This window comes from Paenibacillus sp. JJ-223, assembly GCF_927798175.1.
Taxonomy (GTDB): Bacteria; Bacillota; Bacilli; order Paenibacillales; family Paenibacillaceae; genus Paenibacillus; species Paenibacillus hubeiensis.
In genome coordinates this window covers 114122-171792 of record NZ_CAKMMP010000013.1, presented here as the reverse complement: position 1 = coordinate 171792, position 57671 = coordinate 114122, and the positions used below count along the sequence as shown (strand labels likewise).

Below are 57671 nucleotides of genomic sequence, written 5' to 3'. Positions count from 1 at the left end.
CTGGGTAGATCTCCCCCGTAATCACAAAGTCCGCGTCGTTGCTGATGCAATACCCGTCCTTGTAACTGTAGCGGAAACGGCGGCCGGCAAGCAGGCCGGCAAAGGTCATTTCGCTGAGCCCTTCCGGAAGCGGCATCACGGCCGACAGCGTATGCGCAGGCGGACCGCCGATAAAAATGCTGACCTTCAGCGGCTCTCCCTTTTTCACAGCCTTCGCCTGATGAATGCCGATGCCGCGATGGATCTGGTAATGCAGTCCGATTTCCTTGTTCATCTCATACTCGTTCCCGCTCAGCTGCACCCGGTACATGCCAAGATTCGAGTTCATGATGCCCGGCTTGTCCGGATCCTCCGAATACACCTGAGGGAGCGTGACAAACGCCCCGCCGTCCATGGGCCAGTGTTTGATCAGCGGAAGATCGGAAATCTGGATCTCTTGTGCGGCCACCGGCAAACTGATCGACTTCTCTTTGGGCAGCGCCTGCCAAGCTGCGAGGGCTGTGCGAACGTGTTGAAACGGCGACTTGAGCGCCTTCATCGGATCGTTCCTTACGCCAATCACACGCTGTACGTCGTCCAGCGTGCTGCGGAACATGAATTTGCTGCGTTCGATCGTGCCGAACAAATTCGATACGGCCGGGAACTTGGAGCCTTTCACATTTTCGAACAGCAGCGCCGGCCCTTTCGCCTCGTAAACCTTCAGGTGGATGGCAGCCATCTCCAGATGGGGATCAACCTCTTCCTTGACCCGGACAAGATGCCCGTGCCGTTCCAAATCGATAATGCAATCTTCCATGCTGCGATATTTCATCGGATAACTCCATTCTTGATAAAATAGTGTTCATTGGTTGCCTTGAAAAACATGTTCAACGATTCACATAGGGGTGCATCACTTGCGTTATCGATGCGGTCATTCGCCAGACGAACCTTGTCCTGCGAAATTGAATATTTTATCAATATAAACCGCAATAATCAATCACACCAGGCCACTGCGAGTACAGTACCATCTTCCGATCGCTATTACCCCCAGATTTTTTTGAATCCCTTTTTCAAAGGGGAAAATCCGGTGATAAATGCGAACGCTTCGCTTCTCCAGATTGGTTCTGTCTCTCCGTTAACGTGTGGATGTTTTTGCGGTTTATATATCATTGCATTCTGACGATTCTTTCAACATCACATCACATCTATATTATCAGATGATCCTCTGCTTCGACAAACGGGATATATCCTGCATAAAAAATCATGATGTGGCGCATTCAAACCTCGCGCTGAAACGCTTATGACTTGAAACACCAAAAAACTCCGAGCCTTTAAGGCCCGGAGCATACTCTGCGAAAATAGGAAATTGCACCATAACGATGATTCTATCATATTCCTTCGACGATCCGCGCTGCCCGTTTTCTCGCTTCACGCAGCACGATCTCTTCGTCCAACGTCAGCAGTTCGCGGTGTCTCATCAACACGCGTCCGTTCACGATCGTTGTGTCCACGTCGGCTCCATTCACGCTGTAAGCGAGCAGCGATTCGACGTTGTGCATCGGCTGCAGGTGCGGCTTTCGCAGGTCGATCAGGATCAGGTCCGCTTTGCGGCCAACGTCCAGCACGCCGACGTCTTCATGCAGGTTGAGCAGATAGGCGCTGCCGCTCGTCGCCATCCGCAGCACCTCCCGTGCCGGCAGCTTCGTAGGGTCGCCATGGTCCAGCTTTTGCAGCCACGTCGCAGCCTTGATCCCTTCGAACATGTCCACCGTCGTTGCGCTTCCGGCACCGTCCGTGCCCAGCCCCACGGCAACGCCTTGGGCCACCATGTCCGTGATCGGAGCGATGCCGCATCCGAGTTTCAAATTGCTGACCGGGTTATGGGCGACGCCGCCGCGCATGCCCTTGAACCTGGCGATGTCGCGGCGGTTCAAGTGCACCCCGTGGGCGAGCAGCACATGCGTTTTTTCAAACAAACCTGTGTTCTCCAGATACTCGGCAGGCGTCATGCCATACTTTTCGCGAATCTTGACCGTTTCTTCCCGGGTTTCGGCCAAATGGATATGGATCGGCACCTGTTCGCTCTCCGCCATTTCAATCACTTCGCGCAGCGGCCCGGGCGGGCAAGTGTACGGGGAATGCGGGCCATACATTGTCGTAATGCGGCCTTCTGCCTGGCCGGACCAGCGCTGTACGAGGTCCACCGCCTCCCGCAGCCGGGCTCCCCCATCGTCTTCCATAAATACCATGCCCCGCGTAAGGGAAGCACGCATGCCTGTCTCGGCAACCGCCTCCGCAATTTCGTCCATATGAATGTACATGTCTGCAAAAGCCGTCGTCCCCGACCGGATCATCTCGGCCAAGGACAGCTTGGCGCCCCAGTAAATGTCTTCCGGCGTCATCCGGGCTTCCGCGGGCAGCATCTTGCGATCCAGCCAGTCCATCAGCTTCAAATCGTCGCAGAACGCCCGCAGCAGACTCATCGGCGTATGCTGATGCGCGTTGATCAATCCCGGCATGGCGAGCATTCCGTTCCCTTCCAGGATGTCGTCTCCCGGCTCGGCGGAGACTTGTGAACCCATCGCGACAATCCGGTCTCCCTCCATCCGGATATCTCCCAAATAGGCACTTTCCTCATCCTTCATGCTCAGAATGTTGACCTGCCTGATCAATATCCCCATCGTTTCACGGCTCCTTTAGTTTAGAATGTCGATGCTCTAAACCGAGGATAAACCTTGACGCAGCGGAAAGGTCAAGGGCGCTTTTTCATTTTGATTAAATGAAACCGTTGAATGAAGGGTCTGGGGTCTACATGCACCATGTAGGGATACACTCCCGTGCTTGTGTGCAAATAAAAGAAACCGCCTTCCTTTCCCATTCGCCGGAAAGACATATCGAACACGTTGACGAGGTCGAATTCCCGGTATTTCGTCACGATTCGATCAGCATATAACACCATGGAACGATGGCTCAGGAGCACCTCCTGCGAGATGCCCGTCACCTCGCGCTGCACTTTGTAATACGGCAATACCGCAATGGGTTCCACGTTCTCCCCCCGTCCCCTGTCTTCTTTGTCCCATCATAACAGATCGGGAACGGCGGCAAAAACATGTTTGCGCTTAAATTACCTTAGTCGTGACTTCTAGAGGTTCGGCAAGCTCCTTCTGAATGTCATCCAGCGTAAAACATTGCTCCAGATGATAGACGCCATGCGGCGCTCTCTCCCTGTACATGCGTTCGGCCACGGCCGCTGCCACGGCTGCGGTCGCATCCGCTTCCCGGCGTCCGACCAGAAGCTGCTCCACCTGAACGTCTTTCCCGTGCAGCTTGCCTTTGGCATCGACTTTGACGGCGTACATCTCTTCACCGCCGGGCAGCAGGTCAAACGCTTTGACCGTGCCGTTACGGATCGACGGTACGCTTAGCAAACGGAACATGCCAATATTGCGCGCCAAAGACATCAATCCGGTCATGAAGCGGGAATCCAGGCACAGCCGGGTAGATACCGTCGGAATTCCGAGCGTGCGGGCAACCGTGTGCTGGTCGGAAAAATTAAAGCGATAGGCTTTGCGCTTCCCGAGCTTTGGCCCGAAATCAATGGATTTGCCGTCCATAAAACTGCGAACAAGCACGAGTTTGTCGTTCTCCATAACCTGGTACGAGGCATTCAACTGATCTACGGTCCATTCCACGGCTGCTTTGCCGTGTTTCTCCCCCAGACCAAGCATGACCGTGATATCCACCTCAAGCACTTCGTCGATATGGGCTCCGGCTGCGCGCACCAGCAAATTGGTCACCCCCGGCGACAACCCGACGCTGAGCATCGCGGTCGCTTTGCCTTTCTGCAATCTTTGGTGCAAAGGCTCCACCAAAGCCAGAAAATCTCCTTTTGCCGATATGTCCATATAATCCGTCCCGGCCTGCGCGCAGGCTTCCACGAATCGTGTATCCATCTGGTCGACGCACATGACCACCAGCTTGACGTTTTTTAATTTGGCGGGATCGACTCCCTTTCTTACGTCCAACAGCAAAGGCTGAACTGCTCCGCCCGTGGAGCGGCTGAATTCTATGGCTTTTTCCAGCCGCGTGCCTGCCGCCCATACTTTGCCTGGAAACGAACGGGCGAGCACAGTGCAAACCATGCTGCCGACTTGGCCATAACCGCCGATGACCCAAATTTGATCTTTTTCGGCCTGATAATCATGCACGGATGGCATAGTACCCCTCCACCCAGAACGCTCCAAAATAGCGTGTACTATTTTTGTATCCGCAGTCCCTAAGCAAGCGAACCAGCTCTTCGCCCGAGACGGGATCGGATTCATGACCTAATGAAGCAGCAAAACGCTCCCAATCCGAGGCGGGAACACCTGCTTCAAGCATGTGCCTTTTCCAGGCATTCATGACGGCCGGGTAGGCTGGCGAGGCCAGATCTGCATTCACGGAGGAAACGATCAAGGGTGCACCTGGCTTAAGCCGATTCGCCACCTCGTTCAAAAATCGTCGCTTCGCTTCCAGGCCCTGGATGAAATGCAGCATCAACATGCTTGTTGCCCCATCATACCGATCGCCCGCTTGCAGTTCCTCCAGCGTCACATCGTGCAATTGAACCCGGGATTCCAAGCCTGCTTCGTGAACCCGCTGCTGCGCAAGGCGAATCATCGGAGCCGAGGGATCCACGCCGACAAACGTCCAGCCTGGATGCCGTTTCCCGAGCAGCGTGATTTCTTTCCCTCCTCCCGCTCCGGTTACCAGCAGTCTGGCAGCGGTTTGGTTTTCCAGCGTTGCGGCAAGCAGCCGCTCCATCAGCTGATGCATCCGGTCGTACCCCGGTATTTTATGCGCGATCGATTGCTCGTAGCGACGTCCGTCAACGGTATCCCAACTCATCGGGGCAGATTGTTCTTTCATGGGTGTCACCCTCCTTCGGTTGTAAGTTCGGCTTGACGGCTATATGCCCTAAATTCATTATAGAAGGATGCATATGAACAACCATCCCAGAAGGCTGGGATATTTCCGATAAAGGAGGTCTTCGTTTGATCGCATACCCGGACCGCAGTTTAAATCGCATCACCTCTCTCGAAAAAGAAACCTGGACATCGCGCACCTATCGGGAAACCGTATTGCATCGAATTCAAAACATCGTTCCCTATGATGCCTACTGTTTTACGACCGTAGATCCCCAGACGCTTTTGTCCACAGGGGCGGTGACGGAAGCCGGCATCGAATCGATCCATAACCAACTGTTTCTGAACGAATATGCCGAAGAGGACCACCATAAATACGCGGATATGATCCGTACGGGGAAACACGCGGCCCGCTTGAGCGAAGCGGTTCACGAACGATCGCAATACAGTCCCCGCTATGACCGCATTCTGCTGCCTGCCGGATTCGGAGACGAGCTGCGCACCGTACTGGTCAGCGAAGGCGCATGCTGGGGATATCTGACCCTTTATCGCAGAGCGGGTCAACCATGGTTTACCGAAGAAGAACAACAGTTCATCGCGGCAGCGGCAGAATCGATGGCGCGCATGCTGCGCTTGACCAGCCTGACCCTGTTGGACGAAATCCGTAGTGAAAGCCCCGTCGAGCCGGGTTTGATGATCGTATCGCATAAACTCGACCTGCTGTCTATTAACATGGCCGCCCGATACTGGTTAACCCAGATGCGGCTGCTTGAGCAGATTGGCCCCGACGTCCTGCCTCGCCCGGTTCGGGCCGTCAGCTCCCACGTCATTTTCCGTGAGGCCGCTGCCTCCCCTTCCAAAACCTGTTTTCAGCTTCCGGACGGACGTTATTTGGTGCTGCAAGCAAGCCGTATGCAAACGTCGTCCGGTCCTGACCAGGTTGCCATTAGGCTGGAGCAGGCGATGCCGCAGGAACTGCTGCCTTTGCTGGCGGAGCGTCATGGGCTCACAACCCGCGAACGGGAGCTGCTCGGATTTGTCCTGCGCAGCTATTCGTCCAAAGACATTGCCGCAGCCATGCACATATCGGCATACACGGTGCAGGATCATCTGAAATCGATTTTTTCCAAAACGGGCGTCTCCTCGCGGCGGGAGCTGATTTGGCATTTTGTCTCCCGCTTCCAGTTATCCGACGGGTCTGCATGATGGTCAATTGCCAGAAACATATGTTATCCCGAAACCATCGATCCTGATTCTTCAGTCAAACCAGGTGGCAATGAGGGGATACAAAAAAAACCTGATCCATCGCGGACCAGGCTTTTTTGCTATAGCCATTGGATTACTTGTTCTTCATATTGTACTGCGCCTATGCCAAACAACTTAGGATTTCGCCGGTTTCGCTTTTCCCGATTTGACCTTTTTCGTTGGCACCTCTGCCGGCTCTTCCGGAACGTCCACCGGATACAGCTTGCGGAACAGGAGTGTCTGCAGCAGCAGGAATGATCCGCCGACTGTCCAATATAGCGGCATTGCGGCAGGAGCAGAGAACGAAAAGAAGGCCATCATCAGCGGAGAAATGTATCCCATGATCGCAAACTGTTTTCGCTGCTCAGGCGGCATGTTGGCTTGCGATACTTTGGACTGGATCAAATAAATGACCGCTACCACGATGGCGAGCGCAATGTCCGGCGACCCCAGCTTGAACCAGAGAAACGAATGCGACGACAGCTCCGGCGTCAACCGGATGGCTGTATAGATTCCTGACAAGATCGGAAGCTGGATCAAGAGCGGCAAGCAGCCGATATTCAGCGGATTGAAATTGTGCTTTTTGTACAAGGCCATCGTTTCTTCCGAGAGCTTCTGGCGGCTGGCCGCATCGGACTTGCCTTCGTATTTCTGCTTGAGGGCGTCCAGCTCCGGCTTCATTTTGTTCATGATCGCCCGTGTCCCCTGCTGGGACTTGGCCTGTCTCATCATAAGCGGAAGCAGGGCAAGACGAATGACCAGCGTAAGCAGAATGATCGCTACCCCATAGCTTCCGTCAAAAAAAGTGGCGATATGCTGAATGAGATAGGACAGCGGGAAGACCACGTAGTGATTGAAAAAGCCAGGCGTCGATGAGTTGATTTCCGTCACGTTGCCGCTGCAGCCGGATAATACCAATACCGCCAGCAGCGCCGCCATTAAACCAAGTATACGTAACCGTCCCGTATTAAGCGTGAATCTCTTGTTCGATTGATGCTCCATTTAAATCCTCCTCGTTGTGTGTTGTCCATCCGTCCATTCAACGAGGAGTGACAATCGGGTTCATCGTCATCCGGGGCCTGTCTGCGTCTGACCTTGCGACAAAAACTTTCGGGCTTATGCTGCGTTTCGATCGGCATCGCCGGCGGGCCGGAGCCCCAATAATCACCGGCTCCGCCCTTCACCCAGAACTCGGCCAGTCCGCAGTGCAAATGCGCAATATATGCGTAACTCACCGTGACGATCAGGCCGATGGAGAAAATATACGGCAACCATTCGTGAAGCTCAAACAAGAGATTCACCCCCTTCATATATTCGTTTTTACATTATAACACTTACATATCGATTTTGCATAAAATCACGACAACATTTGTGTTACTCTTCTGCTGCCAATGTTTGCAATTCATGCAGGGCCCGATATTTGGCAATGTTGAACGAAGGCCATGAATGAACCGAGCCATCCGCCTCCAGCTGCTGCCGCCGCTCCAGCAGCAATGCTTTCAATTCTTCGTTTTCTTTCCTTGCAAAGTCACTCAGCAGCGGAACGGCATCGGCAGACAATCCTGCCAGATAAGATGCATCCACGTCCCCGGACTGATGGTAACGCTCGATATTCCGCTCGGCAATGATTCGATCCATGCCAACATAGTTGACTGCGACATAGGCCGTCAAGGAGAGCGCCAGAACCCAGCGCCACATCGGAAACGTTGTGCGTACAATACGCAAACTGGCAATCAGCAATAGAAACGCAAGAAAGATCATAAACGCATGTACCAGAAAACGGATGTAGGTGTAGCCGTAAGCCTGCTCATAAAGCAGCAGACGCGCAAATGCCGAGTAGAGCATGATGGCTGAACATCCAACCGTAATAAACAACAGCACTTGATGGACACGCGTGCCCACGCTTCCAACCGTGTTGGTGAACTGCAAAGCGATCGTCAAAATGACAAAATTGATGCCCGTGACCAATACCAGCTCCGCAAAGCCGCTGCGAGCATATTCCGCGTACGTCATTCCCGATGGCAGGTTCCCTTCCCCCGCCCCGAACAGGTACGCAAACTGCACGAACACAAACAGTACATACACGCTGTTAATAACCACAAGGATTGTCCCCATGATCAGCGGATCCAGCTTCACGGGCTGCGGATTGGTTGACTGAGCTCCATAAAACTGGCCTGCCACTGCCTTTTTAGTAGCTGCGTCTCCCGCTGGATCCGTTTCCGTTCCCGTTTCAAGCGGCATTGGTCCGTAAACCTTCATTCCGTTTTTCCAATAAGCATTCTCTCTTTTCTCGGCCTCATACGTCATGGGCTGCACAAATCCCCATACGTATCCGAAAAACAACAAGCTTGCAACGACCACCCATACGATTCGCGGGAAACCTTCCCCAAACGATAATTGATCCAGCCATTGCGGAATGCCGGAAACAAGTTGGCTGAAAATGCCGTCCGCCGAGCTGAGCAATGACAAAACGATGATCAGGATCGGAAAAGATATCGCAAGCCCTGCCAATATTTTCAGCACAATCGCTTTTTGCGTCCGGTTTATGCCTTTACCTTTACCGCCCGTTTTGGATGCCATCAGGACGAGCGTTTTCCAGTGCCGGATGAATTGCGGCAGCAAATGGTCCAAAGCCGTTCCGATCAAGCCGGGCTCCCACCAATTCCGCTTTTTTCGTCCAAGCAAATATGCCATATGTAAAGAAACAAGCCCAGGTACGGCCATAACATTAAGAATGCGGAACAGCGGGTTATCAAATAACACAAGCGTTAGCGATAAAAGTAGAATACTCCCGGCGAAAAATAAGTCCATATACGTCTTCGCCCGCAACCGGTCTTTGGCAAAGGACAACATAAAGCCGTAAAACAGGATGACAAAGAGCGGATAGGATATCCCCGGCGTTTTCTCAAAAAACAAATACTGGTGTAGTATAGCCAGCACGATCGCTGCCAATAGCGTAATCGGCGCCCTTTTGGGAGACGACAACATGTTCTCAATCATGGAAATGCCCTCCATTTAGATGTTCTTCTCTCCATTCTAGATGGTAAAATAAGAAGATAAATAGAAAATTCGATTCGGAAAACTTCTTATTTTACAAACTACTATTTCTCGGACTGGAGGCATTCCATCATGAAACTCGAGCAACAGTATTTGCAGCTGCATCATCGATATGGTCACGCGGCAAGAAATGAAGTGACGCTCGCCGAGCTGGCCGAGCTGCTGGACTGTACGCATCGGAGCACCCTGACGATCGTCAAGAAAATGGCAGCCGCCGGCTGGATCGACTGGGCCTCCCGCCGTGGCCGTGGACAACGATCGACGCTCACCCTTCTTGCACCTGCGGAACAAATCGCTTCCCAGTACATGCTGCAAGCGATGAACCGCCGCGATGTAAAACAGGCTGCCGAGCAGATTGGCACGTTTGTCGATTCTGGCCTGCTGCAGGAACAGCTGAACCAGTGGCTGCTCGGTTATTTGGGCCACCACACCGAGGCGGGCAGCAACAACCAACCGATTGATACGCTGAGACTGCCGCTCAGGCAGCAATTGCACGCACTCGATCCGCTCTATATCAATTTGCTGGCCGAATCGTTTGTGACGAGCCATATTTTTGATGGCCTCGTGCAACGTGGGGAACAGGGGGAAATCTCTCCTAGCCTTGCCCATACTTGGGATGTGAGCGCGGATCGGACAACCTGGACGTTTTATTTGCGCAAAGGCATTACGTTCCACCACGGCCGGACATTTGGCGCAAGCGACGTGGTGTTTACCTTCGAACGGCTAAAGCGTACCGAACGCCGCACTCTTTACCGGGATGTGAGCAGGCAGATTCAGACGATCGATGCGCTTGATCCCTTAACCGTGCGCTTCAAGTTACATACGGCTCATGAACTGTTCCTGCCCTTTCTATCGACGAGTCGGGCTGCCATCGTGCCTTCCGGGCAGTTTCCATTGGATGCGGAGACTGCGGCGGATGATCCGACCGCCATGTCTATCCCCATCGGAACCGGGCCATTCAAAGTCACCCGCTGGGACCGGCATGTTTGCATGCTGGAAGCATTCCCGTCTTATTTTCAAGGCAGGGCGCATCTGGACCGGGTTGAAATCTTGCAAATTCCTTGGAGTTCGCGCCATGAACTGGCAGAGCATCATAACGAAGAAACCCCATTTTTCCATCTGGTGCATAATCCGTCCAACCCTTCCGGGAACGAATGGAGTCAAGTTGGAGCAGGCGTAACCGTGCGCAAATTGATGACCTGCAATACGCAAAAAACCGGACCGCTTCGCGATCCGGCCGTACGGGCACGCGTATACGCTTGCCTTACAGGCGTTCTATCCGAGAGAAATGACATTCAGACAGCATCGTCTTCCGCTTCGCACAAGTTCATGGATGAGCTCCCTTCAGCGAAAGATGCTGCCGATGGCTCTGCGCCCCTACTCGTCATTGCAACCATTCCGCAGTACAGGCAAAACGCTGCGATCATTGCGGAGAAGCTGCAGCAGCATGGTTTCAACTGTACCGTTCGTTCCGCGCCCATGGAACAATTCAAAGGAGAACTGCGGCTGGAATCGGATCTGATCCTCTTTTCGCTGATCCGCGACCGGGACGAAGAGCTGCGCAGGTATGACCTGTACCTCACTTTGTCGGAGCATTTGCACGATACGGCCAAACACGTTATCCAGAACATGCTGCGATTCGTCATGACCTCACCGGAAGGAGATGAACGCATGTCCGTTCTGGATAAGATCGAGGAAGAACTCGCTAAAGAACATTTACTCATCACCCTTTCCGAAAAACCAATGGAAACGGCCTATTTGCCTTCCGTTCGGGGATTGTCCTTTAACAGTCAAGGATGGGTGAATTTAAGGCACATTTGGTTCCCGTCTACATCGACGCAAGGGTGAAGCCGCTGCTGCAGCAGCTGGCATCGCCCGCATGTTCTTATGTAACGCCAAATATTAACATCAATGTTACTTGCTTTCGGTTAACCCTCTCGTATCGCTTTGAACCAGAGGAATTGTGTCTTTGCGACGATATACGCCGAGCAGCAAGCCAATCATGGCATATTCAAGAGTTAATAGAAACCCACCATAACCAATAATTGGGAACTTAATACTCAGAATAGGAACCCTTCCCGTAGTCATAGCTAGCGAATAGAGCAGTTGAAAAGCAAATACAGACGTAATCACCAAGATAATCATTTGACCAAACTCATCCTTAACGCGCAGGCTTGCCTTTAACATCGTAACCACAAACCAGATCATACCGATAAACATCGCAATCCCTGCCGTCCAACCAAACACGTCAATGAGCACAACGCCGGGATAGTCGGTGTGCCATATATCAAATTTGTCAAAAGTGATTCCATTCAAACCATGACCCCACCAACCAGCAGACTGAGTAGTATCTATGATGGAACGATTATAACAACCAGTATTTAAAGGATCATTTTGCAAATCCAACACTACCGCAAAACGTTCCAAGTGCTTGTGGGCTTCGGATTGAAACAAATACACAGTTGCTCCAGAAACAACAAACATGCCTGCAAGCAAAGTTAATTTCCATCTTCGTGAAATCCATCCAAACAGCACAATAGAAACGGCAACAAATAACGTTAGGCGTACCCAATCATCCATATAGACAAACAGAGTCATGGGTATTGCGGCAAGCACCCAATACTGCAGAGCACTTTTCATCCCCCATTTAGTCCGCAATTTACGCAGCATGATCGCTCCAATAGCGAGTGGTAACACCCATACTGCGAATCCAGAAAGATGTAAGCTAATGCCGTAGAGGGAAAGCCATCGCGAACTATTTATGACTGGAGTTGTAAATGGATTTATCCATAACAGCAGATTGAACAGAATGTAAATGCCCCAAGCTGCATTTCTCCATTTTCTGTAGTCGTAATACATGCAGAATATCAAAGCAAAAATACCTAACACACTATAAAATATGTAGTTAATGAATGATTGTCCATAAATAACAGAAAAATCCTCAACTTTTGAAACCGAAAAACGTGTTGCATAAATCCACATTAACAGCAATCCCACCGAAAACAAGGCAAGCACCCCCAACACCACGCCCCAATGGATGCGATGCCGATGAAGCCGGTGCATGCTTTTGCCGATGGTCAACGGGTCTCCCATCTGTGCAATCGCATAAGATGCTGCCTGCTCCGGCGTGTCCCCCTCTTGCTGCCGCTCGTAAAAAATCTCGTCAAGGTGGCTGCCGATCTCATCCCTTAGATCAGGATGAACCTCACGAGCCTTGACTTGCTGGCAGACTTGATCCAAATAATGCTCGATTCTCGCATCTCTATGGCTCATGTCAGCCCTCCTTCTCCAAGCACCCGATCGACCGCACGCCGGAACAGGCGCCACTCTGCTTTTTTATGATCCAACGCCTGCATTCCCTCTTTGCGGATCGAGTAGTATTTGCGCTTGCGGCCCTCGACCTCTTGCCAATAGGACTCCACCCAACCTTCGATTTCCATTGCGTGCAAAATCGGATATAACGTGCCTTCCTTTAAATTAAATACGCCATCGGATTGGCGATGCAGCTCTTTGATCAACTCGTAACCGTACAGGGGCTTATCCTGCAGCAATGTCAGAATCAGCGTTTCCGTACTGCCTTTGATCATCTGTTTGTTTACGTTCAACGTATGCTCACGCCCCTTTCTCCATCATTCTGCTCCTTCTGCATCAGAATGAGTTCCAAAATATATACCTCGGAAAACTATGCATAGATATTCTAGGTATGATATTACCTGATTCTCCCTTTTCTGTCTAGCTCGCACACCATGAAAACTATCCTATCCCCTTTTTGTCCTGATATAATAAACAAAATAGAAAGAATCATTGTGGAATAGACCACGTATCCACACTCGCACATCAACGATAATCGGCCGATCATCAGCAAATATTGTCGTTTATGCTGACACAACGGTCGTTTAGATTCATAAGGGAGGCCTATGCCCATGAGCAAACTGATCTTTTTCCTTGGCGGTGCCGGAAGCGGCAAAACAACGCTCGCCAAAGCGTTGTCCCGCCAGCGCAAAGCTGCATTTTTCGATATGGACATCCTGCTGCGCCCAGCAGCCGAAGCGATCATGACATTACAGGGACTGGACCCGACAGACCGCGATTCGCCTGAATACAAACGGCTTTGCCGGGATCTCGGCTATCGCATCACGATGGATGCCGCTCTAGACAACGTAGCGCTTGGCATCGACACCATCGTTGTCGGACCATTTACCAAAGAAACACAGACTCCGGACTGGATCGAACAGGAATTGGCTCGCATCGGGCGTTCGCTGCAAGATACCGACGTGCGCGTAGCATATATTTATTTGAACAGCGAAGCATTATACAAAGAACGGATTACGGCCAGGCAATCTCCTCTAGATGAATGGAAACTCGCCAACTGGGACAAGTTTGCAGCCTCGCTGGCACGCAAGCAGGTTGCATGGCCGCTTCCCTCCTCTTCCGTAGCCTACATCGATAACTCAAACGAGGATATCTCCATCGCGTTGAACGAGGTTGAACGCAGCATGTATGCGTAAACGCCAAAAAGGGGATGTGCTGAACATATCAAGACAGCAGCATCCCCTTTTGGCATACTTGTTTCTCACATCATTCCATTCGCTCAACAAAACTTCAATGCAAAGCTCATCCGATTCGCTGTCTTTCCAGGCACATACCTGTAAACCATTTCGGCATGCTCCGTAAAAAACAACATTTCCGGTTCCGGTGCGGCCGCCTGCACCTCACAGCTCAAGCCAGGCATATTCCACCGTGCCGGCGTAAAGTCCTCAGGACGAAGATTGGGACCTCGGATCTCGAAGTACACCTCGATCTCCTCCGTCGTGTCCAGCGCGACCTCGACCGTCAGCGCACTATCGCTGACATCGGCATCAAAGGTAATGCCTCGAAGATGGGTGTTCCATCCTTCGCCGACCTCGCGCCGGATCAGTCGCAAATAATATTTCTCGCCCTGATCCGTCCGCCAATGGACGGTGGCCGGATGCATCTGGCCATTCGTATTGCGGCTCCCGGACATCGCTCCGACCATGCGGTTTGCGCCGATCCAGGCCTTGGCCGTGCAAAGCGTGCGATTGTCTGTTGGATCGTTGCGCTCGCATAACTCCAAAAACTGCTTGACCACCAAGCGGTCTCCCGGATGGGACCGAAGAAATGGAAGCGCTTCATCCGGGACGTTCACCCCAACCAGCGCAATTAACGGATCATGCCCTGATTCGCAATTCATGCCTGCGAGATATTCGTAGCCTTCGCCAAGCACCATATATAAAAATACGCCGATGGAGCTATGTTCCCTCATCTCCATATCATACGCCCGGGCAAAAGGACCGGACAAATTTTCAAGGTTGGCATTATAATAAAGCGCGATATTGTTCCAGAGTCCTGCCTCCATCTTGGCGCCAATCCCTCTGAAACGTTCGGTGATCCCGTATCTTCTCCACATGCCCAGCACGGTCAGATCCACCCCGTAATACGTCGTTGTATTAAACTCGGCAAACGATCCGTATTGATCAAATTCCCGCAGCAGCGCCTCTGCTTGCCTGTCTGCGTGTTCCATCCAATCTTCCCGCTGGAAGCGATGTCCGTAATAATGGGTGATGAACATATGCATAAGTTCGATGTTGGTGTTCATGGGGATCGCATCGGACAATCTGCGATCGATGGAACCCTGCACAGCCAGTTCCATCGCATGGTCCATGCGCTGCAAAAGCGATTCAGGCAGCACATCGGCAAATTCCCCCGTCGCGACCGCGCAGACGCAGGCAATGAACTCTCTCCAGTTCGGGTCATAGCTGATCCAAACCGGCGGCAGTACTTGATTCACGGCCTTCCTGAACAGCTGTTTCAGGCGTTTGGCATCAGCCGCGTCAGCGTGGATGACTCCCTCTGCCTGCAAGTCATGAGTCAGCTTCGCCGATATTCGATCGAACGTTTGCTCCAGAAAATGTGCTGTTCCCGGCGCAAAGGATTTCCATTGATAATTGCCCTTTGGCGGGTCTGCCGCATCCGGCCTCGTCCGAAAGGTTCCGTGATAAATTTCTTCGGGAGCATCGAATTGCATATCGAGTACGTTATGCAGCAGACGAATCGCACGGTCCAAGTCGGCTGTTTCATTACGAATCAGCAAACCCAGCGCATAATGCGCGCTGGCACGCGTGCTGTACTGCGCGGAATTCTCTTCAAAACTGCGCAGCAGCCCTGCCTGTTCGTCATAAAAGCGGTCCATCATCGCCATGGACTGTTTCACCAAATACTGCTGTTCCTTGGACATCCGTTCTATCGTTCGCTCGGCCATGATTGTCATTCCCCTCTACGGTTAAAATCCGGGCTTCGTATCCAGACCCTTCGTATAAACCGCACTAGTCATTCACACAAGAGCACTGCGAGGGCAGTACCATCTTTCGATCGCTGTTATCCCCGGATATTTTTGATCCCCCTTTTCTAAGGGGAAAATCCGGGGATAAAGGCGAACACCTCGCTTCTCCATATTGGTTCTGCCTCTCCGCTAACATGTGTATGTCCTTTGCGGTTTTTAGCCTATGAATCCGGTACAGCTACAATTGTAACGAATAACGGCGAAATTGATAATACAAATGGACGCCATCATGCGAAAAAACATCCCCAAAACGCCGCAAGCAGCTATTATCGTATCCATCTATCCCTTAAGCAAAAAAGCCGTGGCGTTATTGCGCCAGGGCTTCCTTAAAATCCACTTATTTTTCGTTCCACTTACGTTTTCGACAACTCAATGAAGCCTTCCCCGAATACGTCGCGCACGTCATGGATCGTAATGAAGGCATCCGTATCCTCTGCCCGCACGATCTTTTTCAACATAGGCACTTCCTGTTTGCTGATGACGATATACAAAATTTCCTTTGGATTTTTCGTGTAATACCCATGCCCGGAAAGCACCGTAACCCCGCGGTCCATTTTCTCGATGACCTGACGGGCGATATTGTCCTGTTTGGTCGAAATGATCGTTACCGCCTTTTTCGGATTGAGTCCTTCAATGATGAATTCCATCATTTTTGTCCCGACAAACAGCAGCACGATCGTACACATCAAACCTTTGGCCCCAATAATAAAGAACGACGAAAACGCCACGATCAGGTCAAAAAACAACAATGCGTAACTGATGCTCCAGTCCAAATATTTGTTGGCGATTCGCGCCAGAATGACCGTTCCCGCCGTCGTGCCGCCCACGCGTACGATCAACCCGATGCCGAGACCGGCAAATACCCCTGCAAAAATCGTGTTAATCCACAGCTCGTTGGAATCGATCGTCCAGCTCTCCGTGAGATGCAAAAACAACGAGTTGAACAGCACGGTAATAATCGTATACACCGTCGTCGTTTTGTCCAGAAACTTATAACCCACGACGAGCAAAATGCCGTTCAGAATCAGGTTCATCAACCCCGGCGACCATTCGAACAAGTAATATAAAATGATGGTAATTCCGGTTACGCCGCCTTCGCCCAAATCATTCGGGATAATGAACAGGTTTACGGCCAGCGCAAACAAGAAAGCACCGACCATCAGATAAGCGATGTCCGTTATTCGTTTTTTCATCCAACATTCCTTCCAATCATCAGAAAATCAGCTCTCGCTGTCATGTTATTTTTAATCCATTGTCATATTACCACGTATACCCAAGCATTGATTCTATCATGTCCCGCGCAAAATTTGTATACAAAATACAAAATGTTGCGCGATTTGTGCAAAGGATTTCTCTTATTAGCCCTACACCCATGACAAATGTCATGCTCCGTCCTTGATGTTTATCATGATCAGGCGCTGACGTTTATGACTTACCCATGATACGCCTTTCCCTTTACAATGAAAGCGATTCGATTCAAGGAGGGCATTCATCATGAACAGAACCAAAGAACTTGCATTGAAAAAAGAAGTCATTCCGTTTGAAAAGCATGATATGCATCTAAGCATTCGCCAATTGTTCAATACATTGCTTCCACTCTTTCTATTATGGGCGGCGGCCTACTTCAGCCTGTCCGTGTCCTATTGGCTGACGCTGCCGATCGCGATCGTCGCTTCCGGTTTCGTGCTGCGGACATTCATCATTTTCCATGATTGCTGCCACGGCTCCTTTTTCAAAAACAAACGCGCCAACGATTGGCTCGGAACGATCACCGGCGTATTAACCCATGTCCCTTACCAGCAGTGGAAAGCAACGCACGCCATCCATCATGCGACCAGCAGCAATCTGGACAAACGCGGCATCGGCGACATCTGGGTCATGACCACGCAGGAATATCGGGAGGCCTCCCCGTGGCTGCGGCTGCGTTACCGCCTTTATCGTAACCCGCTCATCATGTTTGGACTTGGTCCGTTCTATGTATTTCTGCTGTCCTACCGGTTCAATCGCAAGGGAGCCCGCCGCAAAGAGCGGATGAACACGTATTTGACCAATGTGTTGATTGTGGCCTTGTACGCGCTGATGTGCTGGGCCGTCGGCTGGCAGGCTTTTGTGCTTGTCCAAGCTCCGATCTTTTTCTTTTCCGGTTTCTTCGGCATCTGGCTGTTTTACGTTCAGCATCAATTCGAAGATACGTACTTCGAGCATGAGGACGAATGGAGCTACGTGAAGGCCGCTGTTGAAGGAAGCTCATACTACAAGCTGCCGCGGTTGCTGCAGTGGATCAGCGGAAACATCGGATTCCACCACGTCCATCACCTGAGTCCGCGCGTCCCCAATTATTACCTGGAAGACGCGCATAATGCCACGCCGCCGCTGCAGCAAGCGACAACGATCACCCTGCGCACCAGCCTGGCCGCATTGCGCTTTCGTCTATGGGACGAGGACAGCAAACGTTTCATGACCTTTGCCGAACTAAAGCGAAACAACCGAGCTCTCCCGGCACGTTCCACTTCCACCATACGCGTAACCACGCAAGCGAGTCTGACAGAGAAATCCTAATCTCTGTCCGTTTCGTTTGCTTGTATTCGAGGCCGAGTCATGCTACAGTCAGGCTAAGTTCGGTTGCGTTTGATGCAGTTTAACGTTTCAAGGAGGAGAGTTTCATTCAGAAGTGGACGCAGCTTTTTTATAAAAACACCGGCTTGAACCCGTACGTCTGGCTTGTCTTTTTTATCCTACCCTTCTATTATATATCGCAATATTCCGAGCTATGGACGATGATTACGGGCATTGTGATGATTCTGGTTTTCTTTGCCTGTTATCTGCTGGCCTCCATCACTCGGGGATGGCAGGTTTACATGTGGATCGGACTGCTGATTGCCATCTCCATCACGATGACCATTGTTTACGATTATGCGTATTTCTCGCTGTTTCTGGCCTTTTTTATCGGATCGATCAAAAACAGGGCCGGCTTCATTTCCCTCTATTTGATTCATCTCGTGACCATGTTCATGACGGTGAACTATGCGGTTATCAACCGCAGCACCCTGCTGCTCAGCCAGCTGCCGTTCGTCTTTATCAGTCTCGTGGCCTCCATCCTGCTGCCCATCAACATGTATAACAAAAACAAGCGCGAACAGCTCGAAGATCAACTGGAGAGCGCCAATAAACGGCTGGATGAGCTGGTGAAAATGGAAGAGCGGCAGCGCATCGCGAGGGATCTGCACGACACGCTGGGTCAAAAGCTGTCCCTGATCGGCCTGAAAACCGATCTGGCCAAACGACTGCTGCGCATCAATCCCGATCAGGCCGAATCGGAGCTGAACGACCTGAGGCAAACCGCGACGACCGCACTCAAGGAAGTGCGCGAGATGGTTACCACGATGCGGGGCACACAGCTGGTCGATGAGCTGCATCGTGCCGAGCAAATATTGAGAGCCGCTTCGATCACGTATGTGTTTGAAGGGAATCCCAAATTGCAGGATACGTCTCAACTCAACGAAAACGTCATGGGCATGTGCCTCAAAGAGGCCGTAACCAATGTCGTCAAACATAGCCAGGCCACCGTTTGCCGCATCCGGCTTGACGAAACGCCGTCGGATAACCTGCTCAGCGTGCAGGACAATGGTGTCGGCATCGAACGCACCATGAGCAAGGACCGCAGAGGCACGGGCATTCTCGGCATGAAGGAACGGCTTGAATTCGTCAACGGCTGCCTGGATATTCAATCCGGTGCGGATCAGGACGGGACCACACTCGTGATCCGCGTCCCGAAACTGACGCGCAAACCGATGAAGGAGGAAGAAACATGATACGAATCGTCGTCGCCGAGGACCAACGCATGATGCTTGGCGCCCTGTCCTCCCTGCTCAATCTGGAACATGACATGCAGGTCGTCGGACAAGCAAGCAATGGACAAGAAGCGCTCGAGCTTGTTCGCGAGCATGCTCCCGACATTTGCCTGATGGACATCGAAATGCCCGTGAAAAGCGGCCTTGAAGCTGCGGAGGAACTGAAAGGCATGAGCTGCAAGGTGATCATTCTGACCACGTTTGCCCGAACCGGTTATTTCGAACGCGCCCTGAAGGGCGGCGTGCGCGGATACCTGCTGAAGGACAGTCCGATCGAAGAACTTGCCGAATCGATCCGCCAGGTCATGAACGGCAGGCGCATTTTTGCCCCGGATCTGGTAGACGAAGCCTATGTTGAGGAAAACCCTTTAACCGAACGCGAGCATGCCGTACTCGGTTTGATGGCCGACGGCAAAAACACCAAGGAAATTGCGGGCCACTTGTTCATTACGACAGGCACGGTTCGCAACTATATCTCCATCATTCTGGGTAAGCTTGGTGCAAGCAACCGCATCGAAGCCATCACGCGCTCGAAGGAAAAAGGCTGGTTCAAATAATGCAATTCCAAAAAAAAGCTTGGCCGGGGTTTATGTTCCGGCCAAGCTTTTTCGTTGCGACCCGACTGTCATAGAAACTCGACTCAAGTCTATTTAACGGAGGCTACCATGCCAAGCGCTTCGTTCGGCACCTGACTGGTTTTGAGCTGATAGATCTGTTTGCCCGCTTGCCAGGAGATGGCGACATTCACGGACTTGCCTCCGCTTGGATAGTGTACGTCTACAAAACCTTTGTCTTTGGGAGCAGGCAGCTTGTGCGTTTCCAAAAATTCCACCATTTTTTTCGCAATGCCCGGGTTATTCATTTGATCCTCGGAGATCGACTGGATGCGCAGCGTCCATCTGCCCTCATTCCAGGTCAAATATTGGGAACCGGCCGCGCCTTCGGCAACGCCTTGAATGCTGTGCCCCAAATCCACTTTCATGTCGTCCGGCACATTACCCGTTTCCTCATCCGGGAAGATATCCGTGCTATTCGGATCTTTGTATGTGTTTACCTCAAACGCTGCGATGACAGCCGCCTTGCTGCCCGATTTTGTCAGGGACGAATCGTTCAGGGCCACCGGCTGATCCACGGCATAGAACGTGACTTGGAAGGCATTTGACGTATTGGAATCGATCGAAGCCGCCAAGGTTTTTCCTTTGTCGAGTGGGAAAGAAGTCGGCAGCAGCGCACCGTTCAGCTTCAACTGGCTGCGCACTTCCTTGATCACCTTCGATTGGCTTGACTCGGAGGAAGACGATGCATTCCCGCCGGATTGTCCCGCGCTGGCGCTCTCTCCTTTTCCGGTATTGGCACTGCCTGACGAAACCACTGTTCCCGCAGTGTCTGTTGTGTTTGTCGACGCGGCATCCTTCGCACCGGAATCCGAGCTGCCGGATGGATTGGCTGACGATTCGGATGTTTGTTGTCCTGCCGCAGCAGATGAGGACGAGTTGGCTTCGGCGGGCTTCGTATCCTGTCCGCCGCAACCGGCGAGAGCGAGAAGAACCGCCGTTGTGACCGGGATGGTTACCCATACCTTTTGTTTTTTCATGTTGTCGTCCTCCTTGATGTTGGTCGTTTAACGTTTGTCATTCCAGAAATTGACCGGCTCTACCTGTTTGGTTAAAATTTCGAACTTGTATCCTTCCGCCTTGAGCGATTTCAATACCATCGGCAGCACTTTCAACGTGGCTTCCTGATCATGCATCAGGACAACCGGCGTTCTGCCGCTTTTTTGCACGGTATGAATTTGCTTCATGACGCTGTTATACACTTTTTGGTGATCTTTTTTGTATTTCCAGTCTTCGGAGTCCACATTCCAGTCCCACAAATGGAACCCGCCCTGACCCAGCAATACATCCCGATAAGTCGATTTCAAATAAGGTTTGCTGCCATAAGGCGTTCGAATCAGAGTTGTTTTGACGCCAGCCACTTTATTCAGGCTGTTGTTCGCCTGCTGCATTTCTTTCAGACCGCTGTAGGCGGAAAGGTAGAACTTGCCAGGAACATGCGTCACGCCGTGAAGTCCCAATCCGTGTCCGTCCGCAACGATGCGTTTGGTTGCTTTAGGGAATTTCTCCATCTCAGGTCCAAGCATGAAAAAGGTTGCTTTTGCCTTGTATTTGTCCAGAATGTCCAGCAATTGGCCTGTATGAGCCGTCGGTCCATCATCGAAGGTCAGATAGATGACTTTGGCACCGGTCTTTGCTTGCTTGGTGCTGGATGCGGCTTTGGCCGAAACCGACTGCGGCAGAAGCAATGGAATCATCAGTATAATAGCGAGTGTGATCATCAAAGATTTGCGGATTTGTTGCATAGAATAAAGCTCCCTTGTTGGTGTATTTCCCCAGCTGTCTGCAATTCACGTCATGCATCCTTCGGCGATAATCCTAATTCTAGCAAATCGAATTTTCCACATTCTAGCTTCAAAGGCTACGTTCGAGTTACACTTTTGTCAGAATAGCACTGAAAATAAAACGATTTTGATAGATTTTGTCCGAAAGTACATTCACTGAGGATAAATCAATTTTGACATAATCCTTATTAACCCGTTCGACGTCCTTTGATAGATTCACGGGTGAGATTTATGGCAGGCAACGAAAAAAGCCTGCGCGAGGCAGGCTTCCTGTTCATTGAAATGAAAGGTTCGAATCACTGCTTACATATGTATCTATATAAACCGCACTAAACAATCACACAAGGCACTGCGAGTGGAGTACAATCTTCCAATCGCTGTTATCCCCAGATTTTTTCAAATTCCCTTTTTCAAAGGGAAAGTCCGGTGATAAATGCGAACGCTTCGCTTCTCCAGATTGGTTCTGCCTCTCCGTTAACGTGTGTATCTTTTTGCGGTTTATCTATCATGCGACCCGATCCCCTATCAAAGGAAAAGATCGCTGCGCCCTTCCGTCTGCAGGCGCGAAATTACTCCGCAGGCGCAGTGAACGAACGCTGCGCAAACTCCGCGTCGAGCATGTAAAATGCGTTGCTGTCTTTTTCGATGCGGCGCAGCTTTTGAATGATGTTGTCGAACAATGCCTCTTCCTCCACCTGCTCATCGATGAACCATTTCAGGAAATACATCGTGGCATGCTCGCGCTCGTTCAGCGCCAGATCGGCAAGGTGGTAAAATCTTTTCGTATTTTGCTGCTCATGCGCATAACCGTGTTCGAACACGTCGAGCATGGAAGCATACTCGTTTTTCGGTTCGGGCAGTGCGGCAAACGTGGCACGATGCCCGCGATCGTTCAGGAATTTATAGATTTTCATGCCATGGAAACGTTCTTCCTCTGCTTGCACGAGGAAAAAGTTAGCAAACCCGTCCAGGCTTTCGCCGGAACAATAAGCCGCCATCGCCATGTACACATGGGCCGAATAAAACTCAAAGTTCATCTGCTCAATCAAAGTATCCGTCAACTCTTTGCTCATTTTGTAGATACACCTCATGCTTTCTGTAATAATAGCTACATCATATCATATCGGCTGTCATGCGGACATGGATTATATATGGATTTCGCCAATGGAGAATGACCGTGGATTCATATATTGGGCAATTGGGACCGCATAAATAATCATGCCCTTCAAAAGCAAAAGAAACGGTTTCCTTGCGGCATGAAAGACAAGTCTTCCATATTCGCGGGAACCGTTTCTCTGGTTATCTGTAGAAACCGCATTAATCAATCACACAAGGCCACTACGTGTGCAGTACCATCTTCCGATCGATGTTAGGCTGAAGAAATCGTTATGCAATGCTTCATGCATGCTTATTTCGCCATTTTTTCCTTGTAGGCATCCAGTTGTTTTTGCAGCTCGGCTTTGACCTTGTCATACCCCGCCAGCTTCAGCTTTTCGCGGAATTCGTTCACGGCCTGCTCGGGGTCGGTGACTTTACCGAAGTTGATCGCCGGTCCAAGCTCGCCTGCAACCTGTGAAATCGCCGTCAATTCGCTTTCCACCGGCGTTTTGTCAAATACGAATTGTCCATACGGATACGCAATTTTGATTTTGTCGTATTCGTCGTATAATGTATCGATTTGATCCCAAGTCGTATCGCTTGGAATCTCGAATTTGTCGACCCGTCCTCCCCAGAAGTCGGAGTAGAAATTGTCGCGGGTCTCGTCATAGCCTTCCGGCCGAGTGCGTTTTCCGTCCTTGATTTCATATTGCACGCCTTCGATGCCGTAGTTGATCAGGTGATAGATTTGCTCATCGTTGCGAATAAGGTCATACGCCATCAGCGCCCGTTCCGGATTTTTGCTGTGGGAACCGACCGACGTACCGCCATGGGTGATCGACAGCTCCATCAGGTTGGTGCCGCGCGTACGGTTGAAGGGGAACATTTGCAGCTCGGAACCCGGTTGTGCTTTATCCATGTCTACGCGCAGGCCGGAGAAGGTTTGGGTATGATGCTGGTCCAGTCCGGACAGCCCTGCTTTGAGCGCATCGCGGTTGTTGTTTTTGTTGTTGAGCGCGTCTTCGCGCCAGAAGCCGCGATCTGCCCAATCTTTCATCAGTTTGGCATAATTCAGGAACGTATCGTCGAATACCGGCTCGGCTACCGTGTATTTCTCGGCATCCGATTTGGCCGTAAATACCGGCATGTAACCCGTCGAGATCGGAAGCTCCAGATTATCCGTGTAGGATTGGACATAACCGCCCCATGTCATTGCGCCGGAAGCCATATCCCAAGGGATGACATCAGGTTTGTTGTCTTTGATGTATTGCAAATACTGGCCGATTTCTTCCCAGTTTTTGATCGGTTCCGTCAACCCTGCTTCCTTCGCCCAGTCTCCGCGATAGAAAAAGCCATGGTTAACCCATTGCGTGTACTGGTCTTCCGGAATCAGCACGATATTGCCGTTATATTTGCTTTCGTTCCAATGGTCTTCAGTTACTTCTTTCCATGTGATCGGCGCATAGGTCGGCAGCAGTTCGTCCAGGTTCATGAAGGCTCCGCGCTGCGCGTTGGCCCATGTATCCAGCCAGTCTGTGCCGATCGTAATCAGGTCAACCGGTTCGCCGGATGCGAGCAGCAGATTGTATTTGGTTTGCCAGTCTGCCCACTCCACCCATTTCCACTCCAGCTCGGCGTTGATCTTCTCTTTCATGAGTTTGTTGACTTCGGCGAGCACCTTGTCGAACTGATCGTTCTTCGGCTTATCGCCCAAAACGACATAACTGATCTTCACAAATTTGGAGACATCGATCCCGTTGTACGTTTTGGCTCCACCTGAAGCCCCCTCGCCCCCGCCGTCGCTTGTTCCGCTGCTTCCGCACGCGGCCAGAAGGCAAAGCACCGCAACCATGAGGATGGATAACAACGTTTTGGATTTACCCATTTGAACTCCCCCTTTATTATGGATGACCTGAAAATCCTATGCATAAGCAAGGCGACTGCCGGCTGCGATGCATCAGCCTTTCACCGCTCCCACTGTAATGCCTTTAATAAAGTAGCGTTGAACGAAAGGATAAAACAGGATGACCGGTCCCGTCGCCACGACGGCTACGGCCATTTTCATCGATTCGAGCGGAACGTCGCGAAGCTGCACGTTGGAGGCCGCTGCGGAGTTGCGTACAAAATCGGCGCTTGTGACCACGTTGTACAGGAAAAGCTGCAATGGGCGGTATTTCATGTCCGCCGACAGGAACAGCATCGAATTGTACCATTCGTTCCAGTAGCCGAGCGCAATGAACAATCCGATGGTGGCAAGCGCAGGCGTTGCCATGGGCAGGATCAATTTGACGAAAATGGTGAAATCGCCTGCCCCGTCGATTTTCGCGGATTCCGTGATGGCATGGGGAATGGAACGCACGAAACTTTTCATCATAATGATCAGGAACGGGCTGAGCAAGCCGGGAAGAAGCACGGCAAGATAGTTATCCTTTAGATGCAGGTATTGAGTGATAAGCAGGTAGAACGGAACCAATCCGCCGGAGAACAGGGTCGTGAAGTAAATAAAAAACGAAATTTTGTTGCGGTATTGAAAATCCGGACGCTGAAGCGCGTATCCCGTCATGGATACAATCAGCAGACCGATCACCGTACCGACCACCGTAATTCCGATCGTGACCAGATAAGAGCCGATAATCAAATTAGGGTTCTCGAAAATGATTTTGTAGGCAAACAGGCTGAATTCTTTCGGCCAGATGTTAAACCCGAATTGTTTGATCGCATTCTCGGAAGTGAAGGACGTCCCTATGACCAGCAAAAACGGGAACAGACATAACAGGGCAAACGCTCCGATGAAAATATAGCTGAACCAACGAAGGAAGATACTGCTGCGATCCGACCGCAGGCGATCATGCTCGAACTGTTCATCCATGAAACAACGCTCCTCTCTCCCATCGATTTAAAACAAGGAATTTTCCGGGGACAGCTTCTTGACCAGCCAATTGGCGCCCAGGACGATGAAGAATCCAAACAACGACTGGTACAGGCTGACCGCGCTGCCCATCGAGAAGTTAAAGTTGGTCATGAGTGAACGGAATACGTAGGTTTCGATGATGTCCGTCGTTGCGTACAGCGCGGTGTTGTTCGCGCCGACCAAGTTATAGATCAGGCCGAAGTTGCCTTTCAGGATACCTCCAAGCGAGAACAGCAGCAGAATGATGAATGTTGGTTTTAACCAAGGAAGGATGATGTATCGAATGCGTTGGAAAGCGTTGGCGCCATCGATTTCGGCAGCCTCCACAATTTCGTTGTCAAGTCCCATGATCGCCGCGAAGTATACGATGGAACCATAACCCGTCGATTGCCAGAGATACGTCAGTACGATGATGAACGGCCAGGCTTCAGGGCTTGAATATGCTTTGAACGGTTCGAAACCAAGCGTGCGAAGCAAGGAGTTCAGCAGACCATAGTCATAACTCAGAATGTTGTACGCGATGAGGCCGATCAATACGGCAGACACGAAATGGGGCAGAAACATGATCGTTTGGGAAACTTTTTTGAACCACTTTGAACGGAGTTCATTGAGCAAGACCGCCAAAAAAATTTGAAGCACGTTTCCGAGCAGGATAAATGCCAGATTGTACGCGATCGTGTTGAACGTTAATCGCCAGAGGTCTCCGGTCATCACCAGGAAGCGAAAGTTTTCCAAGCCGACAAACGGGCTCTTGAAGATGCCGTCGGTGTAGTTGTACTTGACGAATGCCAAGTAAATGCCCGGCATGGGGAGGTAAGCAAAAATGATAAAAAAGACAATCGCCGGCAAACACATGATCAGCAGCGTCCGGTTGTTTCTCCATTTTTTCCAACGTCGCTGCATTACGCTTTCCCGGCTAACCCCTATTTCCCTTTCCGATACTGTGGACAATCGCATTCCCCTCCTTCTGTAATTGCACGGCAACCACAAATGAAACCGATTTCATGAATGGGCGGATCAACAATGCCAACAGGAAGATCATTCGGTCTGCGCAGCGTTGGAAATGAATGAGTGAATGAGGTAACCTCTGCCGGATTTCGTCCAAAAACCACACCCATTTATGAAACGGGTTTCACTCGAGGTCAAAAATGTAAGGGCTTTCTTGAAATGAGAATAAGCCCTCACGCGTCCGTTGTCAATCACTTTTATTCAAGTTTTATTTCCCGCTCCTGTAAATGGTGCGGTCGATTGCCTGACTATAAGCTCTGGCAGGATCGTCTGCAGCTGCGGCACCTTTTTGCCGGAAATCAGGCGGTCAAGCGTATGCGCAGCTTGGCGCCCCAGCTCTTGGGAACGCAATGAAACCGACGTCAATTCGGGGATACTGTACGAAGCAAGCGGAATGTCGTCATACCCCACGATCGACAGCTCGTGAGGAACGGCGATTCCTTGCTGGTGGGCGGCTTTGAGCGCCCCGATGGCGATCAGGTCGTTCAAGCAGACAATGGCCGTGGGACGCTCGGCCCTCTGCAGCAGCCTTTGGGTTAATTCCAGACCGCGTTCGACCGAAAATCCGCCGACCAGAATCCACTCCTTCCGGATGTGAAGATTGGCCTGCTTCATCGCTGAACGAAATCCTTGCAGCCGCTGCTGGGTATTGCTCATCTGTTCAAAACCGCCGATCAAGGCAATATCCTTGTGCCCCAGGTCGATCAAATGCTGAACGGCCAGCTCCATGCCCCGTTTCTGGTCTACGGCCACCCGTGGAAGTTTGGTTTTGGGAAGCGAGCCGTTCAACAGCAATACCGGAACCCGCTTGGCCGCCTCCTGGATTTCGTCGACGAGGGTCTGGCCCGGCTTCGCCAGGTCCACCCGTCCTCCAATGATGACAATGCCGTCGACCTGTTTTTCCATCAGCAGATTAAGGTATCGTGACTCGCGTTCGTATTGCAAATGACTTTCCCGATCCGAGGACATCGTATCGCACAAAAAGAACGTGTACCCCATCTTGCCTGCTTCCCGATCAAATCCCGCCAGGACTTCCGGAAAAAAAGGGTTCGTAATGTCCGGCAGGATAAACCCGATCGTTCCCGTTTCCTTTCGGAGCAGGCTGCGTGCCAGCGCATTGGGCTGAAACTGGTGTTTTCGGATCAACGCGTCGATTTTTTCGCGCGTCTCCTTCTTGACGGGAGCGGTATTGTTCAGCACCCGGGACACCGTGGCAACAGAAACGTTGGCTTCTCTTGCAATATCGTATACAGTAACCGGCCGCATTCGTACTCCTCATTCCTTCATGGATTCCCTGCATGACGACGTCTTCAACAGGGTTATGTAACGGCTTTCAATGCTGAGATTGTGAGTTATTATACGCTTTCATTTTGCGGGGCGCAATGTGCATTTTCAATGAATCGTCCATCTGCGGTGATATCTCCTTTCTCGCGCTCCCATACCATATTATAACAAAAAAAGACTATTCGTTCGTAAATTCTACCCTATTCTGCTTATTGTGAACGAGAAAAAGCGATGCCGGGACATTTCTCCCGAACACCGCTTTCCTTAATGCTTTATTCGACAAATTCGGCAAGGCGTAACAGCTTCCTCATCTACGTTTACAGGCCGTTATACCAAGAACGCTTTGGTGATGATGACCAGCAGGATGAAAAGAACCAGAATCGCTCCGACGGAAGTGAAACCACCATAGCCGTAGCCTCTTGTGTCTCCGCTCAATACTTCGCTCATTCAACGTACCTCCTCTGCAACAGGTATGGGTTATCATATGCAGGAGAGATACCGTTGACAGGGCGGATGCCCTATTTGTTCAAAAGATGTTTGGAATTCGTTCAAATAAATGTCGTTTCAATACCGTGGATAGTCCACACGCATGATGTCAAGGAAAGGGACTTTGGCCACCTTCGGCATGAACTCTTCTTCCAAGTCTTCCACATGCACGAGCCTTGTGCGCGAGTCCAGTTTAACGATGACGCCCTGCAGCTGTTCTTCCTTTCCCCACACCGTTAACACCACGACCGACCGTTCACGAAAGGCTTCCACCAGTTGATTGCCCAGTTCCTCAAGTTCGAATTCATCGCGGGTAGGTCTTTTTGCCACTTTTGCTTTTGCCAATATGCAGCCTCCTCTAGAGCTATTCAGACGTCCCGATCTGCAATGACATGCCGAGGACATATGGTACAAGTATACCATTCATTCCCGATTCTTGTAATGCTGAGATGAACTTTTTCCCAAATTTCCCATGCAAACCTACCGATTACTCATCCATGTCTTCGATCTGTATGGAATACGCATTGGACGTTTCCTCTCCTGCATGCCGCTCCCCGTTCCATTCGTAGGTGTAGGCTCCGAGCAGCACGCCCTGCACCAAGCCCGGCTGCGTACGGGCAGACATCTGGACTTTGTAGCTGATGCGTCGTTCGGAACCCGGCTGCACTTCGCCCACATGCAGAAATTTGGGCGCAACATGTTTGGGTGGACTGCCTCCTTCGTTAGGACCAAGTTCAAGGCGCCAGGTCGATTCCGGCGGAAGAAAGTCGAACAATTGCACGCGGGCAGCCACATTGCCTCGGTTAGCCACACCTACATGGAAGGTTACGATTCCTCCCAGTTCAACCAAATCAGGCACTACGTCCACATGAACGCCAATGATCGGTCCCTTCAGCTCAACCACGGCTTCGTTGGAGGTTAGCAGCCGGCGAACGGAACGGGAATCGGGCAAACGAAACGTATAATTCAATCGAGCCTGATTGCTCAGCTCGAACGGAATCGGATTTTGACGCTCAGCCGCAATCCGTGCCTCGAATTCCACATGCACGTTGGAACGGGCGGTGAGCGTGCCCAGATGTATGCCTCTTCCCGGGTCGAGCCCTGGACGTCTCACGCCATTTAAGCGAGTGCTTCCCTCCGCATAAATCATGCCGGGCGGAAGCGCGTCGGTGATAAAGGCATCTACGGCGAGCGAAGCTTCATTGGATACAATCAACTCATATTGGACTTTGCTCCCGAAGGTGGCAATTGCCGGCGTTGCCTTTTTGCTGAACGAAATGTGAGGGTTCACGACCTGCAGCACTGCCACATTGGAATCCGAAGCTTCCGCTTCCCCACCCGATGCATAGTGAAGGATGGCTTGCGCACTAAGTTTCCCATCCGTTCCGGCCCCGGTAACCTGCACGCGGAATTGAATGATGACGGCGGCCTCAGGCAGCACTTCCCCGAGATCGATCCCGCCATCAGGTGTCACCTCGGGCGCGAACATGTCATCGATCACGACACTCCCCGGAATGAAAGACAATCCTTGCGCCAACGAAACGATTGCCTTTGCCTGCTGTGCGGCTACAAATCCGGGATTTCGCACCGAAACACTGTACTTCACGATATCGCCGACAAATGTTTGGGCGCGGTCCACCTGCAGCGCAATCAGCAATTTTGCCGAAACCAACATGACCTCGACGGTGTTGGAGTATTCCTCCCCCGTGCCTTCCCTGCCCTCCGGCGTCAAAAAGACATACTGCACCTGTGCCTGGTTAACCAGCTTCAAGTCGGGGGGAACAGCCACAATGATCGCCTGGAAATGGAGCCGCAGCAGCGCCCCTGCAGCGATCTCCACCCATGGGAGTCCTTCCGCCGGCGACGCGCCGGGAAGCGGCACCCCGTCCCGCAATACCGAATTGGGAAGGAACGCGATACTCGGGGCCAGCGGGTCAATGACCCGCACCCTCGCATCAAGATTGCCTTCGTTCTCGATCTCGATGTCATAGATCAACGTTTGACCTAGAGCAGCCTTGAACAAGTTGCACCGTTTGCGGATCATCAATTTGGGACCGATCCAAGGCGTAACCACGGTATTGGAATACGAAATTTGCTCCGGATCGTCCACATCCGTGTTGAAACGAACGAGCGAGCGGTTCTGCAGATTAAAGGACAACGATCTGGATTCCGGACTCATATGACAACAACCCGGACCTGGAAGGTAACCGTTACGGATGCGCCTGGCTGAATCGTGCCGAGCGTGATGCCGGTGTCCGGATTGCCTGTCGGACGAGGCGTACCGTCAACCGTTACGCTGCCTGCCACGAACACCGCTCCCGCAGGTATCGGATCGACCATGACCACATTGTTGACGGCTTCGATTCCGCTGTTCGTTACGGTTATCGTATACGTAATGACATCCCCCACGACGGCGTCTACGGCGCTTGTGCTTTTGCTGACAACCACGTTCGGAGCGGATACCGGAATGACAAGCACGTTGGAAGATACCGTACCCGTGAGTTGACGGCCATCCGGCGGACTATACGTGTAGCTGGCTACCGCCTGATTGGTCAGCTGCTGGTTCTGAGGCAGCGTATCCACCGTAACCTGAAGCGTGACGGTGACGTTGACTGTACCTCCTGCCGGAATGGTACCCACGACGATGCCCGTATTCGGATCTGCTCCCGGCTGCGGAACGCCGTCGACCAGAACGCTGTTCGGCACCAGCACGGCCCCGTCCGGAATGGAGTCGGTTAACGTGAGCTGAACAGGCAAATTGCCCGTGTTCGTGATGGTGAACGAGTATACGATGGTATCGCCGATGGTGGCGTTCGAGGTGTTGGCTGTTTTGGTTACTGCAACGATGGGCTGGTAAATCGGCGTGATCACCGTATTGGAATACGCCGTTCCCGAAAACGCGCCGGAAGTAAAGCTGACTGCCGACTGGCTGCTGACTTGCGGCGGGGTCGGAAGCGCATTAACTCTGACCGCATAAGATACGGTAACCGAAGCGCCGGGAGCAATCGTGCCAAGCGCGATACCCAGGGCCGGATTGGCCTCAGGCCGCAGGACTCCGTCCACCTGCACGCTTCCGGCGACAAAGCTGGTGGACGGATCGATCGGATCCGTCAGCACCACATTATCCACATTCTCGATGCCGTTGTTCGTGACCACCGTTTGATACACAATCGTGTCCCCGACCACCGCATCCGTAGAAGCCGTCGTTTTGACAATCTCGACATCCGGTGCAGACACCGGGATGAGCAGTGTATTGGACGAGATCGTGCCGCCCAATGTCCGTCCATCCGGCAGCGTATACGTAAACGTCGCCGTCGCCTGGTTTGCCAGCTGCTGGTCTAACGGCAAAGAGACGATGACCACCGAGAACGTCACGGTAGCGGAGGTGGTTACCGTGCCAAGCGGTATACCCGATGCCGGATCGGCCCCGGGAACGGGAGCCCCGTTCACGATGACGCTGTTCGGGACCAGTTCCGTGCCCGCCGGAATGGTATCGGTCAACGTAACGGAAGCACCATAATTCCCGGCATTGGAGATCAGGATCGTATAAACGATCGTGTCTCCCACCGTGGCGAGCGTTTGATTCGCGCTTTTGGCTGCCGATAAGATAGGCTGGTATACCGGCGTGGTGACCGTATTGGAAAACGCGGTAGCGGAGAATGAACCCGATGTAAAGCTGACCGACGACTGATTGCTGATGGTTGCCGTAGGCGGAAGCGCATTGACGTTAACACTAAAGGCAACGGTGACGGTGGCTCCAGCTGCAATGGAATTCAGGATAATTCCCGTCGAAGGATTCGCGCCTGGACGCTGAACGCCATCGACGAATACACTGCCGGGCACGAGGGATGTGCCTTGCGGAAGCGCATCAGTAAAAACCACGTTGTTGACGGCGGCGATCCCGTTATTCGTGACAGTGACGGTGTAGGCGACCGTATCGCCGATAGATGCGGCCGTGGAGGACGTCGATTTGACGACGTCGACGTCAGGGGCCGATACGGGAATGGTTAACGTATTGGACTGCACGCTTCCCGTCAACGTTCTTCCGTCCGGCAGCGTGAACGAATAGGCTACGTTTGCTTGGTTGACCAGCTGCTGCGGCGTTGGCAATGAAACAATGACGACGGAAAACGTCACGGTCGTCGCGGCTCCGGCGGCAACGCTTCCTGCCGGAATGCCTGTACTTGGATCGGCTGCCGGCTGCGGTTGGCCGTTCACGATGACGCTGTTGGGTACAAGCGTTGTGCCGGCCGGCAAATTATCCGTTACCGTAATCGTGCCTGGAAAGTTCCCCTGATTGTTTACGGTAATGGTATAGCTGACGGTATCACCTACCGTTGCATGGTTTGTGCTGGCACGTTTCTGCGCCGTAAGAATCGGCTGGAAAACTGGCGTAATGAGCGTATTCGAGAAGGCAGATCCCGAGAAGGCTCCTGACGTAAACGTCACGGAAGAACGGTTGCTCAGCTGGCCGTTCGGCGGAATGGCATCGACCGTGATGCTGAAGGTAACCGTCGTTGAAGCTCCCGGAGCCAGCGATCCAAGTGCGATGCCGCCGATCGGATTCGCCGAAGGCTGAGGCGTTCCGTTGACCGTCACGGACCCTGCGACAAAAGACGAGCCTGCAGGGGCGGGGTCGGAAAGTTGAATGTTGTTGATCGGCGCGATGCCGCTGTTCGTCACAACGATGGAATACGTGACCGTGTCGCCGATCGCGGCAGCCGTCGAGGCCGTACTCTTCACCACGGCAACGTTCGGGGACGATACCGGGAACGTCACCGTGTTGGACGTAGCCGTACCCGTCAGCGTCCGCCCGTCCGGCGGGGTGAATGTATACGTGGACGTGGCCTGATTGCTGATCTGCTGCGGAGAAGGCAGCGAATCCACCACGACAGCGAAGGTCACCACCACCGTGGCGCCGGCCGCCACCGTTCCAACAGGAATGCCGGTTACCGGCGATACCCCTGGCAATGGCGTCCCTGCCACAACGACGCTGTTGGGCACAAACGTGGTTACGGAAGGAATAGCATCCGTCAATGTAAGATTGGCCGCCAAATTTCCGCTGTTGCTGACGTTTACCGTGAAGACAACCGTATCTCCAACAGTAGCGTTGTTCGTGTTTGCCGTCTTGGCAAGCGAAATCTGGGGTTGAATGACCGGGGTCGTCGTTGTGTTGGACGACGACGTTCCGGAAAATACGCCGGACGTGAAACTTACCGTCGATTGGTTGTTGATCTGTGAAGGAACGGGCATAGTTATCCTCACCTCGAAAGTTACGGTAGCCGTGGCTCCTGAGGCCAACGTACCGATTGGAATGCCGGCGGACGGATTGGATTGCGGGATTGAAACCCCGTTCACAATGACGCTCCCGGATACGAACGTAGCATTCGCTGGCAGTGGGTCGGCGAGCACAACGCTGCCGATTCCCGCTGCTCCGTTATTGCGAATCACCGATGTGTACGTTATGACGTCACCGGTTACCGCATTGCTCACATTAACGCTTTTGAGGACCGATACGTCCGGCAACGATACAGGGGTCGTTACTGTATTGGAGATAGCGTTTCCTGCAGCAGTCCTGCCGCTCGGCAATGTGTAATTAAATCCTGCCGCAGCCTGATTCACCAACTGGCGAGCAGCCGGAAGGCTCGTTACCGTTGCCACGAAAGTGACCGTTACGTTTGCTCCCGGCGTAACAGCTCCAACCTGGATTCCCGTGTTCGGGCTGACGCCGGGTGTCGGAACGCCATTTATGATCACGCTGTTCGTGTTGAAGATCGCTCCGGCGGGAACAGGATCATTCAACGTGACGTTAGCAGCGATGTTCCCCGTATTGCTGACCTGGATCGCATAGTTGAACGTATCTCCTACGGTCAGATTCGTGGTGCTCGCCGACTTGGCCAACGTAATGACAGGCTGATACACGGGCGTGGTGACGACGACCGACGACGACGTACCGTTGAAACTGCCCGAAGTGAACGCGGCGCTGGCGCGATTGCTAACGTTTCCTGTACCGGGCACAGACGTAACCCTGGCTTGATACGTTACCGTAGTCTGGGCTGGAGGGGGCAAGGTGCCTAGCGTAATGCCGGATATCGGATTGGCGGCGCTTACCGATGCCCCATTGACGGTCACCGTGCCCGAAATGAACTGAAGGCCTTCTGACAGCACATCCGATAGGATGACGTTTTGGACTGCGCCGGAGCCTGCATTCGTAACGTTAACCGTATACGTAAGTGCATCACCTACAGTGGCATCTGCGGCATTTACCGTTTTGGCAATCGTAACGTTCGGCGCAGAAGCAGGAATGACAACGGTGTTGGAAACGGCGCTGCCCGATAAATTTCTGCCGCTTGGGAGTTGATACGTGTAATCGGCCGTCCCTTGGTCGCGCAGGATCGGCGGTTCGGGAATCGACGTAAGCGACGTCCGGAAAGTAACCGTAAACGTCGAGCCCGGGTTTACGATCCCTAAAGATATTCCTGTAAGCGGCGAACTGCCCGGACGGGCCGTCCCGTTGACCGTCACCGAATCGGTAATGAACGACGTCCCGGAGGGAATCGTATCCGTCACGGTAACTTGCGCTGCGATATTGCCCCTATTGGTAACAACGAAGGTATACTGAATCTGATCGCCCAATGTGGCATTTGTTTCATTTGCAGACTTGGCTACATTGATGACCGGCTGATAGACCGGAGTGCTTACCGTATTCGAATTTGAAATTCCGGAGAACGCGCCAGAGCTATAGGACACCGAAGCCTGGTTCGATAGCGAGCCCGAAGCAGGCAACGATTGTACGGCAACCTGAAAGGAAACGGCGACTGAAGCACCGGCAGCAATGGTTCCGAGCGAAATGCCGCTGCCTGGATTGGCCGAAGGAGCTGCAATCCCCCTCACCACGACGCTGCCTGCAACAAACGCAGCGCCGGAAGGTAGACTGTCTGTCAGGATTGCATTGTTGATGGTCTGAATGCCGGCGTTGGATACGCTCAGGTTATACGTAAACGTCTCTCCTACCGCTACATCGGTCTCTGTCGCCGTTTTGCTCACAGTTACATTCGGCAACGCTACTGGAATGGTAATTGTATTGGAAGAAACGGAGCCTGTTATGGTGCGGCTATCCGGTGTAGTGAATGAATAAGCGGCCGTTGCCCGATCCGTAAGCGTGGGCGGTGCGGGAAGGGAAGTGACCAGAACCTGAAACGTCACCGTGCTCGTCGTTCCGGCCGCAACGCTGCCGATATTAACGCCCGTCGCGGGATTGGCTCCCGGGACGACCGTCCCGTTGACGCGAAAACTTCCCGCGACGTATGAGCTCCCGCTAGGAATATTGTCGGTCAGGGTCACCGTTGCAGCCGTATTCCCGGCATTGTTGACCTGGATGGTATAAGTGACTTGGTCTCCCACCGTTGCGTTGGTGGTGTTTGCTGATTTAATCAGCGCCAAGTTAGGAGAATACACCGTAAGCGTATTGGCATTGGACGGGATCACCCCTGTGATGATGGATCCCCCGGCAACGCTCTGAAACGTGAAGGCCGCGTTCGCGGTGTTCACCAGCTGCAAGATGCTGGAATCCGAAGCAATTTGCGCGCGATACGTGACTACGATGCTGCCGGACAGATTCAGGGAACCGAGCGGAACCCCCGCGTTGATGTCATACGTCGGTCGAGATACCCCCGCAACAGTAACGCTTCCAGGGATAAAGGTGAGTCCGGAAGGAAGCGAATCCGACAAAACAACGCTGGCCGCATTGGCCGTTCCCGAGTTGTTGACCGTCACGGTGTACAGTATGCTGTCTCCGGCCGCCGCACCCGTCGCTGTCGTAGATTTCGAAAGCGTGATCCTCGGTGCGTTGATGTCCACTTGGATGGCGTTACCGTTGACGATGTAAGCATCCCCGGACGTGGTCAGCGTCAGGACTGCGGTCGACTGGTTATTGACCAGCCGGGCAGACACATCCACATTCGTAATGTCCCAGCCCTGCCGGCCTCCGATGATATTGGTGCCCGGCGCACCATTGGTTTGGTTTCTCGTTCCGAACGTTCCTGTTGTGTTTAAAGCTCCCGTATCCCCATTTATCTGAGAAGCGAAAAAGTTGTTGGCAAAGTTATTAGGACCTGACAAAGCAACGGAAGTCGCCGATGTCGGACCGAACAGTGCCTGATCTCCCGTTCGGTTCGCATCCCCCTCCTGTGCGCTAAACAAGGCTCTTCCGCCCAACGCCCCGGATATGGGCGTTGCAAATCCGGTAATGGTCGTTACTACAGGTGCGGAAGTGGATTGAACCAGTACTCCCCCGGCTCGCAATGACATATTGCGGAAGGGCAGATTCGGATTCTGGTAAATGACGCCAAGCGTCCAGCCGGCATGGTTGGCCGTCGGATCGTTTGCAACGACGATCGTACCTACGACCCCACCTGTCGTATATGTACCCGCCCCGCCATTCTGAACCAGCGTCGTTACGTTGGCGGAACGCACATAGCCGGAGGCGCCGTTTCCAAGATCAAACTGATTGTACGTGGCTGGGTCCGGAGTGACGCTGCTTGTGCCTGCAGGGGTCGTGAAGGTGACGGGGTTGTTGATGAATGCGCTAAGATTGATCGTTCCGTTAATGTAACTTCCGCCCCAGATGAGCTCGGCGTACAGCACCGTGCTGCCTGCGGGGAGGACAAGGGTTGCGGAAGAGCTGTTGCTCTGGTACTGGCTTGTCGTGCCTGCCGGATAGGTGCCATAGGTTAAACTGGTATTCACGGTCGTAAACGCGCCGATGCTATCCTGGGTACCTGGAACCGCAACCGTATCGGACCGGCTTAGACCAAGGGTATTTCCCGTAAATGTAATCGCTCCTGTTGCATTGACTGTTGAACGGACGATAAGAGGAATTGAATCCACCCCCCTTCATCTAATTGGAATCATCATGTCTTGGAGCCTACATCTTAGGTTATGACGGTAATCATGATTTTTGTCTGTCCTTTATGAGAACGTGGAGAATTGTCTCCCTGATCGATCTTCGAACGAAGAAATATAATCATTTGCGTTTCTTCGGTTGTGCTTTATAATTACTCTATACGAGAGTCCATTCTGTCGTATCATTATGATGCAGTCAGCGGTGATATATTGAGAAAACCCAATACGCGTAACAGCCGCATACCCGCGGAGTACGAATTCAAACATGCCATTTGGATCAAAAGGATGTTGCGTTCCTACTGGGTAGTCGTCATTAGCCATGCGGTAATCCAGGTAGCATGTTATCTGTTCATGGTCTATGATCGCACACCCGAAGATTTCATCCTTAATGTGCTGATATGGCCCACCCTTGCGGGTGGTATATCCAATCTGCTGGCCGCCTGGGTCAATCGGCGTTTCAAAACGCTAACCTTTTCGTTCTACGCAATGACTGTCGCCGGCACGGTGGTCGCCTGGACCATTATTCGCGTCAATTATGACATTCGGATTATTTTGGCGATCTGTTTGCTGCCGATCCTCTCCTCCGTCCTTTTTCTGAGCAAGAAACGAGTCTGGACAACTTTTCTCATGCAATTGACAGGATACATTATCGTGTTGTTCGACCCGGGATACAGAGCGTACCTCTCGTCGTTTGACATGGTTTCGATACCTGCCTTCCTCATCATCGGCACCTACGTGGCCCAACTGATCGTGACCAGTCAAATGGAGGTGCTGGAAGACCTCAGGCAAAGCATGCTCGCCAAGCAGGAACTGATCGTAAGAAATGCCATCATGGCCAAACAATCCAAGACGGACGGATTGACCAAGCTGTACAATCAAAGTTCTTTCAAAGATTATTTCGAAAAAGCATATGAATATGCCAACGATGGCATGAGTCTTCATCTCGCACTGATCGATATCGATAATTTCAAATCCATCAATGATACATATGGCCATCGCGTCGGCGACATCATTTTGGAGAAGGTATCGCTGGTTATTCAGGAACAAATCACCTCCAGCGATATTGCTGCCCGGTACGGCGGCGAGGAATTTGCGGTTCTGATGTTTGAGCAATCGTTCGAACAGGCCTATGCGGTCATCGAGAAAATCCGCAAGGGCGTGGCCAGAATGGTTCTCGCGGAACTCGGAGGAGCTTACGTCACAGTTAGCGCCGGACTGCAAAGCTATAATCATCAATTAACCAAGGACAAGCTGTTCGAGGAGGTTGATGCCTGCCTTTACATCGCCAAGCGGACGGGAAAGAACAAAACCGTTACTTCGCTGGAAAGCGCATAAATGGTTTCACCAAAAAAAGTTGTGATGCTCGCCGTAATAACGGTGTGCAGCACAACTTTTTGTTTTGAATCTCTTCCCGATTATGGTTCCGCCCATTCCCATCGGTTCCGAAACTGCTCCAGCCGCGGATGAACCGTTTCGGGAGAGCCGTCGATGATGATGCGCAGCCGCTTGATCCATTCCTCAAATGAATCAAATGACGCAAAACGATTGGCCATGTCTGTGGTTAATATCAAAAAGATCGGCGCAGGATACAGATCCGTCAGATGGCGCAATGCCGTATCCATAGGCGTATATTTTTTCCGCTTGCCTTCGAGGCCCTCCACTTTGATGCTGGAGTCATTATGCTCAACTCTCCAGCCGTGAAGCCGATCTTCCCTTTTGTAATACGGCCGCACTTCTTCCTTGCTCCATCGTTTAACGGTGCTTTCATGCAGCGGATACAGCACCAGCTGCTGGAACGAACGCGATTCGGCGAGTTGTGCGGCCCGCTCCAACTGTTCATCGGTGATGTGTTCAAACGAGTCGTAAAACACCAGCGTGCCTTTCCGGCTGGCCGGGGGCGGTTCATAACCGAAAGGAACCGTCTTGTACGTGCTTGTCATGTTCCCCTTTCCTCCTTTGCTGAACATATTTCCATCTTCCCCTGATTTTATTATGCTCGATCCTCCGCATGCAAATCCGAAGTAAAGGTCACCCCATGCAGATCATGGAAAAGATTCTGTATCGCCCCACCTGGTTATGAATATAGAAAGCAACCTGCCTTCCATGCGATCCTTCAGCAGGTTGCCCTGAGAACATGTCCCATACCAGATTTGGAGGTGCAAACTTTGAGCCTGCTTCACATCGCCGTTTTATTCCCTTTCGTCGCAGGCGTTGCGCTTGCCGCTTGTTACCGTTTGATCCGCAGCATACATCCGGGATGGCCGGTCATGTTCGTCCCGCTCGGTTTATTTGCTTATTTCGCAAGCCGCGTTCCCGACGTATCGAACCGAAATCCGGTTTCCGGGTCTCTTCCATGGATTCCTTCGCTCGATATCGGATTGAATCTGTACCTGGACGGGCTCAGCCTGCTCCTTTCCTTGCTGATTAGCGGAATCGGAACGCTGGTTGTGCTGTATTCGATTTATTATATGGACCGCAAAGATGCGCTAAGCCGTTTTTATTTGTACCTGCTCATGTTTATGGGAGCCATGCTTGGCGTGGTGCTGTCGGATAATATGATCGTGCTCTACGGTTTCTGGGAATTGACCAGCATTACTTCATTTCTCCTGATTGCCTTCTACCACAAACGCAAAGCCTCCACCGCCGGGGCGCAAAAATCGTTCCTGATTACCGTCTTCGGCGGTTTTGCCATGCTGGCCGGATTCATGATGCTGTATCTGATGACAGGCACCTTCAGCATCAGGGCAACTTTTTCGGAATGGGGCAATATCCAAGATAGCTCCCTGTTTGTGCCGGCCTTGGTCCTCATCCTCATTGGCGCATTCACCAAATCGGCGCAGTTCCCGTTCCATATCTGGCTCCCGGATGCGATGGAGGCGCCGACGCCCGTCAGCGCATATTTGCATTCGGCGACCATGGTCAAGGCCGGTCTCTATGTCGTGGCCAGGTTCACGCCCATTTTTGGCGGGGAGGCCGTATGGTTCTGGCTGGTCACTGGCGTGGGTCTGCTTACCCTGTGCTACGGTTCGTTTCTCGCCGTGAAGAAAAACGATCTTAAAGCCATCCTCGCCTATTCCACCATTTCGCAACTCGGGCTGATCATGTCCCTGTTCGGAATCGGCTCGGCAGCCTTGTATTTCGGAAAAGGAGATTCGTCCGCAGTGTATGTGGTTGCGACCTCTGCCGCTTTGCTGCATCTGTTCAACCATGCAACGTTCAAAGCTGCCCTGTTTATGGTAGCAGGCATTGTGGATCACGAAACGGGCACAAGAGACATCCGCAAACTGGGCGGGCTCGCTTCCTTTATGCCCGTAACGTTTACGATCGCGCTGGTTGGTGCGTTTTCCATGGCAGGGCTTCCCCCGTTTAACGGGTTCATCAGCAAAGAGTTGTTTTTCCAGGCGATGGTTGAAGTCACGCACTTGCGCATTTTCGGACTTGGTGAGTGGGCTGTGCTGCTGCCTGTCTTGGCATGGCTGGCCAGCGTATTTACGTTGATTTACGCAATGATCCTGACGTTCAAACCGTTTCTGGGTCGCGTTCGCAGCGACATGCCGTCCGGAAAGCTGCACGAAGCTCCCGTGGGCATGCTTGTCCCTCCGATGGTGCTTGGTGTCCTGGTCCTTCTGTGCGGATTGCTTCCAAACCTCGTTGGCGGGCCTTTGATCGAACCGGCTTTGGCTTCGGTACTCCCTTCCCTTCTGCAAGGGCGGGAGCGGTTTGACGTACATTTTTCCTTATGGCACGGCTGGACTCCCGAACTCTTTATGACGATCGGCGTCATTGGGTCCGGCGTGATATTGTACAGCATGCTTCCGAGATGGCGCGCCGTGTACGACCACTATCCTCAAGGACTGACCATAAACCATATATATCGCGTCGTACTGGATACGTTGCAGCATTACGCGCGCCGGTGGACGGAAACCTATATGAACGGTTCGGTCAGAAATTATCTCGTTTACATTTTGTCCTTTACCGTCGCTTTGCTCGGCTATGCATTTTTCCGCTCGGGCGAAAACATCGTCTGGAATCTCAAGGGAAATGCGCCTTTTTCCTTCTATGAAGCCGTTTTGCTTATCGCGCTCATCGCAGCCGCAGTCACGATTCCTTTTGCCAAAAACCGACTCTCGGCAGTCATTATGACCGGTGCCGTCGGATATCTCGTCACGCTGCTGTTCGTTCTGTTCAGGGCGCCGGACCTTGCTCTTACGCAGATGATCGTCGAGACGGTATCGGTCGCGTTGTTTCTGCTCTGCTTCTATCATTTGCCCGAACTGAAGCGAGGCAAGTCAAGCCGCGGCTATCTTCGGGTCAATCTGCTTGTATCCGCCGCCGTCGGCGTGGCGATGACCTTTGTTGCACTCGCGGCAAGCGGCACGGCCTCCCCGCAAAGCATCGCCGATTATTTCATCAGGGAGAGCTACGATCTTGCCGGCGGCAAAAACGTGGTCAATGTATTGCTGGTCGACTTCCGCGGCTTCGATACGCTGCTCGAAATCATGGTTCTTGGTGTTGCTTCCTTGGCCATTTATGCCATGGTCAACCTGAATCTGGAAGCAAGGGACCTTGGGGCAAGACTCACGTTTCCCAAAAAAGAAAAAGCAACAAGAACCGTTGAACCGTCGGAAGGGAACAAAGAAGAACACCGCCAAGCTCGCAAATACGGGCGTCACGAACACAAGCGGGTCCAAGCTTGGGATACCGTTCCGTTGCAAAGCAATGACGTGTTATTGAAAACGACGACCAAAGTTGTGACATTCATCGTTTTGACGTTTGCGCTGCACCTGTTCTTTGCCGGCCATCACAATCCGGGCGGAGGTTTCATTGGCGGGCTGGTCACCGCCGCTGCCCTCGTGCTTGTTGCGCTTGCCTTCAGTACCGAAACGATCCGCAAAGCGCTGCCCATCGACTTTCGGACGTTGACGGGCATTGGCCTCGGGATCGCCGCGTTGACCGGAACGGGCTCTTTCCTGTTCGGCGCGCCTTTTCTTAGCCAAACCTTCGGATATTTCGAACTGCCGCTGCTCGGCGAAACCGAGCTCACTACCGCGATGTTATTCGATCTTGGCGTTTACCTTGCCGTACTCGGAGTCACAATGACCATCATTTTGCAGATTGGGGAGGACCGTTGATATGGAACTATTGATGTGTGTTGCCGTGGGCATTCTGTTCGCGGTTGCCGTGTTTTTGATCTTGTCACGCAGCCTGCTCCGGATCGTGCTCGGCATGTCCGTCCTGACGCACGGCGTGCATCTGCTGCTGATCACGATGCCGAGCCTCAAAACCGGGGCGCCCCCACTGCTTGGGGAGCAAGCGGAACGATACGTAGATCCGCTGCCGCAGGCGTTGATTCTGACCTCGATCGTGATCAATTTCGGCTTAACCGCCTTTTTCTTTGTGTTATCTTACCGATCCTATTTGAAATTGAGAACGGACGACCTGGAAGAGGTCAGGGGGCGGGCCTATGAATAATGCCGTCGTACTTCCGATCCTGCTGCCATTACTGACTGGCATCGCCGTCATTTTATGCTTTCGCAGCGTTCGCGTTCAAAAATTACTCAGCGCAGCGGGCATGCTCCTGACGACTGTCGCTTCCTTCATACTCATTACGCAAGTTGCAAAGCATGGCGTGCAGACTCTCGCGGTAGGCGGATGGAAGCCCCCTTACGGTATCGTGCTTGTCGCGGACATGGTTGCAGCACTGCTCGTCGTCGCCGCCTCCGTGATCGCGCTGGCTTGTTTGCTCTATGCATTCCGGAGCTTGAACGAGGAACGGGAGGAGCACCATTTCTATGCGTTCTTTGCATTTTTGGTTGCAGGCGTAAACGGTTCGTTCCTCACCGGAGACCTCTTCAACCTGTTCGTGTGCTTCGAACTGATGCTGATTTCCTCGTATGCCCTGATCGTGCTCGGCGGAACGGAAAGGCAGCTGCGCGAAACGATCAAATACGTGCTGATCAACATCGTTTCTTCGTCCCTGTTCGTGGCCTCCATTGGGTTCCTATATTCGGTCACGGGGACGCTCAACATGGCCGACCTGTCCAATCGCATCGTGGAAATCGGCCAGAGCGGCATCATTACGGTCATCGGCGTACTCTTTCTGATCGTGTTCAGCATCAAGGCCGGATTGTTCCTGTTTTTTTGGCTGTCGGGTTCGTATGCTGCGCCGCCGGCTGTCGTCACGGCGTTATTCGCCGGATTGCTCACCAAAGTCGGGCTTTACGCCATCGTGCGTACGTTTACGCTCATTTTTTACCATGACCCGGATTTTTTCAATGCCCTCATCGGATGGATGGCAGGAGCAACGATGCTGCTAGGCGTCATCGGTGCCATCTCTTACCGGGACGTCAACAAAATCCTGATCTACAACGTCGTCGCCGGCGTCGGTTTCGTCGCCTTCGGCATGGCGTCGGCAAGCCGCTCGGCGCTGGAAGGACTGCTGTTCTACATGCTGCATGACATGCTGATCAAAACGCTGCTCTTCCTGCTCGGCGGCGCGTTGATTGCGGTGGCGGGCACATCCAGGCTTGACCGCATGGGCGGACTGATCCGTCGTTATCCGCTGCTGGGCTGGATGTTTTTTGTCAGCGCGCTGGCACTTGCGGGCATTCCGCCCTTTAGCGGGTTTCCCGGCAAACTGCTGCTGTTCGAAGGGGGGCTAGAAGCCGGATTGTACGGCTTGACCGGAATTGCGGTGCTCTCCAGCCTGCTGATGCTGTACTCCGTCTTGCGCATTTTCATTCAGGCCTTCTGGGGGGAGCCGCCCAAAGGATCCATCAGGCGTCCTTACGCCGTGAACGGACTGCTGATTCCTGCAGGGGTGCTGTTCGTGTTTATTCTGTCCATGGGCATTGGTGCCGAAGGCATGTTTCGATTGACGGCACGCGCAGGCGACATTCTGCTTCATCCGAATATTTACATCGATGCCGTACTGGCAAAGGAGTAGATGCCATTGGCCTTCCAAATCGTCCTAAACCTGATCATTGCCTTTGTATGGATGTTTCTCAACAATTCCTGGAGCGGGGTTGGCTTTCTCGCTGGTTACCTGCTCGGTCTACTGCTCATCGGCAGCATGCGCCGTTTCTTTCCCCAACGCTTCTACATCGTGCGGGTGTGGGCCATCGTCAAATTGTTGTTCCTGCTGCTCAGGGAGCTGATCCGGGCCAGCTATGGGGTGATCCGGGAAATCGTTAAACCGAAGTTAAGCATCCAACCCGGGATTTTCACGTACCAGACACAGCTGACTTCCGATTGGGAAATTACACTGCTTTGTTTACTGATTTCGCTGACTCCCGGTTCCCTTCCGCTCGAAATTTCGGGCAACCAGCGCACCCTGTTCATCCACGCCCTGGATATTCAGGACGAACAGCAGCTGAGAGAAAACATTCGGGACACGTTCGAAAAAGCCATCATGGAGGTGACGCGCTAATGTTATCGATGGTATTATTCATATCGCTGCTTATCCTGTCGCTCGCGATTTTGGGATGCTTGTACCGTGTCCTGCGCGGTCCTTCCATGGCAGACCGGATAACCGCCCTGGATACGATCGGCATCAACGTCATCGCCATGGTTGCCGTCCTGTCCATGATGCAGCACACGCAGGCATATCTGGACATTATTTTGCTGATCGGCATTCTGGCTTTTCTCGGCACGGTAGCTTTCGCGCGTTACATTGAACGAGGGGCGGTGTTCAAACATGAACGGGATCGTTAACGGAATAGCCGGATTCGTCATCGGGTTTCTCGTTTTGCTTGGCGCAGTTCTCAGTGCGCTCAGCGCTTTTGGCCTCATCCGTCTGCCTGATGTCTATCTCAGGGCACATGCGGCGACCAAAAGCACCACGCTCGGCGTGCTGTGCGTGCTTGGCGGCACGTTCCTGTTCTTCTGGTTTTACGATGGATACATCAGTGCACGTGTAGTGCTCGGCATCGTGTTCGTTTTCATTACAGCCCCTGTTGCCGGGCATCTGAATGGACGTGCAGCATACCGCTCCGATGTGCCGTTATGGGAACAAAGCGTACAGGATGAACTGGAGCCTTTGCTCAAAGGCAAAAAGATGAATCATGAAGCGAAGGATCGGATGGAGTGAGATATGGATTCATCGGGATAAATCCCAAATCATCTATCTTTTGGAATAATGGTATAGTACGATAGAGGCATACCATTGTTCGATATCGTTAATATTCGGAGGCATGTAATACGATGAGCATCATTCTTCACATGGGAGTACATTTGATTACGGGTGCTGCAATCCTTCTTCTCACGCTTGATAAATGGTTGTCCTCACTCAAAACGTACATCATTGCCGGTATGCTTGGCGCGCTTATTTCCATTACTCCCGATATCACAAAGTTCTTCGGAGACGTTTACCTCCATTCGCTGATCACCGTGCCTTTCGTCGGTGCAGCCTTTGCATGGGTTATCCGAAAAACATTGCACGTCCGCTGGATGGCGGCTTGGGTCAGCGCCATGGCTGCCTTGTTCATCGGCCATCTGTTGATCGACTTTCTCGGTAATGGAGTCAATTTGTTGTATCCGTTCGTTCACGAAGAACAGAACTTTAGCATTTTGAATGAAATGAACGAACTTATCATCTCCATATTGTTTGGTATTGCGGTCATTAGCATGGTGATATGGAAAAAAAGACCTCCTGCCGCCACGATCGCTGTCATGCTTGTCATTCTGTTTGTGACCGCATTAAGCATCTCCAACGGAACGATTAACGCTATTTTGCATAAACGTTACGCTGCCGAACATCCTGAATACATTACCGTTTATCCCGCAAACGTACCCTTTCACTGGAATTACTACGTCCGGATTGACCATCTTACCATCATCCCCGGCCAAGGCCAGTATCTCCATATTTCGCAGTGAACGGAATACTGCAATTGCAGTAAAGTCTCCGTCATACAGATAGCCCCAGCAAGATGCCGACGCGAATCGTCGGTACTTGGCTGGAGCTTTTTTTGTTAAAAGCATAGGTGGTGACCGGTGCTCCAAATTTCAAGGGTACGATGTTGATAAACATTAAAATCCGTTTAGCCCCTGCCTAGCCAGCTCCTCCGAAACGATCCGTGCCAACTGGGCGGCGCCTGCGCGATTCGGATGCAGCGTATCTCCGGCCATGTACAAAGCCAGCGTGGCATCCGGCCCGATGGCCGTGAAATATGCCGAGCTAAGCCTGTTCAGGTCCACCAGCATCACGCCTTCCTCTTGCGCCAACGCACGGGTGGCATTGCTGTACCAGCGGCCCTCCGCCCGGTGCACGCCGCTCGCGTCGAAGTCGGTCGCACGTCCCTGAGGCGTCGAAAGGACCACGGTTGCGCCCTTGCCCTTCGCTTGCTGCACCATGTCGCGCATGATCTCCTTAAACTCGGCTTCGGTCGTATTGTTTTTGGCGTTGGTGTCATTGATGCCCAGCTGCAAAATAAAAACATCGCCCGGCTTCAAATATTGCAGAATCGCCTCCATCTGTCCATCATCCCGGAAACCTCTCGCAATCTGTCCCCCTGAGGCCAAGTTGCGCACCTGGAAAACATTTTCGTCCACATACGCCGGAAATAACTGTCCCCACCCGCCCTGCACGCTGGTGTCCAACGGATAATAATTGGCAACGGTCGAATCCCCGCCGATATAAATGGTCCGGTTGGTTACGGCCTGGTCGGACAGTTTCCGGATTTCCAATGCGCTCAGCGTAAACGCCGTTCCTGCCTTCCCCTCCGTCACGAGCAGATTAAGCTGGCCATCCGTCACCGGGATCTGAAATGAATCGACAGCACCGTTGCCCGTCATGTTGATCAATTGAAACACGCCTTCGGCGGCCACACTTGCTCTGGCCGTGTTACCCAATACGACGTTTACTTCATATAATCCATTCGGCAAATCCACGTTAAACGTATTCGTGCTCTTTGTACCATACGTCAGGAACTGTACGGCATCGCTCGCAACGCCTGTTCCGGATGCGGACACATTGCGCATATTCCCGGGCGTATTGAATCCGTAACCTTTAGCGGCAGTATAAGCTTCTGTCGCCGACACGCCAATGTAACCGTTCTCAACGCTTCCTGCGCCGAAATCGAACTTGTACTCGCCCGCTGCCGCGTGCATAATGCCTGATCCGCCTGCACCAAATGGACTGCTTAACATGACAGCCGCCATGGCCACGCCAAGCAAACATGTTTTCCAACGGAACCGTTTCATCCAAACTTCTCCCCTCGTTTTTTCGTTATAACGCGACTGCCCCACTTCCATTTCACGTCAGCATCATAAAACGCGATCAAGCCAGTCGTATGCCCTTGTCCCGCCAATTTCATGCCCGCCCGCAAAAAAATCCGCATCCAGCACGGTTTCGGCACCCGCCTGACCATAGATTTCCTTCAATCTTGCATATGCCTCCCTTGCGGCCGTTTGCGGAAATACCCGATCTTCGTCGCCCGATTCAATGAAGAGCGGCCTTGGCGCAATCAGGCCGATCAAGTCCGGCAAATCCGCATCCTGCAAAATGCCCGGAATATAGTTGTCCAGACAATGGTTTCTGTCCAGGATGCTGCCATGGAACGTGCTGGCATACCCGCTCACAACGGCCGCGCGGCATCGTTCATCCACCGCCGCCGTAAAAGCCGTGACCAATCCGCCGCCCGATATGCCCATACTGCCGATTCTCCGGTCATCCACCTCGGAACGGGTAGACAAGTAATCGAACACCCGGCTCGTTTCATACACCCGATGGCCTGCAAGCGTGTGACCGGCCATGAGCAGATGAAGGGCAATCCGCGTGCAGGAACTCGTTCCCGGCGGCGCGTCCCGATCCTCCTTCAGTCTGCGATCGCCGAAGCCAAGCAGCTCCGGTGCAGCCACGACATGCCCTCTGCGCACCAACGCAACCGCAAAATCTTTGTGCAGCCCGGGGTCCCCCGCCCGATCGGACCCATCCGGTTCCAGTCCCGATATTTCACGGCTCCCGTATCCATGCCCGTGGCACGCCACGATCGCCGAACGCGGGGTACCGGAAGCGACGGCTTCGTCGGGAATCAACAGATACAGCGGCATGCGCAGGCCTTGAAACGTCGTGATTTCGATGCGTTCCCGCGTATACCCGTCACACTTCGTGCGTTCCAGCAGGGCAGGGTCCAGCTCGGCGTGAACCGCAGGGAATCCGCCAAGCCTCGCTACCAGGCTTTCGCGCAGCAGGCTGCTCCAACGTTGAACAGACTGTTCGGGTTGATAAGATAATCGTCCGCTTGAACGAGTGTGTCTTTGCAAGTAAGCTTCAATATCCGACATCGTTTTTTCATTCCCTCCTCAGGTCGGCCGGAAGCCCTCTTTGAACATCAAGACATGGGCCTACCCTCTTTTTCCAATCATTATAGAACAGATGTCGGCGGCGGAAGTTGAACATCGTTGCCCTCTTGTCCGGTAAATTCAAGTTAGCTGATGGCATCGGAACGCACTTTGCTCCATCACCGTCTTTTCTCCCGAAATCCCGCGCAAAAAGGAGCTTGATGTCCTTGCCTGGACACAGCTCCTTTTCCCCCAACATAACTCCATGCCTTTTCTCGTAAATCATCCTTGTTCCTGTTCCAAGCTCCCCTTGCAGCATGAAAAATTCAGCTTAACGTCCCGGGATACGACCAGGCAGCCACCAGTTCCATCTGCCCATCAGTTTCATCAACGCCGGAACAAGGATCAGCCGGACGACGGTAACGTCGATGATTACCGCGGCCGTAATGCCGACGCCCAATTGCTTCACGCCGGACACGTCCCCGAAGGCAAACGGAATCGTCACCGCCAGCAGAATGGTCGCGGCCGACGTAATCAGCCGTCCCGAAGAAGCCAGTCCGCGCTGTACCGCCAGGTCGCTGTTCCCCGTAAGCCGATAGGCTTCCTGGATTCGAGAGAGCATGAACACGCCGTAATCCATGGAAATGCCAAACACGAGGCCGGCGATGAATGCCGGAATCATGATGGCAATCGGCGTAGCCTCTATACCAAGGTGCCCCTGATTAAATACGACGGCAAGAATCCCGAAGGATGCGGCCAGGCTAAGCAAATTCATCAGGATCGCTTTGATCGGAATCAACAATGAACGAAATGCCGCGAGCAGCACGATGTAATTGGAAACGACGACAAACACGAGCACCTTGGGCAAACCGGCCTTCACCTGCTGCATGATCTCCGCCTGGTACACGGCTTCTCCCCCGTAAAGAACGTTAACGTTTGCGGGGATCGCCTGCGCATCCGTCGTTTTCATCCGCTCGATCCAATCCGTGGCTTCCGTGGAACCGGGCGCTCCTCGAATCACGGCGGACATACGGATGGCATGGGTCGAGGCATGGCTGCGCAGCCAAGTTTTCCGCTGCTCCGCCGACACTTCCCGCGAACTTGCAACCCCCGGCTTCCCGGTCATGTATTCAGGAAAAGCGACGGCCGATTTCCCCCACGCGCTCTCGACATCAACCACGCCGTGATCCCGGGAGAGCCGCTGCACCAGCTCCGCAGCTGCCCTCCAGTCCGCCGCGGTCAATCTCTCTTCCCTTGCTCCGATCAGAATATCGATTACCGAGACATCCGGATCCGAAAATGACTGCTGCAAACGTTCTGCCGCGATGCGGGATTCCGCTGATGCGGGCAACGAGGCGGCATCGGGTACCGAAAGCTCCATGTGCCGAACCGGCAGCACGCACAGCAGCAGCGCGCCCGAGCCAAGCAGCGCCATGCGAACAGGATGTTTCATAACATAACCGGACCAGCGCTGCCATGCGGATTTGGAAGCCGTTTTATCAGGAAGGATTACGCCGCGTTTTCTGCCAAACATATGCCGCGCATACAAACATGCGATCGCCGGCAGCAAGGTAAAATTCAACAGTACCGATACAATCAACGCGGCGATGGCTCCAAGGGCAACACTTGTGAACATCGGCAGCCGGATCCATAACAATCCGATCAGGCCGAGCAGTACGCATGCCGCGGAAAACAGGACGGCCCTTCCCGCGGTCCGAAGCGTCTGCTGCATCATTCGCTCCTTGTCTGTCTGCCCTTGCCCTCGATCCCCGCGCCACTCTTCCCGCAACCGTCCCAGCAGAATTAACGCAAAATCCAAACTCAGCGCCATGCCGACCATAGGAATGACGTTAATGACAAAATTCGATAATTCCATGCAATAACCCAGCAAAGCCAGAGCTCCCATGCCAACAACGACGGCGGAGATCCCCATGGATACGGCCAAGCAAGCTGCACGCAGTCCACGGAATGCATAACACAGAACAAGCAAGGCAAGCGGCAGCCCAAACCATTCGGCATGCTCCAGATCACGAAAGCTCAGGGCGTTTACGTCCTGCTGCACCACCTTTTTGCCGGTGAGACTGATCGTTCCATGCGCATCCTGTTTCATGACCGAGCGAAGTTCGGCAAGCGGTGCCCTCATTTGCCGGGCAGGTAGATCGCCATAGTCGAGAAAGACCACTGCCATGTGCTCCTGAAACATCCGGTTCCCGCCAAGCTCGAAAGGCGAAATGACCGATTTTACGTCCGGCAGAGCGCGCATTCGCTCGATATGCTGCTTGATCCATTCCACAAATTCGGCATGAGGCGTATGGACATTTTTATCAAACACAACGATGACGGGCTCCATCGGCATGCCGAACTCCTGCTTCAAAGCACGCTGCACACGTTCCCCCTCACCATTAACCACCTTCAACCCGTGATCCTGCACAACGTCCGGTAACCTCAACGCCCAGACCGCTGACATTGCGATAATGAATGCCCAACAGACCATGATGAACCACGGATATCGGCATATCAAGAAAGCAAGGCGGCGATAAACCATATCCATGCTCCTTCATGATCAGATTCATCGTTCCGTTTCTTTCAGACGTGTTGCCCTCACCATCCAGCCGCGCAGAGGCGGGAACAGCCGAAGGGCTCCGGGAGCCATCTTTGTTAGAATCGGCACCCGGCTAGCTGCTTGCAGCAGTCCGCCAACTTTTAACACCCTTCCAAACTCGCGCTGCAATCGGCTGATATGCTTTCGTTTCCAACCGTCATGCGAAATGCTTCCGTATAAATACAGCTCGGCGATGCTGCTTGCCTGAAGCGCCGAGCGGAGCGCAATCGACATCCCGTCCCCGCACAGCGGCGGGATGACCATGGCGGCATCACCGATATGCGGCACGGTTCCCCATGGCTCCGGGCGTGAGGTGATCCGGACAGGAGCCTGGGCCGTGGACGTGTTCGCAATCGGAATGCCTCCTTCGAGCCTGTCGGCGAGGGCCTTATTCGTGGATGCTGCCGCATCGATGATTTCGGCCACGCTTTTCCCCCATTTTTGAACGGTCCGCAGATCCAGCAGGGCGGCGACGTTAAGCCGCTGTTTTTCGATCGGAGCAATTCCGACGTAACCGCCCTCGCAGAAATACAATTCGACGGCCTCGCCGCCCGTGATCCCTTCATAATGGAGTTTTACCCCAACCTGGTCGGGATGTTGGCCCATTGTCGTTCTGCGGGCCGTTTTTCCCTTTACGGCGTTCTTATCGTTGGCCGGAAGCAGACGGCTCGGTCTGCGGGAGCCCCACGCACCGAATGCAGCCCGCGCTTCGATGATGCACGATTGTCCATGATGGTCAACGTTCAACCGATACGCCGTATTCTCCAAAGGGTACCTGCTCCGTTCGCTACGGATTTCGGCAATGCCTTCGACCTTGCATCCTTCCCATATCTCCGCGCCCGCCTCCAAAGCAGCCTCATGAAGCTTCAAGTCAAGGGCGTAGCGGCTTATGCCCCATGCATTCCCGGGAAGCGGCATGCTGACGCGGGCTCCATGTTCGAAAATCAAAGCAGCCTCCCGAATGATGGCCGGCTGCAGTTCTCGCGACAGATCGGCCACCCCCAGCATGGCCAGCATCTGCCCGGTTTCCGGGCTCATGAACTCCCCGCACGATTTGTGTCTGGGGAACACCTTCTGGTCCAGCACTATAGTGCTCCAGCCTTTGCGAGCCAAATCGATGGCCAGACTGCTGCCGGCAATGCCGCCGCCGATGATGGCCGCGTCCACCTGTTTTGTCATCCAGGTTCCCTTCTTTCGCCCTTCACTGTTGAATTCCGGCTCCCTTCCCCCATGCTGTGCTCATCCTTTAGCAGAATGACCGCATATCTGAACAACGGCCGCCAAGCGTATTGCATGGCTTGACCGTCAGGCAGGACGGCACGCAATCGTTCCCAGTCGCTTCCACGAAACCCTTTGGCCACCGATAGCGGACCGTCGTGACGAATATAGCGGTTTCGCGAAATCAGCCTGGTTGTCATCCATACGGCGGCCCACGCCAACCAGTGGCGATGAATGTCGTTGATGGCCAATCCGATCCGGGATATGTCCAGCATACGAGTGACTACGCGCGGAACGTCTTCCTCATGAAAATGATGCAGAAATTGCGCACAGGTCACAATATCGGCACTGCCTTTGTCCAGCTCGAAAACGTCATGCTGCCTGACCCTGATCCGCGGTTCATCGGCGAATAAAACCTTCGCCTCTTCACAGGCCTCCATGGTCAAATCGATCAACTCGATGGTTATGTCAATGCGGTTGCCGTCTGCCCAGCGCAAGATGCGGCGGTTGATGTCTCCGGCACCTGCGCCGATATCTGCGATGGACAACGTCTCCGGTTTACCAGCATGCACCCAAAGGCGTTGTATGCCGTACAAGGTGGGGCGCGAAGCGGCAAAAATGTGATTCAGCCACCGCAGATGGCGGTGAGCCTGCCTGAGTTCCGTTCCTGCACCCATGGCCGGTTCATCCATGAGTTCCGGTCGGGTCGCTCTTTCTGCCAACCAGTTAAAGCCGGCCATGATGGACAGGCTCCGGTTCGGGCACTCGGGATGGAACGTAGGTAAAAGGCAACATTTCGGCCGTAATTCCCGGCCCGAACGCAAGCGCAATGCCGCGGGAGGTTTGGAGGGTATTTCTGTAGCCCTCTCTGATCGCATGAAGTACAAACATAATCGTGACCGACGACAGGTTGCCGTAATCCCGCAATATGCTCCGGCTGTACGAAACCTGCTCGTCCGACAAGCCGTACAGCTTCTGCACGGCATCCACGATGCCCCGGCCTCCCGGATGGATCGCCCAAATGTCCGGTCGTTCACCCCTCGCCAGCACACGTTCCGCAGCCTTCGCGAGATGATGTTCCAACAGCCTTGGAATTTGCGGAGACAGATACAGATCAAAGCCGGTATTGCCGACTTCCCATATCATTTCTTCGGAGCAGGCCGGAAGAAGCACGGAGTCTCCCTCGCCCAATTCGAACAGGTCGCCGTTTCCGAAGTCCGCTGATCCCACGATACACGCCGATGCGCCGTCGCCGAAAAACGATGCCGCATACAGGTCGTCCCGCTTGGCCGATGGCTGAAAATGCAAGGTGCAGAGCTCCACGCACACGATCAACGCCTTGGCGTTCGGGTCTGATCTTACGATGGCATTGGCCATTTGAATGGCCTTTAGTCCGGCAGCGCAGCCTTGAAACACAAGCGGAATGCGCTGTACGCCGGGATGCAGCTCCAGCTGTTGAACGATCCGTACGTCCAGGCCGGGCAGAAACTGCCCTGTGCAGCTCACCGTGATCAGGTGGCTAATCTCGGCAGGAGCCACCGCGGCGTCCTCCAGCGCGCGGGTGGCAGCCTCCATCCCAAGCGGAATGGCCGCCGCCTTGTATTTGTCCATGCGTTCCCGGGTCAGCGGAACGTTCTCTGATGAGGTTGAATACAAATACCGGCACCCCTCCACCGGTTCAAGCAAATTCGGCTCGCACGTATACCTCGTTTCAACGCCGCACTGATTGAAAATCCGTTTCGCCCACCTTCTGGAATCAGGCTCGTCCGCCAATGCCACGGCTAACCTTGACGCAACGTCCTTCTGTTCGATGCGATGCTCCGGCAGCGCCGTCCCAATGCCCAGAATTCCGGCGCTCGCCGTCCCTGCATGCTGGTTCATGTCGCTTGTCCCCCTTCATTCCGCCTTATTCTGACACATAAGTTCAACCAATGATTTTTACACGGAGCTACTACGTGGTCAGAACCATCTTCCGATCGGCCTTATCCCCAGATTTTTTTAATCCCTTTTCAAGGGTAAAATCCGGTGATAAGCCTATGCTTCCGAAGCAGCTTTCTTTCAGAAAGCTTTTAGAACGCTTCGCTTCTCCAGATTCTTTCTGTCCTCTCCGTTATCGTGTAAATGCTAGTTCAACCTATATAGATCACTCGTGCGTAAGATATGGTACAAGTCTATTCGCGTTTGAGCCGTATTATGTTTCCAGCGCAAAAAGGGGGGAAGCACATGCCTTGCGGCATGTGCTTCCCCCCTTCAATAACTAATATGCGGATAGTCTGTTTCTCGTTTCGGATGCATGATCCGAACGCTGAAACTATACCGGTCTTACCACCGTAAACCGCTCGCCAAGCTTGGCATAATCGTTTCCGGCTAGCCGGCTCACGGGCTTCAAGTGGTCCATCAAAATGTACCCGGTCGACGGATCGTATACCTTCTCGTCAAAATGATATTGAACGATCCGCACAAGCAGCAGGTCAGTGACCACTGTGCCTTCATCATTCAAAATCGGAATGTGCTGATGCAGGCGGCACTCCATGCGGATCAATGCCTCGGCGATGCCGGGCACATCTACAGCCTTGCTCGGCACGGTCGTCAGGCTGGTCCGCTCAAGCTCACTCTCATGCGGCTCGAGCAGCGCTGCCGTTTCGTTCATATCCGGGACGATCGATTCGTCACAAATGTGCACAACGAGTTCCTTGCCGGCCAGCACGTTCCTTGCCGTATCCTTCATGCCCCCTGCCTTGCGCTGAATCGATATGGACAGAATCGGCGGATCGGAGCTCACCACATTAAAAAAGCTGAACGGCGCGGCATTGATCGTCTGCCCGTCCTCTGTCCTCGTCGTGACAAAGGCAATGGGACGAGGCACGACCGATCCGCTCATCAGTTTGTAATTTTCCTTCTGCGTCAATTGCTGTGGATCTAAAGTATGTGTCATGTGATCTTCCTTTCTTGGCCTGTAGTGATGGTCTCACCATTATACATGCAGCTGCCCGAATTCGGCCATTTCGCGCAAAAAACTCCCTGGCGTCATGCGCCAAGGAGTTCGCTTTGTTTGTTCCGTTCATGCAGGAAACACATCTTATTTTACGATGCTGCTTTGAATATCTTCCATGATTTGCGTGTTGGCTTGCAAACCGCTGTACAGCCAGCTGCTGGAACGCGTAAATTCGAAGAGATTGCCGTTTTTCACCGCCGGGATGCTCTGCCACACTGGATCTTTCAGCGCTTCTGCCCCAGCATCCTTGTCGCTGTTCACAAAGAACAGGTAGTCCACGTTCATCTCTGCCAGCTTCTCCAACGAAATCGAGGACCAGTTGCCTGTAGCCGTAGCCGATATTTCTTTCACCACGTCAGGCTCGGACAGGCCAAGCTCGTTGTACATCACTTCACCGCTGGATACATTGTCGCTGACGATGAAGAACTTGCCGCCCACCAGCCAAACTGCTGCAGCAGATTTCGTACCCCCGGTTACCGCATTGATTTTTTCTTTGTATTCTTTGGCTTTCACATCATAGTCATCAAGCGCTTTTTGAGCTTCAGCGCTCTTGTTCAAAATTTCGCCGATTTTCAGCAGCGCTTTGCGCCAATCACTGTTGATTTCGTCGCCAAGCACATACGTCGGAGCGATTTTGCTGTATTGTTCATATTTGCCGCCTTCAACCTGGCTCTCCGAACCGATAATGATCAGATCCGGGCTGTAACCCGCTACTTCCTCAAAAGGAAGATCGAAGGAAATCGTCGGAATGCCGTCCAGATCCTTGGCCAAGTAATCCTGGGTGCCATTGGTCACGGACCATTGAGCAACAGGTTTCACGCCAAGCGTTACCAAATGGTCTTCCAGATAAGAGGCGATAATGCGCTCCGGATGGGCCGGAATGACGACTTCGTGACCCATGGCGTCCGTCATCGTTTTTTCTGCAGGAGCATCAGTCTTCGTTTCTCCTTCGGAAGCGGTATTGTTCTCTGTGGCTGTCGACGAATTTTCACCAGTTGCCGCGCCGTTCTCTGCCGGCTTCGACCCGCATGCTGCCAGCCAGATGGACATGACCATGACCGTAATCAGCAGCATGATCATCTTTTGTTTTTTTCCGAACAAGGTAGTGACCCCCTTCTATATGACCCCGAAAATTGGAATGTGATTATGCGAAATTGGGACAGGATTGTTCTAATCACATATATTCCTATATGTACATCATTCTTGTCCAAACCCATTGACAATGATAATTGTTATCAACTAAATTGTCAATCCCGCTCCAATGGCGTCCGGGGAGAAGGCCGTTGATCCATCGATTCGGCTTTGTTCTCGGTTTCCGTCTTTTCCCGACAACGGGTATGCTTCCCAACACGCAGGTTTTGTTTGCGCTTTGCCGAGAAAAAAAGCGTTCCGACAGGCAGACCAGGCTGCCAGTTGGAACGCTTTTCGTTTAGCGGATGGACGCTACCTTGCTGCGAGCACCGACCATCCATGCATAGATCAGCAATGCGCCCAGATCCGCACAGGCAATGACGATCGCCATCGGCACCGCCGTTCCTTCCCCGCCCAAACCGACGAGTGGGGCCACAAGCCCGCCGAACAAAAACGTCATGACGCCGATCAGCGCTGAAGCGCTGCCTGCGGATTTCCCCTGATTGGCCATGGCTAACGCAAAGGAAGCGGTGTTGACAAGCCCGACGCTGGATACGACCAAAAACAGCGGGATCAGCACGCTGAACAGCGGTCCACCCAGCAATATCGCCACAAGCAGGGAAATCCCTCCGATCACGGCCATGGCCAATCCGGCGACGAGCAAACGCGTTTCGCTCACCTTTCCAGCCAAACGGCCGGCCACCTGGCTGGCGATGATGATGCCAAGCCCATTAATGGCGAAGCAAAGGCTGAACATCTGCGGAGAAATGCCGTACACCTTTTGCAAGACAAACGGCGAACCCGATATGTACGCAAACATGCCTGCACCCACGAAACCTTGCGTCAAGGCATAACCCATAAACAGGCGGTCACGCGTAATATTGCCGAAGGTCGACAGCGTTTGTTTCAGACCGCCGCTCGACCTGCGTTCGGCCGGCAGCGTTTCGCCCAAACCGAAA

General features: G+C 52.9%; 47 protein-coding genes (2 of these 47 running past the window's edge). 14 read left to right on the top strand and 33 right to left on the bottom strand.

Going from position 1 to position 57671, the window contains the following annotated elements:
* The 5 genes from L6H98_RS22035 to L6H98_RS22015 all read right to left on the bottom strand — a co-directional run.
* Positions 1–811: the 5' portion of a UbiD family decarboxylase gene (locus L6H98_RS22035; RefSeq protein ID WP_236419522.1), read on the bottom strand. Its footprint begins 1025 nt before the window's first position; only the first 811 of its 1836 coding nucleotides appear in the window; the start codon lies at positions 809–811; the stop codon falls past the left edge of the window.
* Between the two features lie 556 nt (positions 812–1367).
* Complete coding sequence (locus tag L6H98_RS22030; protein ID WP_236419520.1) at positions 1368–2660, bottom strand: amidohydrolase; 1293 nt, start codon at positions 2658–2660, stop codon at positions 1368–1370.
* Positions 2661–2731: 71 nt separating this feature from the next.
* Positions 2732–3025 carry a hypothetical protein gene (locus L6H98_RS22025; RefSeq protein ID WP_236419518.1) on the bottom strand — a complete coding sequence of 98 codons (294 nt, stop codon included), beginning with the start codon at positions 3023–3025 and terminating at the stop codon, positions 2732–2734.
* Positions 3026–3098: 73 nt separating this feature from the next.
* Positions 3099–4196: a saccharopine dehydrogenase NADP-binding domain-containing protein gene (locus L6H98_RS22020; protein ID WP_236419516.1), complete on the bottom strand. Its 1098-nt coding sequence runs from the start codon at positions 4194–4196 to the stop codon at positions 3099–3101.
* A complete protein-coding gene (locus tag L6H98_RS22015; RefSeq protein ID WP_236419514.1) occupies positions 4180–4887 on the bottom strand; it encodes a class I SAM-dependent methyltransferase in 708 nt (235 codons plus the stop codon). Before L6H98_RS22015 ends, L6H98_RS22020 begins: the two co-directional genes overlap by 17 nt.
* Positions 4888–5012: 125 nt before the next feature.
* Between L6H98_RS22015 and L6H98_RS22010 the strand changes: the two genes are divergently transcribed.
* Entirely contained in the window at positions 5013–6089 is a 1077-nt protein-coding gene (locus tag L6H98_RS22010; protein ID WP_236419513.1) for a LuxR C-terminal-related transcriptional regulator, read from the top strand.
* Positions 6090–6263: 174 nt separating this feature from the next.
* Here the strand turns inward: L6H98_RS22010 and yidC are convergent, their stop codons facing one another.
* The 3 genes from yidC to L6H98_RS21995 all read right to left on the bottom strand — a co-directional run bounded on the left by yidC (position 6264) and on the right by L6H98_RS21995 (position 9128).
* The gene (gene yidC, locus L6H98_RS22005) at positions 6264–7130 is read right to left on the bottom strand and encodes a membrane protein insertase YidC (RefSeq protein ID WP_236419511.1); all 867 of its coding nucleotides are present in this window, start codon (positions 7128–7130) and stop codon (positions 6264–6266) included.
* Positions 7067–7420, bottom strand: a complete 354-nt coding sequence (locus L6H98_RS22000) for a hypothetical protein (protein WP_236419508.1) — start codon at positions 7418–7420, stop codon at positions 7067–7069. Before L6H98_RS22000 ends, yidC begins: the two co-directional genes overlap by 64 nt.
* A gap of 82 nt (positions 7421–7502) precedes the next feature.
* Positions 7503–9128 (bottom strand): DUF4173 domain-containing protein, encoded by a 1626-nt coding sequence (locus L6H98_RS21995; protein ID WP_236419506.1) that lies wholly within the window; start codon positions 9126–9128, stop codon positions 7503–7505.
* A 129-nt stretch (positions 9129–9257) separates the two neighbouring features.
* Here L6H98_RS21995 and L6H98_RS21990 point away from each other — a divergent pair, with 129 nt between their 5' ends.
* Positions 9258–11033 (top strand): ABC transporter substrate-binding protein, encoded by a 1776-nt coding sequence (locus L6H98_RS21990; protein ID WP_236419504.1) that lies wholly within the window; start codon positions 9258–9260, stop codon positions 11031–11033.
* A 66-nt stretch (positions 11034–11099) separates the two neighbouring features.
* On the opposite strand, the gene L6H98_RS21985 is transcribed toward L6H98_RS21990, so the two are convergent.
* The gene (locus L6H98_RS21985) at positions 11100–12458 is read right to left on the bottom strand and encodes an FtsW/RodA/SpoVE family cell cycle protein (protein ID WP_236419502.1); all 1359 of its coding nucleotides are present in this window, start codon (positions 12456–12458) and stop codon (positions 11100–11102) included.
* On the bottom strand, positions 12455–12790 hold the full coding sequence (locus tag L6H98_RS21980) for a helix-turn-helix transcriptional regulator (RefSeq protein WP_236419501.1): 336 nt from the start codon (positions 12788–12790) through the stop codon (positions 12455–12457). Before L6H98_RS21980 ends, L6H98_RS21985 begins: the two co-directional genes overlap by 4 nt.
* Before the next feature lie 318 nt (positions 12791–13108).
* Between L6H98_RS21980 and L6H98_RS21975 the strand changes: the two genes are divergently transcribed.
* Entirely contained in the window at positions 13109–13693 is a 585-nt protein-coding gene (locus L6H98_RS21975; protein WP_236419499.1) for an AAA family ATPase, read from the top strand.
* Between the two features lie 83 nt (positions 13694–13776).
* Here the strand turns inward: L6H98_RS21975 and L6H98_RS21970 are convergent, their stop codons facing one another.
* On the bottom strand, positions 13777–15465 hold the full coding sequence (locus tag L6H98_RS21970) for a hypothetical protein (protein WP_236419497.1): 1689 nt from the start codon (positions 15463–15465) through the stop codon (positions 13777–13779).
* A 434-nt stretch (positions 15466–15899) separates the two neighbouring features.
* Positions 15900–16739: a YitT family protein gene (locus L6H98_RS21965; protein ID WP_236419495.1), complete on the bottom strand. Its 840-nt coding sequence runs from the start codon at positions 16737–16739 to the stop codon at positions 15900–15902.
* Between the two features lie 301 nt (positions 16740–17040).
* On the opposite strand from L6H98_RS21965, the gene L6H98_RS21960 reads away from it, so the two are divergent.
* From L6H98_RS21960 to L6H98_RS21950, 3 genes are all read left to right on the top strand, one after another.
* The gene (locus tag L6H98_RS21960; RefSeq protein ID WP_290371475.1) at positions 17041–18105 is read left to right on the top strand and encodes a fatty acid desaturase; all 1065 of its coding nucleotides are present in this window, start codon (positions 17041–17043) and stop codon (positions 18103–18105) included.
* Positions 18106–18209: 104 nt separating this feature from the next.
* Positions 18210–19358, top strand: a complete 1149-nt coding sequence (locus L6H98_RS21955; protein ID WP_236419642.1) for a sensor histidine kinase — start codon at positions 18210–18212, stop codon at positions 19356–19358.
* Positions 19355–19954 carry a response regulator transcription factor gene (locus L6H98_RS21950; RefSeq protein WP_236419494.1) on the top strand — a complete coding sequence of 200 codons (600 nt, stop codon included), beginning with the start codon at positions 19355–19357 and terminating at the stop codon, positions 19952–19954. Before L6H98_RS21955 ends, L6H98_RS21950 begins: the two co-directional genes overlap by 4 nt.
* Before the next feature lie 89 nt (positions 19955–20043).
* Here L6H98_RS21950 and L6H98_RS21945 read toward each other — a convergent pair whose 3' ends face one another.
* The 11 genes from L6H98_RS21945 to L6H98_RS21895 form a co-directional block, all read right to left on the bottom strand.
* A complete protein-coding gene (locus L6H98_RS21945) occupies positions 20044–20991 on the bottom strand; it encodes a hypothetical protein (protein ID WP_236419492.1) in 948 nt (315 codons plus the stop codon).
* 27 nt (positions 20992–21018) lie between these two features.
* Complete coding sequence (locus L6H98_RS21940) at positions 21019–21756, bottom strand: polysaccharide deacetylase family protein (RefSeq protein ID WP_236419490.1); 738 nt, start codon at positions 21754–21756, stop codon at positions 21019–21021.
* Between the two features lie 608 nt (positions 21757–22364).
* Entirely contained in the window at positions 22365–22868 is a 504-nt protein-coding gene (locus tag L6H98_RS21935; protein ID WP_236419488.1) for a ferritin, read from the bottom strand.
* Positions 22869–23203: 335 nt separating this feature from the next.
* Positions 23204–24778 (bottom strand): ABC transporter substrate-binding protein, encoded by a 1575-nt coding sequence (locus L6H98_RS21930; RefSeq protein WP_236419486.1) that lies wholly within the window; start codon positions 24776–24778, stop codon positions 23204–23206.
* Positions 24779–24850: 72 nt separating this feature from the next.
* The gene (locus L6H98_RS21925; protein WP_236419484.1) at positions 24851–25762 is read right to left on the bottom strand and encodes a carbohydrate ABC transporter permease; all 912 of its coding nucleotides are present in this window, start codon (positions 25760–25762) and stop codon (positions 24851–24853) included.
* A 27-nt stretch (positions 25763–25789) separates the two neighbouring features.
* Positions 25790–26707: an ABC transporter permease subunit gene (locus L6H98_RS21920; RefSeq protein WP_236419640.1), complete on the bottom strand. Its 918-nt coding sequence runs from the start codon at positions 26705–26707 to the stop codon at positions 25790–25792.
* Positions 26708–27013: 306 nt separating this feature from the next.
* Positions 27014–28078, bottom strand: a complete 1065-nt coding sequence (locus L6H98_RS21915; protein ID WP_236419482.1) for a LacI family DNA-binding transcriptional regulator — start codon at positions 28076–28078, stop codon at positions 27014–27016.
* Positions 28079–28423: 345 nt separating this feature from the next.
* A complete protein-coding gene (locus L6H98_RS21910) occupies positions 28424–28543 on the bottom strand; it encodes a YjcZ family sporulation protein (RefSeq protein ID WP_236419480.1) in 120 nt (39 codons plus the stop codon).
* A 117-nt stretch (positions 28544–28660) separates the two neighbouring features.
* Positions 28661–28927 (bottom strand): YolD-like family protein, encoded by a 267-nt coding sequence (locus tag L6H98_RS21905; protein ID WP_236419478.1) that lies wholly within the window; start codon positions 28925–28927, stop codon positions 28661–28663.
* 142 nt (positions 28928–29069) lie between these two features.
* On the bottom strand, positions 29070–30761 hold the full coding sequence (locus tag L6H98_RS21900) for a DUF11 domain-containing protein (RefSeq protein ID WP_236419476.1): 1692 nt from the start codon (positions 30759–30761) through the stop codon (positions 29070–29072).
* The gene (locus tag L6H98_RS21895) at positions 30758–37471 is read right to left on the bottom strand and encodes a hypothetical protein (RefSeq protein WP_236419474.1); all 6714 of its coding nucleotides are present in this window, start codon (positions 37469–37471) and stop codon (positions 30758–30760) included. Before L6H98_RS21895 ends, L6H98_RS21900 begins: the two co-directional genes overlap by 4 nt.
* A gap of 225 nt (positions 37472–37696) precedes the next feature.
* On the opposite strand from L6H98_RS21895, the gene L6H98_RS21890 reads away from it, so the two are divergent.
* Positions 37697–38821 (top strand): diguanylate cyclase, encoded by a 1125-nt coding sequence (locus L6H98_RS21890; RefSeq protein ID WP_236419472.1) that lies wholly within the window; start codon positions 37697–37699, stop codon positions 38819–38821.
* 80 nt (positions 38822–38901) lie between these two features.
* Here the strand turns inward: L6H98_RS21890 and L6H98_RS21885 are convergent, their stop codons facing one another.
* Positions 38902–39426 carry a hypothetical protein gene (locus tag L6H98_RS21885; protein WP_236419470.1) on the bottom strand — a complete coding sequence of 175 codons (525 nt, stop codon included), beginning with the start codon at positions 39424–39426 and terminating at the stop codon, positions 38902–38904.
* A gap of 225 nt (positions 39427–39651) precedes the next feature.
* Between L6H98_RS21885 and L6H98_RS21880 the strand changes: the two genes are divergently transcribed.
* The 7 genes from L6H98_RS21880 (at position 39652) to L6H98_RS21850 (ending at position 46360) form a co-directional block, all read left to right on the top strand.
* Positions 39652–42618, top strand: coding sequence for a Na+/H+ antiporter subunit A (locus L6H98_RS21880; RefSeq protein WP_236419467.1), 2967 nt, complete (start codon positions 39652–39654; stop codon positions 42616–42618).
* 1 nt (position 42619) lies between these two features.
* Positions 42620–42958, top strand: a complete 339-nt coding sequence (locus L6H98_RS21875) for a Na(+)/H(+) antiporter subunit C (protein ID WP_236419454.1) — start codon at positions 42620–42622, stop codon at positions 42956–42958.
* The gene (locus L6H98_RS21870; RefSeq protein ID WP_236419452.1) at positions 42951–44432 is read left to right on the top strand and encodes a Na+/H+ antiporter subunit D; all 1482 of its coding nucleotides are present in this window, start codon (positions 42951–42953) and stop codon (positions 44430–44432) included. The genes L6H98_RS21875 and L6H98_RS21870 overlap by 8 nt, the downstream gene beginning before the upstream one ends.
* Before the next feature lie 6 nt (positions 44433–44438).
* Positions 44439–44915, top strand: a complete 477-nt coding sequence (locus L6H98_RS21865; protein ID WP_236419450.1) for a Na+/H+ antiporter subunit E — start codon at positions 44439–44441, stop codon at positions 44913–44915.
* Entirely contained in the window at positions 44915–45199 is a 285-nt protein-coding gene (locus L6H98_RS21860; protein WP_236419448.1) for a Na(+)/H(+) antiporter subunit F1, read from the top strand. Before L6H98_RS21865 ends, L6H98_RS21860 begins: the two co-directional genes overlap by 1 nt.
* The gene (mnhG, locus tag L6H98_RS21855) at positions 45183–45575 is read left to right on the top strand and encodes a monovalent cation/H(+) antiporter subunit G (protein ID WP_236419446.1); all 393 of its coding nucleotides are present in this window, start codon (positions 45183–45185) and stop codon (positions 45573–45575) included. The genes L6H98_RS21860 and mnhG overlap by 17 nt, the downstream gene beginning before the upstream one ends.
* 113 nt (positions 45576–45688) lie before the next feature.
* Positions 45689–46360 (top strand): metal-dependent hydrolase, encoded by a 672-nt coding sequence (locus L6H98_RS21850; protein WP_236419444.1) that lies wholly within the window; start codon positions 45689–45691, stop codon positions 46358–46360.
* A 153-nt stretch (positions 46361–46513) separates the two neighbouring features.
* Here L6H98_RS21850 and L6H98_RS21845 read toward each other — a convergent pair whose 3' ends face one another.
* The 9 genes from L6H98_RS21845 to L6H98_RS21805 form a co-directional block, all read right to left on the bottom strand.
* Positions 46514–47632, bottom strand: coding sequence for a GDSL-type esterase/lipase family protein (locus tag L6H98_RS21845; protein ID WP_236419638.1), 1119 nt, complete (start codon positions 47630–47632; stop codon positions 46514–46516).
* A 117-nt stretch (positions 47633–47749) separates the two neighbouring features.
* Positions 47750–48769: an alpha/beta hydrolase family protein gene (locus tag L6H98_RS21840; RefSeq protein ID WP_236419442.1), complete on the bottom strand. Its 1020-nt coding sequence runs from the start codon at positions 48767–48769 to the stop codon at positions 47750–47752.
* Positions 48770–49097: 328 nt separating this feature from the next.
* Complete coding sequence (locus L6H98_RS21835; protein WP_236419440.1) at positions 49098–51311, bottom strand: MMPL family transporter; 2214 nt, start codon at positions 51309–51311, stop codon at positions 49098–49100.
* Positions 51312–51335: 24 nt separating this feature from the next.
* Positions 51336–52547 (bottom strand): FAD-dependent oxidoreductase, encoded by a 1212-nt coding sequence (locus L6H98_RS21830; RefSeq protein ID WP_236419438.1) that lies wholly within the window; start codon positions 52545–52547, stop codon positions 51336–51338.
* Entirely contained in the window at positions 52544–53326 is a 783-nt protein-coding gene (locus L6H98_RS21825) for a methyltransferase domain-containing protein (RefSeq protein WP_236419436.1), read from the bottom strand. Before L6H98_RS21825 ends, L6H98_RS21830 begins: the two co-directional genes overlap by 4 nt.
* Complete coding sequence (locus tag L6H98_RS21820; protein ID WP_236419433.1) at positions 53313–54467, bottom strand: type III polyketide synthase; 1155 nt, start codon at positions 54465–54467, stop codon at positions 53313–53315. The genes L6H98_RS21825 and L6H98_RS21820 overlap by 14 nt, the downstream gene beginning before the upstream one ends.
* A gap of 430 nt (positions 54468–54897) precedes the next feature.
* Positions 54898–55521 carry a flavin reductase family protein gene (locus L6H98_RS21815; protein WP_236419431.1) on the bottom strand — a complete coding sequence of 208 codons (624 nt, stop codon included), beginning with the start codon at positions 55519–55521 and terminating at the stop codon, positions 54898–54900.
* Between the two features lie 144 nt (positions 55522–55665).
* Positions 55666–56682, bottom strand: a complete 1017-nt coding sequence (locus L6H98_RS21810) for an iron-hydroxamate ABC transporter substrate-binding protein (protein WP_236419429.1) — start codon at positions 56680–56682, stop codon at positions 55666–55668.
* A gap of 328 nt (positions 56683–57010) precedes the next feature.
* On the bottom strand, positions 57011–57671 hold the 3' portion of the coding sequence (locus tag L6H98_RS21805) for a multidrug effflux MFS transporter (protein ID WP_236419427.1). It continues 566 nt past the right edge of the window; 661 of the gene's 1227 nt are visible here — the last part of the coding sequence; the start codon falls outside the window, past its right edge; it ends in the stop codon at positions 57011–57013.

Bases quoted from the DNA above. Each gene is read 5' to 3' on its own strand.
- L6H98_RS21830 (WP_236419438.1), bottom strand. From the start codon at position 52,547: ATGACAAAACAGGTGGACGCGGCCATCATCGGCGGCGGCATTGCCGGC.
- L6H98_RS21900 (WP_236419476.1), bottom strand. From the start codon at position 30,761: ATGAGTCCGGAATCCAGATCGTTGTCCTTTAATCTGCAGAACCGCTCG.
- L6H98_RS21820 (WP_236419433.1), bottom strand. From the start codon at position 54,467: ATGAACCAGCATGCAGGGACGGCGAGCGCCGGAATTCTGGGCATTGGG.
- L6H98_RS21935 (WP_236419488.1), bottom strand. From the start codon at position 22,868: ATGAGCAAAGAGTTGACGGATACTTTGATTGAGCAGATGAACTTTGAG.
- L6H98_RS21945 (WP_236419492.1), bottom strand. From the start codon at position 20,991: ATGAAAAAACAAAAGGTATGGGTAACCATCCCGGTCACAACGGCGGTT.
- L6H98_RS21885 (WP_236419470.1), bottom strand. From the start codon at position 39,426: ATGACAAGCACGTACAAGACGGTTCCTTTCGGTTATGAACCGCCCCCG.
- L6H98_RS21875 (WP_236419454.1), top strand. From the start codon at position 42,620: ATGGAACTATTGATGTGTGTTGCCGTGGGCATTCTGTTCGCGGTTGCC.
- L6H98_RS21965 (WP_236419495.1), bottom strand. From the start codon at position 16,739: ATGAAAAAACGAATAACGGACATCGCTTATCTGATGGTCGGTGCTTTC.
- L6H98_RS21970 (WP_236419497.1), bottom strand. From the start codon at position 15,465: ATGGCCGAGCGAACGATAGAACGGATGTCCAAGGAACAGCAGTATTTG.
- L6H98_RS21940 (WP_236419490.1), bottom strand. From the start codon at position 21,756: ATGCAACAAATCCGCAAATCTTTGATGATCACACTCGCTATTATACTG.
- L6H98_RS21845 (WP_236419638.1), bottom strand. From the start codon at position 47,632: ATGTTAAGCAGTCCATTTGGTGCAGGCGGATCAGGCATTATGCACGCG.
- L6H98_RS21985 (WP_236419502.1), bottom strand. From the start codon at position 12,458: ATGAGCCATAGAGATGCGAGAATCGAGCATTATTTGGATCAAGTCTGC.
- L6H98_RS21925 (WP_236419484.1), bottom strand. From the start codon at position 25,762: ATGGATGAACAGTTCGAGCATGATCGCCTGCGGTCGGATCGCAGCAGT.
- L6H98_RS22020 (WP_236419516.1), bottom strand. From the start codon at position 4,196: ATGCCATCCGTGCATGATTATCAGGCCGAAAAAGATCAAATTTGGGTC.
- L6H98_RS21835 (WP_236419440.1), bottom strand. From the start codon at position 51,311: ATGGTTTATCGCCGCCTTGCTTTCTTGATATGCCGATATCCGTGGTTC.
- L6H98_RS21825 (WP_236419436.1), bottom strand. From the start codon at position 53,326: ATGGCCGGCTTTAACTGGTTGGCAGAAAGAGCGACCCGACCGGAACTC.
- L6H98_RS21960 (WP_290371475.1), top strand. From the start codon at position 17,041: ATGAACAGAACCAAAGAACTTGCATTGAAAAAAGAAGTCATTCCGTTT.
- yidC (WP_236419511.1), bottom strand. From the start codon at position 7,130: ATGGAGCATCAATCGAACAAGAGATTCACGCTTAATACGGGACGGTTA.
- L6H98_RS21915 (WP_236419482.1), bottom strand. From the start codon at position 28,078: ATGCGGCCGGTTACTGTATACGATATTGCAAGAGAAGCCAACGTTTCT.
- L6H98_RS21815 (WP_236419431.1), bottom strand. From the start codon at position 55,521: ATGACACATACTTTAGATCCACAGCAATTGACGCAGAAGGAAAATTAC.
- mnhG (WP_236419446.1), top strand. From the start codon at position 45,183: ATGAACGGGATCGTTAACGGAATAGCCGGATTCGTCATCGGGTTTCTC.
- L6H98_RS21850 (WP_236419444.1), top strand. From the start codon at position 45,689: ATGAGCATCATTCTTCACATGGGAGTACATTTGATTACGGGTGCTGCA.
- L6H98_RS21930 (WP_236419486.1), bottom strand. From the start codon at position 24,778: ATGGGTAAATCCAAAACGTTGTTATCCATCCTCATGGTTGCGGTGCTT.
- L6H98_RS21840 (WP_236419442.1), bottom strand. From the start codon at position 48,769: ATGTCGGATATTGAAGCTTACTTGCAAAGACACACTCGTTCAAGCGGA.
- L6H98_RS21950 (WP_236419494.1), top strand. From the start codon at position 19,355: ATGATACGAATCGTCGTCGCCGAGGACCAACGCATGATGCTTGGCGCC.
- L6H98_RS21920 (WP_236419640.1), bottom strand. From the start codon at position 26,707: ATGCAGCGACGTTGGAAAAAATGGAGAAACAACCGGACGCTGCTGATC.
- L6H98_RS21860 (WP_236419448.1), top strand. From the start codon at position 44,915: ATGTTATCGATGGTATTATTCATATCGCTGCTTATCCTGTCGCTCGCG.
- L6H98_RS21910 (WP_236419480.1), bottom strand. From the start codon at position 28,543: ATGAGCGAAGTATTGAGCGGAGACACAAGAGGCTACGGCTATGGTGGT.
- L6H98_RS21990 (WP_236419504.1), top strand. From the start codon at position 9,258: ATGAAACTCGAGCAACAGTATTTGCAGCTGCATCATCGATATGGTCAC.
- L6H98_RS21975 (WP_236419499.1), top strand. From the start codon at position 13,109: ATGAGCAAACTGATCTTTTTCCTTGGCGGTGCCGGAAGCGGCAAAACA.
- L6H98_RS22030 (WP_236419520.1), bottom strand. From the start codon at position 2,660: ATGGGGATATTGATCAGGCAGGTCAACATTCTGAGCATGAAGGATGAG.
- L6H98_RS22015 (WP_236419514.1), bottom strand. From the start codon at position 4,887: ATGAAAGAACAATCTGCCCCGATGAGTTGGGATACCGTTGACGGACGT.
- L6H98_RS21995 (WP_236419506.1), bottom strand. From the start codon at position 9,128: ATGATTGAGAACATGTTGTCGTCTCCCAAAAGGGCGCCGATTACGCTA.
- L6H98_RS21870 (WP_236419452.1), top strand. From the start codon at position 42,951: ATGAATAATGCCGTCGTACTTCCGATCCTGCTGCCATTACTGACTGGC.